48 protein-coding genes and 1 pseudogene (1 of these 49 running past the window's edge) are annotated in these 57671 nt (G+C 61.3%); 25 read left to right on the top strand and 24 right to left on the bottom strand.

From position 1 onward, the window contains the following. The 3 genes in view from DBR46_RS25180 to DBR46_RS25170 are tightly spaced (each overlapping or abutting the next) and all read right to left on the bottom strand, a layout consistent with a single transcriptional unit that may run on beyond the window. On the bottom strand, positions 1–585 hold the 5' portion of the coding sequence (locus tag DBR46_RS25180) for an iron ABC transporter permease (protein WP_124528402.1). The gene continues 234 nt to the left of window position 1, outside the view; 585 of the gene's 819 nt are visible here — the first part of the coding sequence; the start codon lies at positions 583–585; the stop codon falls past the left edge of the window. Then, a complete protein-coding gene (locus tag DBR46_RS25175; RefSeq protein ID WP_124528401.1) occupies positions 586–1590 on the bottom strand; it encodes an ABC transporter substrate-binding protein in 1005 nt (334 codons plus the stop codon). Continuing rightward, complete coding sequence (locus tag DBR46_RS25170; RefSeq protein ID WP_124528400.1) at positions 1574–2593, bottom strand: LacI family DNA-binding transcriptional regulator; 1020 nt, start codon at positions 2591–2593, stop codon at positions 1574–1576. Before DBR46_RS25170 ends, DBR46_RS25175 begins: the two co-directional genes overlap by 17 nt. A 355-nt stretch (positions 2594–2948) precedes the next feature. Here DBR46_RS25170 and DBR46_RS25165 point away from each other — a divergent pair, with 355 nt between their 5' ends. Both DBR46_RS25165 and DBR46_RS25160 read left to right on the top strand, forming a co-directional pair. Continuing rightward, positions 2949–4046, top strand: a complete 1098-nt coding sequence (locus DBR46_RS25165) for a carboxynorspermidine decarboxylase (RefSeq protein ID WP_124528399.1) — start codon at positions 2949–2951, stop codon at positions 4044–4046. Positions 4047–4074: 28 nt separating this feature from the next. Next, positions 4075–5319, top strand: coding sequence for a saccharopine dehydrogenase family protein (locus tag DBR46_RS25160; protein WP_026137074.1), 1245 nt, complete (start codon positions 4075–4077; stop codon positions 5317–5319). Between the two features lie 227 nt (positions 5320–5546). Here the strand turns inward: DBR46_RS25160 and DBR46_RS25155 are convergent, their stop codons facing one another. Beyond that, entirely contained in the window at positions 5547–6326 is a 780-nt protein-coding gene (locus DBR46_RS25155) for an IclR family transcriptional regulator (protein ID WP_124528398.1), read from the bottom strand. Between the two features lie 215 nt (positions 6327–6541). Between DBR46_RS25155 and DBR46_RS25150 the strand changes: the two genes are divergently transcribed. From DBR46_RS25150 to DBR46_RS25135, 4 genes are read left to right on the top strand one after another with little or no spacing between them, the layout of a single operon-like run. Beyond that, positions 6542–7324 carry an ABC transporter substrate-binding protein gene (locus DBR46_RS25150; protein WP_124528397.1) on the top strand — a complete coding sequence of 261 codons (783 nt, stop codon included), beginning with the start codon at positions 6542–6544 and terminating at the stop codon, positions 7322–7324. Then, a complete protein-coding gene (locus tag DBR46_RS25145) occupies positions 7321–7989 on the top strand; it encodes an amino acid ABC transporter permease (protein ID WP_124528396.1) in 669 nt (222 codons plus the stop codon). Before DBR46_RS25150 ends, DBR46_RS25145 begins: the two co-directional genes overlap by 4 nt. Then, positions 7986–8738, top strand: a complete 753-nt coding sequence (locus DBR46_RS25140; protein WP_124528395.1) for an amino acid ABC transporter ATP-binding protein — start codon at positions 7986–7988, stop codon at positions 8736–8738. Before DBR46_RS25145 ends, DBR46_RS25140 begins: the two co-directional genes overlap by 4 nt. After that, complete coding sequence (locus tag DBR46_RS25135; RefSeq protein WP_124528394.1) at positions 8735–10003, top strand: FAD-binding oxidoreductase; 1269 nt, start codon at positions 8735–8737, stop codon at positions 10001–10003. Before DBR46_RS25140 ends, DBR46_RS25135 begins: the two co-directional genes overlap by 4 nt. Positions 10004–10081: 78 nt before the next feature. On the opposite strand, the gene DBR46_RS25130 is transcribed toward DBR46_RS25135, so the two are convergent. Genes DBR46_RS25130 through DBR46_RS25120 form a run of 3 tightly spaced genes read right to left on the bottom strand, consistent with a single transcriptional unit; the run spans position 10082 to position 13513 of the window. Continuing rightward, positions 10082–11758, bottom strand: coding sequence for an amidohydrolase (locus tag DBR46_RS25130; protein WP_124528393.1), 1677 nt, complete (start codon positions 11756–11758; stop codon positions 10082–10084). 46 nt (positions 11759–11804) lie between these two features. Beyond that, entirely contained in the window at positions 11805–12740 is a 936-nt protein-coding gene (locus tag DBR46_RS25125; protein ID WP_124528392.1) for a lysine exporter LysO family protein, read from the bottom strand. A gap of 2 nt (positions 12741–12742) precedes the next feature. Further along, positions 12743–13513, bottom strand: a complete 771-nt coding sequence (locus DBR46_RS25120) for a 2OG-Fe dioxygenase family protein (protein WP_124528391.1) — start codon at positions 13511–13513, stop codon at positions 12743–12745. A gap of 457 nt (positions 13514–13970) precedes the next feature. Here DBR46_RS25120 and DBR46_RS25115 point away from each other — a divergent pair, with 457 nt between their 5' ends. The 3 genes from DBR46_RS25115 (at position 13971) to mddA (ending at position 15875) form a co-directional block, all read left to right on the top strand. Continuing rightward, entirely contained in the window at positions 13971–14210 is a 240-nt protein-coding gene (locus DBR46_RS25115) for a DUF6124 family protein (RefSeq protein ID WP_124528390.1), read from the top strand. Positions 14211–14455: 245 nt separating this feature from the next. Next, entirely contained in the window at positions 14456–14959 is a 504-nt protein-coding gene (locus DBR46_RS25110; RefSeq protein ID WP_124528389.1) for a signal peptidase II, read from the top strand. A 124-nt stretch (positions 14960–15083) separates the two neighbouring features. After that, positions 15084–15875 carry a methanethiol S-methyltransferase gene (gene mddA / locus DBR46_RS25105; RefSeq protein ID WP_124528388.1) on the top strand — a complete coding sequence of 264 codons (792 nt, stop codon included), beginning with the start codon at positions 15084–15086 and terminating at the stop codon, positions 15873–15875. A 68-nt stretch (positions 15876–15943) separates the two neighbouring features. Here the strand turns inward: mddA and glsB are convergent, their stop codons facing one another. Together glsB and DBR46_RS25095 are read right to left on the bottom strand one after the other, a co-directional pair. Next, a complete protein-coding gene (gene glsB, locus DBR46_RS25100; RefSeq protein WP_124528387.1) occupies positions 15944–16852 on the bottom strand; it encodes a glutaminase B in 909 nt (302 codons plus the stop codon). Between the two features lie 111 nt (positions 16853–16963). After that, on the bottom strand, positions 16964–17374 hold the full coding sequence (locus DBR46_RS25095) for a hypothetical protein (protein ID WP_124528386.1): 411 nt from the start codon (positions 17372–17374) through the stop codon (positions 16964–16966). A gap of 109 nt (positions 17375–17483) precedes the next feature. On the opposite strand from DBR46_RS25095, the gene DBR46_RS25090 reads away from it, so the two are divergent. Next, positions 17484–18338: a helix-turn-helix domain-containing protein gene (locus DBR46_RS25090; RefSeq protein ID WP_124528385.1), complete on the top strand. Its 855-nt coding sequence runs from the start codon at positions 17484–17486 to the stop codon at positions 18336–18338. Between the two features lie 18 nt (positions 18339–18356). On the opposite strand, the gene DBR46_RS25085 is transcribed toward DBR46_RS25090, so the two are convergent. Further along, the gene (locus DBR46_RS25085; protein ID WP_124528384.1) at positions 18357–19115 is read right to left on the bottom strand and encodes an ABC transporter ATP-binding protein; all 759 of its coding nucleotides are present in this window, start codon (positions 19113–19115) and stop codon (positions 18357–18359) included. 1 nt (position 19116) lies between these two features. Further along, positions 19117–19887: pseudogene (locus tag DBR46_RS25080) on the bottom strand (ABC transporter permease); the annotation flags it as partial. A 307-nt stretch (positions 19888–20194) separates the two neighbouring features. On the opposite strand from DBR46_RS25080, the gene DBR46_RS25075 reads away from it, so the two are divergent. Continuing rightward, positions 20195–21277, top strand: coding sequence for an LLM class flavin-dependent oxidoreductase (locus DBR46_RS25075; protein ID WP_124528383.1), 1083 nt, complete (start codon positions 20195–20197; stop codon positions 21275–21277). A 154-nt stretch (positions 21278–21431) separates the two neighbouring features. On the opposite strand, the gene DBR46_RS25070 is transcribed toward DBR46_RS25075, so the two are convergent. Together DBR46_RS25070 and DBR46_RS25065 are read right to left on the bottom strand one after the other, a co-directional pair. Next, on the bottom strand, positions 21432–22226 hold the full coding sequence (locus DBR46_RS25070) for a class II aldolase/adducin family protein (RefSeq protein ID WP_124528382.1): 795 nt from the start codon (positions 22224–22226) through the stop codon (positions 21432–21434). 260 nt (positions 22227–22486) lie between these two features. Continuing rightward, the gene (locus DBR46_RS25065; protein WP_017736142.1) at positions 22487–23392 is read right to left on the bottom strand and encodes a LysR family transcriptional regulator; all 906 of its coding nucleotides are present in this window, start codon (positions 23390–23392) and stop codon (positions 22487–22489) included. Between the two features lie 214 nt (positions 23393–23606). On the opposite strand from DBR46_RS25065, the gene DBR46_RS25060 reads away from it, so the two are divergent. From DBR46_RS25060 to DBR46_RS25035, 6 genes are all read left to right on the top strand, one after another. Beyond that, entirely contained in the window at positions 23607–24218 is a 612-nt protein-coding gene (locus DBR46_RS25060) for a cysteine dioxygenase (RefSeq protein WP_124528381.1), read from the top strand. After that, positions 24215–25798, top strand: coding sequence for a rhodanese-related sulfurtransferase (locus DBR46_RS25055; RefSeq protein WP_124528380.1), 1584 nt, complete (start codon positions 24215–24217; stop codon positions 25796–25798). Before DBR46_RS25060 ends, DBR46_RS25055 begins: the two co-directional genes overlap by 4 nt. Before the next feature lie 95 nt (positions 25799–25893). Then, entirely contained in the window at positions 25894–26724 is an 831-nt protein-coding gene (locus tag DBR46_RS25050) for a TauD/TfdA family dioxygenase (RefSeq protein ID WP_124528379.1), read from the top strand. A 190-nt stretch (positions 26725–26914) separates the two neighbouring features. Continuing rightward, positions 26915–29368: a TonB-dependent siderophore receptor gene (locus DBR46_RS25045; protein WP_124528378.1), complete on the top strand. Its 2454-nt coding sequence runs from the start codon at positions 26915–26917 to the stop codon at positions 29366–29368. A gap of 9 nt (positions 29369–29377) precedes the next feature. Then, on the top strand, positions 29378–30895 hold the full coding sequence (locus tag DBR46_RS25040) for an FAD-dependent oxidoreductase (RefSeq protein ID WP_124528377.1): 1518 nt from the start codon (positions 29378–29380) through the stop codon (positions 30893–30895). Between the two features lie 132 nt (positions 30896–31027). Next, positions 31028–31390: a ferredoxin family protein gene (locus DBR46_RS25035; protein ID WP_124528376.1), complete on the top strand. Its 363-nt coding sequence runs from the start codon at positions 31028–31030 to the stop codon at positions 31388–31390. Between the two features lie 338 nt (positions 31391–31728). Here the strand turns inward: DBR46_RS25035 and DBR46_RS25030 are convergent, their stop codons facing one another. Both DBR46_RS25030 and DBR46_RS25025 read right to left on the bottom strand, forming a co-directional pair. After that, complete coding sequence (locus DBR46_RS25030) at positions 31729–32319, bottom strand: hypothetical protein (RefSeq protein ID WP_124528375.1); 591 nt, start codon at positions 32317–32319, stop codon at positions 31729–31731. Next, on the bottom strand, positions 32306–36595 hold the full coding sequence (locus DBR46_RS25025; protein ID WP_124528374.1) for an RHS repeat-associated core domain-containing protein: 4290 nt from the start codon (positions 36593–36595) through the stop codon (positions 32306–32308). Before DBR46_RS25025 ends, DBR46_RS25030 begins: the two co-directional genes overlap by 14 nt. Before the next feature lie 285 nt (positions 36596–36880). Between DBR46_RS25025 and DBR46_RS25020 the strand changes: the two genes are divergently transcribed. The 6 genes from DBR46_RS25020 to DBR46_RS24995 all read left to right on the top strand — a co-directional run bounded on the left by DBR46_RS25020 (position 36881) and on the right by DBR46_RS24995 (position 44487). Further along, positions 36881–37855, top strand: a complete 975-nt coding sequence (locus tag DBR46_RS25020) for an ABC transporter substrate-binding protein (protein WP_124528373.1) — start codon at positions 36881–36883, stop codon at positions 37853–37855. An 11-nt stretch (positions 37856–37866) separates the two neighbouring features. Continuing rightward, positions 37867–39216 (top strand): LLM class flavin-dependent oxidoreductase, encoded by a 1350-nt coding sequence (locus tag DBR46_RS25015; RefSeq protein WP_124528372.1) that lies wholly within the window; start codon positions 37867–37869, stop codon positions 39214–39216. Next, the gene (locus DBR46_RS25010; RefSeq protein ID WP_124528371.1) at positions 39213–39896 is read left to right on the top strand and encodes a peroxiredoxin-like family protein; all 684 of its coding nucleotides are present in this window, start codon (positions 39213–39215) and stop codon (positions 39894–39896) included. Before DBR46_RS25015 ends, DBR46_RS25010 begins: the two co-directional genes overlap by 4 nt. 125 nt (positions 39897–40021) lie before the next feature. After that, on the top strand, positions 40022–41191 hold the full coding sequence (locus DBR46_RS25005; protein ID WP_124528370.1) for an acyl-CoA dehydrogenase family protein: 1170 nt from the start codon (positions 40022–40024) through the stop codon (positions 41189–41191). Beyond that, positions 41188–42132, top strand: a complete 945-nt coding sequence (locus DBR46_RS25000; protein ID WP_124528369.1) for a D-isomer specific 2-hydroxyacid dehydrogenase family protein — start codon at positions 41188–41190, stop codon at positions 42130–42132. Before DBR46_RS25005 ends, DBR46_RS25000 begins: the two co-directional genes overlap by 4 nt. A 234-nt stretch (positions 42133–42366) precedes the next feature. Beyond that, entirely contained in the window at positions 42367–44487 is a 2121-nt protein-coding gene (locus DBR46_RS24995; protein WP_124528368.1) for a TonB-dependent receptor, read from the top strand. A gap of 5 nt (positions 44488–44492) precedes the next feature. Here DBR46_RS24995 and DBR46_RS24990 read toward each other — a convergent pair whose 3' ends face one another. The 5 genes from DBR46_RS24990 to DBR46_RS24970 form a co-directional block, all read right to left on the bottom strand. Beyond that, positions 44493–45257, bottom strand: coding sequence for an energy transducer TonB (locus DBR46_RS24990; protein WP_124528367.1), 765 nt, complete (start codon positions 45255–45257; stop codon positions 44493–44495). After that, entirely contained in the window at positions 45254–45700 is a 447-nt protein-coding gene (tolR, locus tag DBR46_RS24985; protein WP_017735993.1) for a protein TolR, read from the bottom strand. Before tolR ends, DBR46_RS24990 begins: the two co-directional genes overlap by 4 nt. Positions 45701–45715: 15 nt before the next feature. Then, positions 45716–46408: a protein TolQ gene (tolQ, locus tag DBR46_RS24980; protein ID WP_124528366.1), complete on the bottom strand. Its 693-nt coding sequence runs from the start codon at positions 46406–46408 to the stop codon at positions 45716–45718. A 46-nt stretch (positions 46409–46454) separates the two neighbouring features. Beyond that, positions 46455–48317, bottom strand: a complete 1863-nt coding sequence (locus DBR46_RS24975; protein ID WP_124528365.1) for a phytase — start codon at positions 48315–48317, stop codon at positions 46455–46457. 143 nt (positions 48318–48460) lie between these two features. Then, entirely contained in the window at positions 48461–50974 is a 2514-nt protein-coding gene (locus DBR46_RS24970; protein WP_124528364.1) for a TonB-dependent receptor, read from the bottom strand. 389 nt (positions 50975–51363) lie between these two features. On the opposite strand from DBR46_RS24970, the gene DBR46_RS24965 reads away from it, so the two are divergent. Continuing rightward, positions 51364–52278 (top strand): GGDEF domain-containing protein, encoded by a 915-nt coding sequence (locus DBR46_RS24965; RefSeq protein WP_124528363.1) that lies wholly within the window; start codon positions 51364–51366, stop codon positions 52276–52278. A 1-nt stretch (position 52279) separates the two neighbouring features. Continuing rightward, positions 52280–53317 (top strand): AraC family transcriptional regulator, encoded by a 1038-nt coding sequence (locus tag DBR46_RS24960; protein ID WP_124528362.1) that lies wholly within the window; start codon positions 52280–52282, stop codon positions 53315–53317. On the opposite strand, the gene DBR46_RS24955 is transcribed toward DBR46_RS24960, so the two are convergent. The 4 genes from DBR46_RS24955 to DBR46_RS24940 all read right to left on the bottom strand — a co-directional run bounded on the left by DBR46_RS24955 (position 53304) and on the right by DBR46_RS24940 (position 57463). Beyond that, positions 53304–54185: a LysR family transcriptional regulator gene (locus tag DBR46_RS24955; RefSeq protein WP_124528361.1), complete on the bottom strand. Its 882-nt coding sequence runs from the start codon at positions 54183–54185 to the stop codon at positions 53304–53306. The two genes, DBR46_RS24960 and DBR46_RS24955, sit on opposite strands and share 14 nt — an antisense overlap. Positions 54186–54399: 214 nt before the next feature. After that, the gene (ycaC, locus tag DBR46_RS24950) at positions 54400–55014 is read right to left on the bottom strand and encodes an isochorismate family cysteine hydrolase YcaC (protein WP_016980087.1); all 615 of its coding nucleotides are present in this window, start codon (positions 55012–55014) and stop codon (positions 54400–54402) included. A gap of 29 nt (positions 55015–55043) precedes the next feature. Next, entirely contained in the window at positions 55044–56882 is a 1839-nt protein-coding gene (locus DBR46_RS24945) for an amidohydrolase (protein ID WP_124528360.1), read from the bottom strand. Beyond that, positions 56879–57463 (bottom strand): antibiotic biosynthesis monooxygenase, encoded by a 585-nt coding sequence (locus tag DBR46_RS24940; RefSeq protein WP_124528359.1) that lies wholly within the window; start codon positions 57461–57463, stop codon positions 56879–56881. Before DBR46_RS24940 ends, DBR46_RS24945 begins: the two co-directional genes overlap by 4 nt. Positions 57464–57671 lie beyond the last annotated feature (208 nt).

Below are 57671 nucleotides of genomic sequence, written 5' to 3'. Positions count from 1 at the left end.
CGCCAGACCCGGCACGATTACGTCGCACACCACCCGCCAGTGCCCGGCACCGAGGGAATGCGCGGCTTCTTCCAGGCTGCGGTCGAGGCTTTCACAGGCGGCCATCACGGTGAGGATCACCCGGGGGATCGAGAAGTACAGGTAGCCGACAAACAGCCCGGCCAGCGAGTAGGCAAAGATCCAGCGTTCACCGGCCAGTTGCAGGCCCAGTGACGCGAACAAGCCCTGGCGCCCTGCCAACAGAATCACCAGGAAGCCCACCACCACACCCGGGAATGCCAGGGGAAAAGTCAGCAGCGCGACCAACGCCGAGCGCCCAAAGAACTGCTGACGCGCGAGGAACACGCCGCTGATGCCACCCACCAACAACGCGGCAAGCGTGACAAACACCGCCAGCGCGCAGGTTTGCGCGAGGCTGCCCAGGTACTGCGCGCTGCTGAGCACTTGCCAGTAGCCGCTGCCGTTGCTGTCGCGGCTCTCGGCACCCAGCAGCACCAGGTGCGCCAGCGGCAGCAGCCAGAACGCGAGCAGCACCGCAAAGGCCGGGGCCAGCGCCCAGGCCGCCTGTTTTGCCGATGCAGCCACTTACTTGACCTCGTTCAGGTAACGGGCGGCGAACGCTTCCTGCACGGCGGCCATTTTTTCGTAATCCACCACGCCGGCGCGGGCGTAGTCGCTGTCGGGGAGGAACTGCGCGGCGACCTCGGCCGGCATCTCTACCGGACGCACTGGACGCAGGTAGGCCTTGGCCCACAGTGCCTGGCCTTGATCCGAGAGGACGAAATCGAGGACCTTCTCGGCATTGGCGCGGTGCGGCGCGTTGGCCACTGCGCTCATCACGTAGGGCACGCTGATGCTGCCTTCCTTGGGGATCACGAAGGCGACGTTGGCGTTGTCCTTGTAGCGCGCGCGGTAGGCGTTGAAGTCGTAGTCCACGAGGATCGGCAACTCACCGGACAGCACCCGCGCATAAGCGGTTTGCTTGGGCACGATGGGCGCGTTTTTCGCCAGCTTCTGGAAGTAATCGATGGCCGGGGCGAAGTTGTCCAGGTCGCCGCCCAGGGCGCGGTTGATCGCCACCGCCGACACGTAGCCGACGAACGCGCTGGACGGGTCGAGATAACCGACCATGCCTTTGTATTCAGGCTTGAGCAGGTCGGCCCAGCTTTGCGGCACCGGCAGGCCGCCGAGGGCATCGACGTTGACCATGATGCCCAGGGTGCCGGAGTGGATCGCGAACCAGTGGCCGGCCGGGTCTTTCAAGCCCGCAGGGATCTGTTCGAAGCCCTTGGGCTTGTAGGTGCCGACCACCTCGGCTTTTTGCGCTTGCAGGCCGAAGGTCACGCCGTAGTAGACAACGTCGGCCACCGGTGCGGCCTTCTCGGCGACCAGTTGCGCCAGGGATTGGCCGGAGTTCTTGTTGTCCAGCGGCACTTGCACGCCGGTGCTGGCGGCGATGGCCTTGAGCTGGGTGCCCCAGTCGGCCCAGTCCGGCGGGCAGTTGTAGCAGATTGCGGTGTCGGCGGCCTGGGCCAGGCTGGCCGCGCCGCACAGCAGCACGGCGGCCAGGGTTTTACTGAATGCGCGCATCAGAGCTCTCCTCACGGGGTTGAGTACTTTCACCTGGCCGGATGTGGCAAGGCAGGCAATGGGAAATCGGTTCGTTGCCGGCGATCTGTGCCAGCAGTTGGTCAATCACCGTGCTGGCGAGCAGCGCGATGGGTTGCACCACGCTGCACAGCGTCGGGTGCATCTGGGTGCCGAGGCTGATGCCGTCGAAGCCCATCACCGAGAGCTGCTCGGGGACATTCCAGGCGTTGCGGCGCAGCTCGGCGATCAGGCTGATGGCCAAGAAATCGTTGGAGCACACCAGCGCGGTGGGCGCGTCGGGGCCTTGCAGAGACGGTGCGATGGCGGCGAATTCGGCCTGGGTATGGGCCGGCATCTCGATCACCGGGCGTGCGTCGAGGCCGTACTCGTGCATCGCATCGCAGTAGCCGGCGTAGCGCAGGCGCGCACGGTCCGATTGCAACGCGGGCCCTGCGACCATGCTGATGCGCCGGTGGCCGGCGTCCAGCAGATAACGGGTGGCCAAGGCCATGCCGGCGCGGTTGTCCACCGACACGGCACTGTAGTTGGGGTTGCCCGGTTGGTGATAAGCCAGCACGAACGGCGTTTGTTCGGTGTTCAGGCTGCTGAGCACCGCGTTGCTTTCGGCGTCGGTGACCGTCAGCACCAAGCCATCCACGCGTTGGCGCAGCAGCTCTTCCACCACGATGCTTTCGCGTTCGCTGTTGTAGTCGGTGGTGGCCAGCACCAGGCTGTAGCCACGGGAACGCGCGGCGCGCTCCATGGCCTGGAACTGCTCGGCGAACACCGGGTTGAGCAGATTGGGCACCACCACACCGATCAACTGGGTGGTTTGCAGGCGCAGTTGACGGCCCAGCAGATTGGGCCGGAACCCCAACTCACGGGCGGCGGCGAACACCTGCTCGCGGGTCGTCGGGCGCACCTGGTCCGGCGAAGCAAAAGCCCGGGCGGCGGTGGCACGGGATACACCGGCCAGTCGGGCAACGTCTTTCAGGTCAGTCATTGTCACTCGCTTGAGATCGATCTCATTGGCGAGGACAGTAGCGGGGGAATGTGGCAGTTCGGCGGTAAGCAGATGACAGTTTGAAGGCACTTGACCTGATACACACAGATCAAAATGTGGGAGCGGGCTTGCTCGCGAAAGCGGTGTGTCAGCCAGCCTATTCAATACTGACCCACCGCTTTCGCGAGCAAGCCCGCTCCCACAATGGTTCGGGGTATGGCCATAGATGGTCATACTCGGCAGCTATCATTAAAAACCAAGGGCAGCAAAATCCGCCCACTAACCTTCCGATTCGCCCCAAGTGCGGGCACAATGCGTGTCCTTTTTTGGCAGGCACCGCCGCAGGCTCTCAAAAATGATCAAAACGCCGTACTACCTCATCGATAAACAGAAGCTTCTGGTCAACATGCAGAAGATTGCTTACGTGCGCGAACAGTCCGGCGCCAAGGCCCTGCTGGCGCTCAAGTGCTTTGCCACATGGTCGGTGTTCGACCTGATGCAGCAATACATGGACGGCACCACCTCGTCGTCGCTGTACGAGCTGAAGCTGGGCCGCCAGAAGTTCGCCGGTGAAGCGCACGCCTACAGCGTGGCCTGGGCCGACGACGAAATCGAAGAGATGCTGGAGAACTGCGACAAGATCATCTTCAACTCCATCAGCCAATTGCAGCGTTTTGCCGAGCGTTCCGAAGGCAAGACCCGTGGCCTGCGTGTGAACCCGCAGGTGAGCAGCTCCGACTACCTGCTGGCCGACCCGGCACGTCCATTCAGCCGCCTGGGCGAATGGGACCCGATGAAGATCGAAGGCGTGATCGACCAGATCTCAGGCTTCATGTTCCACAACAACTGCGAGAACGGCGATTTCAGCCTGTTCGACAAAATGCTCGGCACCATCGAAGAACGCTTCGGCGCGCTGCTGCATAAAGTCGAGTGGGTCAGCCTCGGCGGCGGTATCCACTTCACCGGCGAAGACTATGCGGTGGATGCGTTCTGCGCGCGCTTGAAAGCCTTCTCCGAGAAGTACGGCGTACAGGTCTACCTGGAACCCGGCGAAGCGGCGATCACCAACAGCGCCTCCCTGGAAGTCACCGTGCTCGACACCCTCTACAACGGCAAGAACCTCGCCGTGGTAGACAGCTCCATCGAAGCCCACCTGCTGGACCTGCTGATCTATCGCCTCAACGCCAAGCTGGCGCCGAGCGATGGCGAACACACCGTGATGGTGTGCGGCAAATCCTGCCTGGCCGGGGACATCTTCGGTGAGTACCAATTTGATCGTCCGCTGGCCATCGGCGATCGGCTGTCGTTCATCGACACCGCGGGCTACACCATGGTCAAGAAAAATTGGTTCAACGGCCTGAAAATGCCGTCCATCGTAGTGAAACAACTCGACGGTACTGTCGAAGTGGTTCGTGAATTTGGTTACGACGACTACCTGTCCAGCCTTTCGTAAGCTGGCGGATATAGGAGAAAGAAAGCAATTGAAAAAGAACGTTCTTATCATTGGTGCAGGAGGTGTCGCCAAGGTGGTGGCCCACAAGTGCGCGCAGCACAACGACGAACTCGGTCGTATTGCTATCGCGTCGCGCAACATCTCCAAATGCCAGGCCATCATCGACAGCGTCAAGGCCAAGGGTAGCCTCAAAGTACCCGCAGAGATCCAAGCCTTCGCGCTGAACGCCCTGGACGTGGAAGCGACCAAGGCCCTGATCCGCGAGACCGAATCGCAGATCGTCATCAACGTCGGTTCCTCGTTCCTCAACATGTCGGTACTGCGTGCCTGCATCGACACGGGCGTGGCTTACCTCGACACTGCCATCCACGAAGAGCCGGGCAAGGTCTGCGAGACCCCGCCGTGGTACGGCAACTACGAGTGGAACCACCTGGAAGAGTGCAAACAGAAGAACATCACCGCCATCCTTGGCGTGGGCTTCGACCCGGGTGTCGTCAACGCGTACGCCGCGCTGGCGCAGCAACAGCATTTCGACCGCATTGACTCCATCGACATCCTCGACGTCAATGCCGGCTCCCATGGCAAATACTTCGCCACCAATTTCGACCCGGAAATCAACTTCCGCGAGTTCACCGGACAGGTGTGGAGCTGGCAGAACAGCCAGTGGACCAGCAACACCATGTTCGAAGTCAAACGCACCGATGACCTCCCGGTCGTCGGTTCGCAGAACCTGTACCTGACCGGCCACGATGAAGTGCACTCGCTGTCGAAAAACCTCGACGTGCCCAACGTGCGTTTCTGGATGAGCTTCGGCGAACACTACATCAACGTGTTCACCGTCCTGAACAAGCTCGGCCTGCTCTCCGAAAAACCGGTCACCACCGCCGAAGGCCTGGAAGTGGTGCCATTGAAACTGGTCAAGGCCGTACTGCCCGACCCATCTTCGCTGGCGCCCGGCTACACCGGCAAGACCTGCATCGGCGACCTGGTCAAAGGCACCAAGGACGGCAAGGCGCGTGAGGTGTTCATCTACAACGTAGCTGACCACGAAGAAGCATTCGCCGAAACCGACAGCCAGGGCATCTCCTACACCGCAGGCGTTCCTCCAGTAGCCGCCGCGCTGCTGGTCGCCCGTGGCGAGTGGGACGTGCAACGCATGGCCAACGTGGAAGAACTGCCGGCTGAGCCGTTCCTCAAGGCGCTGGACGTGATGGGCCTGCCGACTCGGATCAAGGACGAGCACGGTGATCGTGCCTGGGATGCGATTGCCTGATAGGCGATAGCGACCCGAACAAAAAAATGCGCCCTTAGGGGCGCATTTTTTGTTGGGGTCAAACACACATCTCAAACCCAATGAAATTCCAAATGTGGGAGCGGGCTTGCTCGCGAATACGGTGGGTCAGAAAAGAATAGGCTGACTGACACACCGCATTCGCGAGCAAGTCGAATCGTCGCACCGCCGCTCCCACAGGGGGTCTCTAGTGAACTTGAAATAGCGGGTTATTCCAGGTTCCGCGCCGAATTACTCAGCGCCCTCGAACACTGCAACAACGCCGGCGCCAACTGCCGTTCCGCATCCGCCCTGCTCCACCGACTGGTCGGCGCCACCACATGCACCGCCGCCACCGGCCGTCCATTCGCACCCAGTACCGGCGCACCGATGGTCATGTCGCCCAGGAACAACTCCTGGCCATTCACCGCATAGCCTTGTTCGCGCACCAGTTGCAGCGACTCCAGAATCTGCTCGACGTCCGTCAGCGTCAGGCTGGTGTGGGCAATGCGCTGGCTGTTCTCGATCAGCACCAACGCTTCATCCACCGGCAACGCGCTCAAATACGCCCGCCCCGACGCCGTGCAGTACATCGGCACCCGCGAGCCGATCGGCATATGCACCGGCACGAACCCTGAGCTAACAAACCGTGCGATGTAGGTCATGTCGTAGCCCGCAGGCTCGGTGAGGCACGAGGTCTCACCCGTCAGCCGCGTCAGTTCCGACAAAAACGGGTTGGCCACCTCGATCAACGAATGCGCATCCAGGTAACTGAAGCCCAACTCCAACACCCGGGGGGTGAGTTGGTAATGACGTGTGCGGGAGTGTTTCCGAAGGTAACCAAGGCTTTCGAGGGTAAACACCATGCGCTGGGCGGAGCTTTTGGTCATGCCGGCGGCCTCGGCCACCTCTGCAAGGCTCATGCTGCGGCGCTGTGCGCTGAATGCCTTGAGCACCGACAGGCCTTTTTCCAGGGATTGGTTGTGCAAGCTGTTGCGTTCTTCGGACATGGCGAACTCGCGGTTTGGTCGATCAGGCGTGGCGATATTTCTACCGTAAATCACAAAAATAGACCACTTAATATCGCATATCGATACGAATGGTTCATTTTGTCGATTTTCTATAGCGCTATACGATTTTTTATAATCGAAATGGCACAGAGCTTGCGGTTTCATCGTCAGCCGCTTGCGGTACTGACGATCCGTTTTCCTTCTGGAGTAACCCGATGAACAGTCTTTCGCCCTTGTTTCGCCGCCTCGCCTTCGCCGTATGCGCCACCCTGTGTGCCAGCGCCGTGCACGCAGAGAGTGCGTCCTCGTACAAAGTCGGTGCAACGGCCAGCGGTTCGCCGTTTACCTTCCTCCATATCAAGAGCAACAGCATTCAAGGGGTAATGGTCGATGTGGCGGAGGCCGTGGGCAAAGCAGGCGGCTTTACCAGCCAGATCGAACAGACCAACTTCGCCGCGCTGATCCCCTCCCTCACCTCCGGCAAGCTGGACTTCATTTCCGCCGGCATGCTCAAGACCGAGGAACGCACCAAGGTCGTGGATTTCAGCGCACCGGTGTACGCCTACGGTGAAGGCCTGATCGTCAATGCCGACGACAACACCACTTACCCAGACCTGGTCCCGCTCAAGGACCAGATCGTCGGCGTACAGGCCGGCACGGTGTTCTACGACCAACTGAACAAGCTCGGCATCTTCAAGGAAATCCGCACCTACGACTCCATCGGCGAGATGGTCCGCGACCTATCCCTGGGCCGCATCAAGGCCGCCGTGGGTGACCAGCCGGTGGTGGCCTACCAGATCCGCCAGAAGCTGTTCAAAGGCGTGAAACTGGCCACCGACTACCAGCCCACCAACGTTGGCGAAGTTTGCCTGGTAGTGCGCAAGGGCGATTCGCAAACCCTGGAGCGCCTGAACACCGCCATCGTCACCATCAAGGCTGACGGCACCCTGGATAGCATCCTCAAGAAGTGGGGGCTTGATACCCAGGTGCGCCCATGAACCTCACCGAGTTCCTGCAAAACGCCCATGACTTCTTGCCGATCCTGCTGCAAGGCGCCTGGGTGACGATCCAGATCACCGTGCTGTCGTTCCTGCTCAGCAGTGCCATCGGCCTGGTGCTAGCGCTGCTCAAACTGTCGCCGATCCGGGCGCTGTCGTGGACGGCCAGTACCATCATCAACGTGATCCGTGGCCTGCCGATCATTGTGCAGCTGTTCTACATCTACTTCGTGCTACCGGACATGGGCGTGCACCTCACCGCCTTCTACGCAGGCGTGATCGGCATGGGTATCGCCTACTCGGCATACCAGGCGGAGAACTTCCGCACCGGCATCATCGCCGTGGAGCAGGGCCAGCGTGAGGCCGCTGAGGCGCTGGGCATGCGCTCGGCGTTGATGATGCGCCGGGTGATCCTGCCTCAGGCGTTTCGCATCGCCCTGCCGCCCTACGGCAACACCCTGGTGATGATGCTCAAGGACTCGTCCCTGGTCTCCACCATTACCGTGGCGGAGATGACCCGCCAGGGCCAACTGATCGCCTCGTCCACCTTCCAGAACATGACCGTCTACACCCTGGTCGCCCTGCTCTACCTGCTGATGAGCCTGCCGCTGGTGTATGGCCTGCGTCGCATGGAACAGCACCTGGGCCGGAGGAGAAAAGCATGATCGAGATACGCCAACTGCAAAAACACTACGGCAGCCACCGCGTGCTACACGGTGTTGACCTGGACGTGGCCAAGGGCGAAGTGGTGTGCCTGATCGGCCCCTCAGGCTCGGGCAAATCCACCCTGCTACGCTGCATCAACGCGCTGGAAGCCTACGATGGCGGCGCCATTACCGTGTTCGGCGAAACGGTGCAGCGCGGCAGTAAAAACGTGCACGCCCTGCGCAGCCGATTGGGCATGGTGTTCCAGCGTTTCAACCTGTTCCCCCACCGCACCGTGCTGGAAAACGTGATGGAAGGCCCGGTGTACGTCAAAGGCGAGCCGCCCAAACAGGCACGCGAAGAAGCCCTGGAACTGCTGGAAAAAGTCGGCCTGAGCGCCAAGGCCGACGCCTACCCGGAACAGCTCTCCGGCGGCCAGCAACAGCGGGTGGCCATCGCCCGCGCCCTGGCGATGAAACCCGAGGCCATGCTGTTCGACGAGCCCACCTCGGCCCTCGACCCGGAACTGGTGGGCGACGTGCTGGCGGTAATGCGTACCCTCGCCGATGAAGGCATGACCATGATCGTGGTCACCCACGAAATGGGCTTTGCCCGCGAAGTGGCCGACCGCGTGTGCTTCCTGCACGGCGGCTACATCGTCGAAAGCGGCCCGGCCGAGCAAGTACTGGGCAACCCGCAGCAACCGCGCACCCAGGACTTCCTGCGGCGCGTACTGCACCCTACTGGCGATACGCGGAGCCTGTCATGAGTTCGTTGTGGTCAGCGACCGCGCCAGCAGCCGTGCCAACGCCGGCGCTGGGTGAGTCGGTGAAGGTGGATGTGGCGATTGTCGGCGCGGGCTATACCGGCTTGTCCACGGCGCTGCACTTGGCCGAGCGCGGCGTGAGTGTGTGCGTTCTGGAAGCGAATGAGCCGGGCTGGGGTGCATCAGGCCGTAATGGTGGGCAGGTCAACCCGACGCTTAAATACGACCCGGAACAACTGGTGCAAATGTACGGGCCGGAGCGTGCCGAACCGTTGATTTCGACCGTGTCGAATTCGGCGGACTTGGTGTTCAAGCTGATCGAAAAACACCGCATCGATTGCGCGCCGGTACGCAGGGGCTGGATGCAGGTGTCGTACACCGAAAAAGGCGTGGCCGGGTTGCACGCGCGGGCTGAGCAATGGGCGCGACGCGGTGTGCCGGTGCAGTCATTGGACGCATCAGCGGTGGCCTCGCGCATGGGCAGCGAGGCGTTTGCCGGCGGTTGGCTGGATGGCCGCGCCGGCGCAATTCAACCGTTGGCCTATGCCCGTGGGTTGGTGGCGGCGGCATTGGCGGCGGGTGTGCGGATTTATGGCCAGAGCCCGGTGAGCGGGTTGCAGCGCCAAGCTTCGGGTTGGCAGTTGATCACGGCCAGTGGCGCTCAAGTGAGCGCCGATCAAGTGGTGTTGGCCACCAATGGCTACAGCGGCAATCTGTGGCCGGGGATGGCCCAGAGCATATTGGCAGCCAACAGCTTTATCGTCGCAACCAAGCCTCTGACCGGGCTCGCCGCCGAGAGCATCTTGGCAGGCCAGGAAACGGTGTCCACTGCACAGCGCCTGTTGCTGTACTTTCGCAAGGACAGCCATGGGCGCTTGTTGATGGGTGGACGCGGGCTGTTCAACGACCCCACCGAGCCTGCAGATTTCGCCCATCTTGAGCGCTCCCTGGCGCTGCTGTTCCCGCAACTGGGGCCGCTGGAGTTTGAGTACCGCTGGGCTGGGCGTATCGCAATCACGCGGGACTTCATGCCCCATGTCCACGAACCGGCGCCGGGGCTGACCTTGGCACTGGGTTGCAATGGCCGCGGGATCGCCTTGTGCACCAGCCTGGGCCAGCAACTGGCCGGGCGGTTGTGTGACAGCAGCGCTGACTTTGCCTATCCGGTGACACTGTTGCAACGCTTGCCGATGCATGGGTTGCAGCGGTTTTATATTGGAGCGGGGGTGGCGTGGTACAGCCTGTTGGATCGACTGAATGTGAACTGACTCCAGCCTTCCCGAACATCCCAAAACACAGCAGGGTTATGAATTAAAAGCTGAAAGTGGCGGTTGGCGCTTGAGCCATCAGTCACTGGACTGATAGACCTGCTTACCGCCTACCCAGGTTTGGAGGACGCGTGTCCTCCAGAGCTGCGCTGGGCTCACATGAAAAATATCCTGATCGATAAGAATGAAGTCCGCCCATTTTCCTGGTTCAAGGCTACCTTGGGTGGTTTCCTGATGCCCTGCGTAGGCTGCATCCAGTGTGAACGCCCGAAATGCTTCAAGGAGAGTCATGGCCTGCTCGGGGTACCACCCTCCAATCGGAATGCCATTTTGGTTTGCTCGTACGACAGCAGCATGTAGGCCGTAGAACGGATTTGAGGACTCAACCGGGAAATCCGAGCCCGCAGCAACTTTCGTACCTTGATTCAGCAGGGAACGCCAGGCATAGGCGCCCTTTATACGTTCCGTACCGATCCGGTCCTCCGCCATATTCATGTCGCTGGTAGCGTGGATAGGCTGCATCGACGCAATAAGGTCCAGATCCACAAAGCGCGCAATATCTGGCATAGCGATGACCTGACTATGTTCAATACGGTTGCGCAGCTCCCGTCCACCGACGTTGGCAAAGGCGTACTCGAAACTATCCAAAACTTGGCTGATAGCCGCATCCCCAATGCCGTGCACATTTACTTGGAAACCGGACTTCAGAGCCGTCTCAATTTTGTTTTGCATCTCCTGCTGGCTATCAAAAAGCAAACCTTTATTAGCTGGATCATCCGAGTACCCCGTAAACAGGGACGCACCACGACTTCCCAGTGCACCGTCGGCATAGAGTTTTACACTGCGCACGGTAAGACGGTCATCGCCATACCCAACCAATGGGCCTCGCTTGGAGAACGCTTGGAAATCCTCCCCAATACCACCAATCATCCCGTAGACACGCAATGGGAGGCGTCCTTGGTCGGCGAAACGACTTAGAATACTAAACGTCTGGCTGTCGATACCCGCATCATGAACGGACGTCAAACCTTGTGCGCTGAGGTGTTCCAACGCTGATTGCAGTTCAACCTCGCGGTCCCTCTCACTTAGCTTTGGAATAATGCTGGTGACCAACGCCATTGCGGCATCGACCAATACCCCTGTCGGAGCACCCTGCACGTCCCTCTCAATACGCCCACGTTTTGGGTCTGGCGTTTTTTTGGTGATACCTGCAAGTTGCATCGCCTTGGTGTTAGCCCAACCAGCGTGAGCGTCTACGCGTGTGAGCCACACTGGCCTATCGCTCACGACCGTGTCGATTTCAGCTGCTGTGGGAAACCGACCTAACTCCCATACGACTTGATTCCATCCTGATCCCGTGAGCCATGTTTCGCCCGGCCTCGCCCTGGCGAACTCACTGATTGCCTCTTGTGCACTGCCCAATGTCTGTGCGCGACTTAAATCGATACTACGCAATGACTCCCCCAACCATTTGATATGGCCGTGCGCATCAGTTAGACCAGGTAACAGGACATTGCCCTTACCATCTATACGAGTTGCCAGTGAAGAATCGGCGAGCAGCTCGGCCGCCTTTCCGACCGAAATGACTTTGCCTGCGCTATCGAAAGCGAGCGCGTCAAACCGTAGCAGACCACCGGCCACCAGCGTGTAGCCACGTACATTTTCAATGATCGTTGGGTGAGACCAGGCGTTCCCGATTTTGGTAAAGAGCGGAAAACAGAGAATTAGAATGGCGCAAAAAAATTTCAATACCATGCGTTTGCTCCAGTAATCCCTCGCACAAAAAACCACGAGGAGCGTGTCAGGCGGTAAGAAAGAATGTGATGAAAAAGGGAGCAAGAAGGGTCAGGATGAAACCGCTCACTAGTGCTATTGGTAACACCTCAGTACTGCATGCCTGGCGCACAACGGGTAACGTAGAGTCCAACGCTGTAGCGCCGGCGGCTGCAATGCCAACCCGCGGCCAGTGGCGGCCAAAGAGATACAGTAAAACGATCGAAATCAATTCACGACCTAGATCCACAAGCAATGCGATTGCGCCATGGGTCTCGCCAGACAGAGCTCCAATCATGACGCTCGAAAGCGTGAACCATCCAAACCCTGTCGATAGCGCTAACAGCACGCGAAGGTCTTCACCCGTAATGAAATGGACCGAATAGGCGCCCAATATCGAACCCATCACGACAACGAGCGGCACACTCAGCGCTCTCCATGAAACCCAGTTCCGCCCGAGTTTGACGCTCGACAAATCGAGCCCCACCAGAAAGATCAACACCATTAACAGATAGTGGCTAGACGGAAGCCACCGCTTTGCGTCGGTATATTCAATGTGTGTAATCGCCAGGTTGAACAATACCCCCAAGGCGACCATCGACAGCGCAATCAAACACTCCATTAACGGCTTAACCAGTGCATGCGTATCAAACGGGAGGCGACCATCAATTTGCCTAACGACAAATCCTCTGCGCCTATAGCTGACAAGCCCCAGCAGCAAGCATGGAAAAGCCGTGGAAAAGAGCGTGACGAGCAATGATATTTTCAGCACGTACTCCATCACGCCCAATGAAGAAACGATTTCTCCAAACTCAGCGCCCACCAAAAAAAGCAACGCCCAGACCAGGGGACTAATCAAACGGACCAACCGATAAATGATCGTCTTAGAGAATAAGATTTTTCCTAATAAGAAACCCAACCCCAAGACTATTGAAATAGGCAGCACCGCATTCAATGCCTGCATTTTTATAGCCTCTGGACAGTTGGCGAGAAGTCGATCAAAACAATGCAGCGCTCCGTCGCCTCTTCGCACTTATCATCACGCTTTATAATTGGGCTTACGTAATGCGAAACTTTCGGGTCATGCACGACAAAACTTTCTAAGGTCTCAAAAAGAGTAAATCTCGCAAGGATTTGATCAACGGGAGCCTCCTCCAATCGCGTATTTCGGATGCTTGTCGTGCCAATAAAGTTTTCACCGCCCATCATGTTTTGGGAACGGTGAATCAGGTGCGCGAATGTGAATGGCTCTCCATCCTGATGAAAATAATCCGGAGAACTGACTCCTGGATCGCTCGGTCCAGAGGACGTAAGTTTTACGAAGTGCACACCGAAATAGACAGGCAGCTGCTGGCCATCGCGGGGCCAGAACGTAAGTGAAAAATCCTCCTCGATCAGTGCCCGCAGGATGGCGTTACTTCTCACCGACTCGCTTAGCGCATGAAAATACCGAACACTTAAATGATCGGGATTATTACTTCCCTGGTCATAACCTGTGCGCCGTTCACCGGTATCACTTTCAACGATAGGCAACCAATGACCTGTTTTATTCTCCCAAGGAAGAATGACGCCATTGCCATACCTGCGGAATCTACGCCCCCCCACTGGGGCGTATTCATCCCGCTCTAACCGATCAAATTCCTGCCGTAACCCTGCAAGATCTTCGACCCTATACGACTCACTCACCCGCGGCATGTAGTGCTCATATCCGTCTTCGGCTAATACAGGACGAGACATAGTGATTCCTCCCTGATTGATGCTGACCAAAATAGGTAAACATCCTTGGGAGACGCAAGATGGAGGATGGTCAACGGGAAACGTCTTACAGCGATTTAGGACCGTCAAACGACAGTCTTTTTTCGTATGTGCGCATGCCTTTCAGTATTTCCGGCTCCAGGACATTTCCGACAAAGGTTTCAGGTTGTCCCTCGGAACTTCGCTGACTAACCTCCTCGCCGTCGCTGCCAATTCAGCGGCCGGATTTGACCGTCCGACCTTGTTAACGAACTGCTACGCCCTGCACCCGACTTAGGCGTTTTTTTGTGCCTGAGGTATTGTGTCGCGGCAGTTGTGCGCGGGATACCTTCGGGTATGCCGGGTTCGTTGACAACCGGTCGGTCAACCCGCGTACAGCTGCCACCCTCTTCGTTTGACCGCGAACGCTGGCGGCTCCACTTGTCGACGGAGTTCCACCATGATCAAAGACAGTCCAAATCCCCCCGCAACCCCCTTCACCGTCCGCCCCGACCTGGGCACTGAAACCCTGCTGGCCAATGCCGCGCAAGACCTGGCCTGCCTCAACGACATCGCCGCCCATCTTGCCTTTGAAGTCGATGGCGCCCAACGCAACGTAGCGCTGGGTATCTGCCGCATGCTTGAAGGTGTGCAACTGTTGGTGGATAAGGCTCTGGACCAGGCTCATCCGGTGGCCTGATCGCACAACAATCTCGAAATCAATAAAGCCCAACTGTGGGAGCTGGCTTGCCTGCGATAGCGGTCTTCCAGTACCGGATGTGCTGGCTAACACACTGTTATCGCAGGCAAGCCAGCTCCCACATTGGATTTGCGGTGCCCGGGGTATTTCATCTTCCACCCGAGACAACCTGCGCGTAGACGACAGGAGGCGCCTGGGCTATCTTCGCGCGCACTCCCGACAGACCCGGAACAGGAAGTTACCGCTTGAGCACGTCGCCCCTCCTGCGAGGCCGCACCTTCGCCCTCCTCGCTGGCATCGCCTTTATTGCCGTGGACCAACTCGTCAAATTGCTGGCCCTGGCATCCCTGCACGCCCAGAGCTTCAAGATCGGCTCCACCCCGTTCAACCTGGCACTGGAATTGAGCCTGAACCCGGGCGCATTCCTCAGCCTCGGCGCCGCATTGCCGCCACAGGTCAAGCAGCTGATTTTTATCGTCGGCGTGGCCGTCGTGGTGGCGTGGGCAATGTGGTGGTCCCTGTCCAACTGGAACCAACCTTTGCGTAAAGTCTTGCCGCTTTATGCGATCGCCCTGGGCGGGATCGCCAACCTGATCGATCGCGTCTTTCGCGACGGCCACGTGGTTGACTACATGGTGCTGAACCTCGGCCCAACGCACACCGGCGTGTTCAACATCGCGGATATCGCGATCACTGCCGGGGCGTTGTGGTTGATGGTGGATCTGTTTATGAAGCCGCGCAAAGTCTAGCGATTACACCCCCTAGGGATCTGTGTACCCAGGTAGCTGAATCCTCAAACCCCGCTAACCTTGACAGGGCGAGAGTTCAATCATCGATTGGCTTCCCCCTCACCATGTGCGAAAGGATTCGTCCATGAACCTGCAAAAAACCGCGAACGGCCATCCTGCACGTATTGCCGGGCTGGTCTTCAGCACCTGCTGTTATCTGACTTTTCTATTCGCGTTTTTCTACTTGATAGGGTTCGTAGGCGGTGTCGTCGTACCCAAGCACATCAACTCCGGCCCCCTCATCGGTTGGCCTCTGGCAGTCCTGATCAACTGCTTGCTGATGCTGTTATTCGGCGCCCAGCATTCGGTGATGGCGCGTAAAAGTTTCAAGCGTTGGTTGACGACATTCGTCCCGCCCGTTGCCGAGCGCTCGACCTACGTGTTGCTCAGCAGCCTGGTGCTCGTGCTGATGTTCTGGTTGTGGCAGCCGATCACATTCACCGTCTGGCAGGTTGAGGCGGCTTGGGCCAGGGTGCTGCTGACCGGCCTGTTTTGGCTGGGCTGGGTGGTTGTCTTCGTGGCAACGTTGCTGATAAGCCATTTCGAACTCTTTGGCCTCAAGCAGGCCATTGATCGTTGGCGTGGCACAGCACAACCGTCACCCATATTCAGGACACCGTCGCTCTACCGGATCGTTCGCCACCCCTTGTACCTAGGGTTTCTGATCGCCTTCTGGGCAACGCCACACATGACCGCCGGCCACCTGTTGTTTGCTGTGGGGCTGACGACCTACATCTTTGTGGGTGCCTACTTTGAAGAGAAGGATCTTGAGGCGCTGTTCGGCGAGCAGTATCGGCAGTACAAGCAATCGGTCGGCATGGTTTTACCGTGGTCGAATGTCCGGCCTGCACCACGGAAAAAGAAGCCTCAATCTTGATGTGGGAGCTGGCTTGCCAGCTCCCACATGGGATGTGCGGTGCTCGGGCTATTTCACGTGCCGATTTATCAAAACACCGACCACCCAATCCGCTCACTCAACAACTCCAACGCCTTGATCCCCGCCAGCGAATTCCCCGCCGCATTCAACTCCGGCGACCACACGCACACCGTAAACTGCCCCGGCACCACCGCGACGATCCCGCCGCCCACGCCGCTCTTGCCCGGCAAGCCGACCCGATAGGCAAAATTCCCCGCCTCGTCATACAGCCCGCTGGTGGCCATGATCGAGTTGACCTGCTTGGTCTGGCGTGCCGTGAGGATCTGCTCGCCGCTGTGGGCACTCACGCCTTCGTTGGCGAGGAAGCTGAACGCCTTGGCCAGGTCCAGGCAGCTCATCTGCAACGCGCAGTAGTTGAAGTAGCTGTGCAGCACCGCATTCACGTCGTTATGGAAGTTGCCGAACGACTTCATCAGGTAGGCCATGGCCGCATTGCGCGCCCCATGTTGCGCTTCTGATTCCGCGACAACACTGTCCACCAGAATCTGCGGGTTACCCGACAGGCGCCGCACAAAATCCCGCATCGACAGAATCGGCACGGCGTAACGCGACTGATTGATATCGCAGATCACCAGCGCGCCAGCATTGATAAACGGATTGCGCGGCCGGCCGCGTTCAAATTCCAGCTGCACCAGCGAGTTGAAGGGCTGCCCGGAAGGTTCATGGCCCAAGCGTTCCCAGATGGTTTCGCCACCGTGGTCGATGGCCTGCACCAGGCTGAACACCTTGGAAATGCTCTGCACCGAAAACAACGTGTTGGCGTCGCCGGCACAGTAGGCGGCACCGTCGTTGCCGTACACGGCGATCCCCAATTGATCGGCCGGCACATCGGCCAGTGCGGGGATGTAGTCGGCCACTTTGCCGAGGCCGATCAATGGACGAACTTCGTCAAGGATCGACTCCAGCAACGCCTGCATGTCTTGTCCTGTCATCTGTCTTTGAATCGGTGATAAGCGGGGCGCGGAGGATACCTGATCTCAATGTAGGGAGGGAGCTTGCCCCCTCCCCACAACTGAGTATTTCCAGGCTTAGAAGTGCGCCACATCCGACACCTGCTCATCCAGCACATCCCGCGCCAAAGCCCAGGCGCGCTCCTTGGACTCCACCACCAACAGCGGATAGCCCCAGGCCTTGCCGAACATCACGGCAAACGGCTTGAGCGCCAACCGCTGCGCGGCGCTCGGCTCCACCTGGATCATGCCTTTGACGTACGCACGTAACGCCGGCTTGTTTTTCTTCATCCAGATCGAGGCTTGCTTGCGCTCTTCATGGGCGTGCTCGTGATTGTTTTCGTCCACGGATTTTTCGTGCAGCAGCACGAAGGCTTGTTGACGGGCCAACAGGCCTTCGAAGACCACGAAGGCATCTTCCGGCCCGCCTTCGTTAGGGGCGTCGAAGAAGATTTTGACCACTGGGAAGGTTGTGCTGTCGAGTCGCATGGCAAAGCTCCTTAATGAGAGTGACTCTCACTATAAGAGACAAACCCCTGGACGGCATTGCACAGAATAGCCAGACTATTTCGCAATTCAGCCAAGTTGCGTCCACACCATGAAACACCACCGACTCGACCTGTATCACCCGATGATGGCCGAGGACGCCGACGTCTTCCCACGCGCCGTGGTGGCCGTGGGTGCCAGCAGCCACTCGGACACCTGGGAACATGCCCAGCACGCCCATCGCAAAGGCCAGTTGATGTACACCCTGCGCGGGATCATCCACTGTGAAATCGAAGCGGGCATCTGGATCGTGCCGCCGCAATGCGCACTATGGATTCCCGGCGGGACGTTCCATGCGGCGCGTGGTTCTGGCGAGGCGCAGGTCTATTGCCTGCTGATCGACCCCGACGCTGCCCGCGCCCTGCCTGCGCAATGCTGCACTCTGGGCGTGTCAGGCCTGCTGCACGAGCTGATCAGCAAGGCCGTAGGCTTCCCGCAACTGTATGAAGAGGACGGCGCTCAGGGTCGCTTGATCAGCACACTGCTGGATGAACTGGCCGCCGCGCCCATCGAAGCCCTGCACCTGCCCATGCCGCAAGACCCGCGGCTGCGGCGCCTGGCCGACAGCCTGCTGGCCGAGCCAACAGACAAGGCTACCCTCGGCCAATGGGCCGTGCGCGTCGGCATGAGCGAACGCAGCATGACGCGGCTGTTGCTGGAAGAACTGGGCCTGAGTTTTGGCCGTTGGCGCCGGCAGTTGCACGTGATCCTGTCCCTGCAACGACTGGCCAAGGGCGACAGCGTGCAGCGCGTGGCCCTGGACCTGGGTTATGAGAACGCCAGTGGTTTCATCACCATGTTCCGCAAGGCCGTGGGCCAACCGCCGGCGCGTTACCTGGCGGACCGCATGGGCACCACCGGCAATGCCGCACAGCCCGGCATTGCGATGACCGACGCGCCGGATTAAGGCGCGCCGGCGTGACAATCAAGCGTGGGCAAATCGGCGCAATGTTGTCTGCGCCAACCCCACGGTCGGCGCACTCACTTCCACCCCAAGCAACCCCAGCAACCGCGAGCGAATCGCCTGGAACCCCTCCTGCCCCGTATCCCGCGCACGCGGCAGATCAATCTTCAATTGCTCGGCAATCTTGCCGTTCTGCAGCACGATCACGCGGTCGGCGAGCAAGATCGCTTCATCCACATCGTGGGTCACCAGCAACACGGCCGGCGTGTGTTTGCGCCACAACTCGATGATCAGGCGGTGCATCTTGATGCGGGTCAGGGCATCCAGTGCGGCAAAGGGTTCATCCAGCAACAGCAATTTGGGCTCACGCACCAGGCCCCGCGCCAGGGCCACGCGCTGGGCTTCACCGCCGGACAGTGTGGCCGGGTAGGCGTCCAGGCGATGGGCCAGGCCGACTTCGGTCAGGGCCTGCACGGCGCGCGCCTTGGCGTCGGCAACGTGCAGGCCGAGCACGACGTTTTTCCACGCGCGCTTCCACGGCATCAGGCGCGGTTCCTGGAACACCGCCGCGCGCGCCTTGGGCACCCGCAGTTGGCCGCTGTCGATGCTGTCGAGCCCGGCCAGGCTGCGCAGCAAGGTGGTCTTGCCCGAGCCGCTGGCGCCGAGCAAGGCGACGAATTCCCCCGGCGCGATGTCCAGGTCCAGGCCATCGATCACCCGTTGCTGGCCGAATTGACGGACGACATTGCGCAGTTGCACGGGCGCTTCAATGGACGACATATCAATTCCTCACAAAAGATGGGCGCCAGGCCAGCGCAAAGCGTTCGAGGGTGCGGATCAGGCCGTCGATCAACAGGCCGAGCACGCTGTAGATCAGCAGGCAGATGACGATCACGTCGGTGCGCATGAAATCCCGCGCATCACCGGCCAGAAAGCCGATGCCTGCCGTGGTGTTGATCTGTTCGACAAACACCAGCGCCAGCCAGGAAATGCCCAGGGCATAACGCAAGCCGACAAAAAATGACGGCAACGAACCCGGCAGAATCACGTGCCAGATCAGCTCGCGGCGGTTGAGGCCGAGGGTGTTGGCGGCCTCGATCAACTTGGGATCGATATTGCGGATGCCGGCAAACAGGTTGAGGTACACCGGAAAGGTGGTGCCGGTGACGATCAGCGCAATCTTGGTGAACTCGCCAATGCCGAACCACAGGATAAACAGCGGCACCAACGCCAGGGACGGGATGGTGCGCAGCATCTGCATCGGCGAGTCGAGGATCACTTCACCGCGCCGCGACAGGCCGCTGACCAGCGCCGCCGCCACGCCAATGCTCACGCCAATACCCAGGCCGAACAACGCACGCTGCAAGGACACCAGCAGGTGCTTGCCCAGTTCCCCGGACACGATCATCGCCCACAGCGTGCCGCCGATCTGCGACGGCGCGGCGATCACCCGTGCAGGAATCCAGCCCGCTTGCGAGGCCAGCTCCCACAGCAGCAACAACACGACGGGGCTGAGCAAGCGCAACACGGCGTCCGGCGTGCGCCAGCGGCGATTGGCGGCGGGTTGAACAGCGCGTTTGTTGATGGTGAGCGTCTCGGTCATCGGGCTGGCTTCCTTGGAAAGACTCGACCCCATGCTAAGCGCATAAAAAACCGTGGTGAAAGTCTTTCGAGGAATAACCTAATACACATAAAATGCAAATTACTGATACATCATCCAATTTATGATTCTACATTTTAATAATTAGGTTAGAACCAAACGGCATTTTACAGCCCCGCCCCCTGCCCCTACCTTGGACGCGAATAACCGACCCCCTGCCCGGTGGAGGTGACCATCCCGCACCAGACAAGGACAGACCATGAGCATTGAATTCATCGGCTACATTGGCGGCCATCACGCTTCCGAGATCCATCCGCGCAGCGGCCCTACCCTGCAACCGGACTACGTCGAAACCGTGGCCCGTGCCCACGAAGAGGCCGGTTTCGACCGCGCCCTGGTGGCGTTCCATTCCAACAGCCCGGACAGCACGCTGATCGCTTCCCACGCCGCCAGCGTGACGAAAAAGCTGCAATTTCTGATCGCCCATCGCCCGGGTTTCGCCCAACCGACATTGGCGGCACGCCAGTTCACCACGCTGGACGTGTTCAACGGCGGGCGCACGGCGGTGCATATCATTACCGGCGGCGATGACCGCGAACTTCGCGCCGATGGCAGCCATATCGGCAAGGACGAACGCTACGCCCGCACCGACGAATACCTGAGCGTGGTGCGCCAGGAATGGACCAGCGAGCAGCCGTTCGATTTCGCCGGCACCTACTACCAGGTCGAAGGCGCGCACTCCACGGTGAAATCGCCGCAACAGCCGCATATCCCCCTGTACTTCGGCGGTTCGTCAGCGGCGGCCATCGCCGTGGCCGGCAAGCATGCCGACGTGTACGCGCTGTGGGGCGAGACCTACGAGCAAGTGCGCGAGATCGTCACCCAGGTGCGCGCTGAGGCGGCCAAGCACGGGCGCACGATTCGCTTTAGCTTGTCGCTGCGACCGATCCTCGCCGAAACCGAAGAACTGGCGTGGGCACGCGCCGACAGCATCTTGCAGCAGGCCACCGCACTGGCAGAAAAGAATGGCTTTGTGCGCCGCGAACCGCCGAACGAAGGCTCGCGCCGCTTGCTCGCCGCCGCCGCGCAAGGCTCGCGCCTGGACAAGCGCCTGTGGACCGGGATTGCCGGGCTGCTGGGCGCGCAGGGCAACTCCACGTCGCTGGTGGGGACGGCTGAGCAAGTCGCCGAAGCGTTGGTGGATTACTACGACCTGGGGATCACCACGTTCCTGATTCGTGGGTTTGATCCGCTGAATGATGCGATTGATTACGGCAAACGCCTGATCCCCCTTACCCGCCAACTGATCGCGGAGCGCGAACAGGCCCAGCAAGTCGCATAAGCAAGAACACTGCAAAATCTAATGTCGGAATGGGCTTGTGTGGGAGCGGGCTTACTCGCGAAGGCGGTGGGTCAGTTGAAATATCTTTGACTGACACACCGCCTTCGCGAGCAAGCCCGCTCCCACATTTTTAGATCTTCATTGAGTTCAATGATCAGTTTTTGTAGTCGGTATCCGTGCGTTCCAACTGCCGGATCAGCGCATTCCAATGCCGCGCCACACCCGGCCCATCACCGCTGGCAAACACCTTGGCCTGTTGCTCAACCTTTTCCACCACCTCTTTGGGCGGGAAGATCAACTCCGCATTCCCCGCCGCTTGCGCCGCGACCTGGATATTGCACGCACGCTCCAGCTGCTGCAGTTGCTGAAACGCATGCTCGACACTCACACCCGCCGTCAACAGCCCGTGGTTGCGCAGGATCATCACGCTCTTGTCACCCAGGTCCGCCACCAACCGCTCACGCTCGTCCAGGTCCAGGGCCACGCCCTCGTAACCGTGGTACGCCACGCGCCCGGAGAAACCAATGGAATGCTGGGAGATCGGCAGCAAGCCGTCCTTCTGCGCCGACACCGCAATGCCGTCACGGGTGTGGGTGTGCAACACCGCTTGCAGGTCATGGCGTGCGCCGTGGATGGCGCTGTGGATCACATAGCCGGCGTAGTTGATGCCCAGGCCGGTGGGGTCATCGACGATGGTGCCGTCGAGGTCGACCTTGACCAGATTGGAGGCGTTGATTTCATCGAACAACAAACCAAAGGCGTTGATCAGGAAATGCTCGTCCGGGCCCGGCACGCGGGCGGAGAAGTGGGTGTAGATGTGGTCGGTCCACTTGTACAAGGCCGCCAGGCGATACGCGGCGGCCAGCTTGACGCGCACTTCCCATTCTTCCGGGGTGACGCGCTGGCGGACATTGGTGGAAACGCTGGAAATCGAGGTGACGCTGCTCATGGCAAAACTTCCTGGATGGCCTTAAGGACTTCCAGGCAAGCCTAGGGGATGGATAAAAATAATAAAAAGCACATTTTAATCTAAGCTAATTATTATTTTTTTTCATAACCATATCAGACACGACACAGGACAAATGTGGGAGCTGGCTTGTGTGGGAGCGGGCTTGCTCGCGAAAGCGGTGGATCAGTTAGAACAGCTTTGACTGACACACTGCATTCGCGAGCAAGCCCGCTCCCACATAAAAGCCTCTTCCACTGGGGTTAAGCGGCGTCGCGGATCTTGTGCAGCGAAGCCGCGACCAACTTGCCAAACGCATCCACCGGCCCCTGCAAGTTGCCCAAAAAGTGCGGATAGATCAGCCACAAATCCATCACGGGCTTGAAGTCCTTGAGCGGCATCACCGCCAGTTGCTCACGGTGGGCGCTACGCTCCAGCAACGGACGCGGCACCAGGCCCAGCCCCAGGCCATCGGCAACCAGGCCCAATTGCAGCTCGGTGCCAAACGTCTCCAGGTTCACCCGCAACGCCAGGCCCTGATCGGACAAGGTACGCTGCAACCCCGCGCGGAAGCCGCAGCCATCCGGGTTGAGAATCCAGCCGTCCTGGTACACATCCGCCAGCTTGCACGGCTTCTTCGGCAACTGTGCCTTGGCACACACCACCACCAACTCCATCTTGCCGATGGACTCGCCGACAATGTTGTCGGGGAAGATCTTGCCCGCCGGGAACAACGCCGCCGCCGCGTCCAACTCGCCGCGCTCGATCTTGCCCACCAGTTGGCTGCCCCAGCCGGTGGCGACCTGGGCGCGCAGGTCGGCGTATTCGGTGCGCAGGTGCTTGAGGGCATCCAGCAGCACCACGTCGCCGATGGTCTGCGGTACGCCCAGGCGCAGCAGGCCGGTGGGCGGTGCGTCGGTAGCCACCAGTTCCCGCAGGGCATCCATCTCGCGCAGGATCAGCCGGCATTGTTCATACACGCGGGTGCCGATCAATGTGGGCTTGAGCGGCTTGGTGTTGCGGTCGAACAGCTCCACCCCCAGCGCCTGCTCGAAGTTCTGCACGCGACGGGTGATGGCGGGCTGGGTCAGTTGCAACGATTCGGCGGCATGGCTGATGGACTGGCAACGAATCACTTCGACAAAGGCGTCTATATCGTCAATTTTCATTTGGGCCGCACATAGAGAACAGTCAATAAGATGTGTGCGAAGCATAGTTGCAGGATTGCTATCTGAATAGTCCGTGCTGTGATCGATAACGTCTAAGCCTAGTCGGAGCAGTTCTAAATTACCTTCAGCTATAAGCTAATCATTAAAAAATAGCATATTAACCATAAACATTATGCTTAGATAAGCCTCATCAACACCGACTGATGGAATTGCCATGACCCAGGCCAAGCACCCCGAAAGACTCCGAGCCTTTATTGGCGCCCTGGCGGAACTGATCGACGGCAATCCGCGCGAAGGCGACCTGTTGCACCGTGGCGGCAAGCTGTTGGCGCAACTGGTCAGCCATGATGACTGGCTCCCCGATGAATTCGCCCAACCCAACCCCGAGCGTTACCAACAGTTCCTGCTGCATGCCGATTCGCGCCAGCGCTTCAGCATCGTCAGCTTTGTGTGGGGGCCGGGGCAAAGCACGCCGATTCATGACCATCGGGTGTGGGGTTTGATCGGCATGTTGCGTGGCGCAGAACTTTCCCAAGGCTTTGCGCGCGCCCCCGACGGCAGCCTGGCGCCCGAAGGCAAGCCGATTGCATTGGTGCCGGGCCAGGTTGAAGCGGTGTCGCCCAAAGTCGGTGATATCCATCAAGTGAGCAATGCCCACAGCGACCAGGTGTCCATCAGCATCCATGTGTACGGCGCCAATATCGGTGCGGTGCATCGCGCGGTGTACCAGCCCGACGGCAGCGAGAAACTGTTTATCTCCGGTTATTCCAATGCCTTCCTCCCGAATATCTGGGATTTGTCCAAAGAAAAGAGCCCTGCCCTATGAGCACCGTATCGACCCAAAGCTTCGCCCAGATCCGCCAGGCCCTGTTGGACCGTCATGAAGTCGCCCTGATCGATGTGCGCGAAGAAGCGCCGTTCGCCGAATCCCACCCGCTGTTTGCCGCCAACATCCCGCTGTCCAAGCTGGAGCTGGAGGTGTACGCGCGCATTCCACGCCGTGACACCCAGGTCACCGTGTACGACAACGGCGAAGGCCTCGCCGCCCGCGCTGCCGAGCGCCTGGTCGCATTGGGCTACACCCAGGTCAGCCTGCTGGAAGGTGGCCTGGACGGTTGGCGCCAGGCCGGTGGCGAACTGTTTATCGACGTCAACGTGCCGAGCAAAGCCTTTGGCGAGCTGGTGGAAAGCGAGCGCCACACGCCATCCCTGGCCGCCGAAGAAGTGCAGGCGCTGCTCGACAGCCAGGCCGATGTGGTGGTGCTCGACGCCCGCCGCTTCGACGAATACCAGACCATGAGCATCCCCACCGGCATCAGCGTGCCCGGGGCTGAACTGGTCCTGCGTGCCCGTGAACTGGCGCCCGATCCGGCCACCCGCATCATCGTCAATTGCGCCGGGCGCACCCGCAGCATCATCGGCACGCAATCGCTGATCAACGCCGGCGTGGCCAACCCGGTATCGGCGTTGCGCAACGGCACTATCGGCTGGACGTTGGCCGGGCAGAAACTCGCCCACGGTCAATCGCGCCGCTTTGCACCGACCTCGGAAGAACATCGCCAAGTTGCCGCCGTGGACGCACGCCGCGTTGCCGACAAGGCCCGCGTCGGCCGTGCCAGCCTCGCCGACCTCGCACGCTGGCAGCAGGAAGCACAGCGCACCACCTACCTGTTCGACGTGCGCACCCCGGAAGAATTCGAAGCCGGGCACCTGCCGGGCGCGCGTTCCACGCCGGGCGGCCAGTTGGTGCAGGAAACCGACCATGTGGCCAGCGTGCGCGGTGCGCGCATTGTGCTGGCGGATGATGACGGCGTGCGCGCCAATATGTCCGCCTCCTGGCTCGCGCAACTGGGTTGGGAAGTGCATGTGCTGGATGACCTGCAAGCCGCCCATTTCAGTGAGCAAGGCGCGTGGGTCGCCCCCGTACCGGCGCCGCCACAAGCCGAGCTGATCAGCCCGCACACCCTCGCCGAGTGGCTGACCCATGGCGATACCGTGGTGCTGGATTTCACCGCCAGCGCCAACTACGTCAAGCGCCATATCCCCGGTGCCTGGTGGGCGTTGCGTGCACAACTGCCCGCCGCCCTGGCCAAGGCCCCCGCCGCCGAGCGCTATGTCCTGACCTGCGGCAGCAGCCAACTGGCGCGCCTCGCGGTGGCGGAGGTTGAAGCCATCACCGGCAAGCAAGTGTTCCTGCTGCAAGACGGCACCGCTGGCTGGATCAACGCCCAACTGCCGCTGGAAGAAGGTGAAACCCACCTCGCCTCGCCGCGCATCGACCGCTATCGCCGCCCATACGAAGGCACCGACAACCCCAAGGAAGCCATGCAGGCGTACCTGGACTGGGAATTCGGCCTAGTGGCCCAACTGGCCCGCGACGGCACCCACGGTTTCTACGTGATCTGACCCACCCCGATCCACCTGCACCCACACCGGGTGCAGGCCCCACATCCGACCCCTCTCCAGGCGGAGGCTGAACCCACACACGAGAGGACACCCGCATGACCCTGCACATCACCCGTCTGGAACCCACCATCGGCGCCGAAATCGCCGGTATCGACCTGCGCCAGCCGCTGACCCCAGCCTTGCGCGACGAACTGCGCCAGTTGCTGCTCACGCACAAGGTGCTGTTTTTCCGCGACCAGGCCATCGACACCGAACAGCAAATTGCATTCGCCAAGGAGTTCGGCGAGCTGTACGTGCACCCCACCACCCAACAGAACGACCCGAGCCTGCCCCAGGCGCACCTGATCGAAGCCCAGGACGAACGCAAACTCTACGGCCCGCGCATCAGCGGCCGTTGGCACACCGACACCAGCTGGCTGCTGCAACCCACCCTCGGCGCGGTACTGCGCGCGGTGGACTTGCCCGACGTCGGCGGCGACACCCTGTGGGCCGACGCCGGTGCGGTATATCGCGCGCTGCCCGATGAGCTGCGCGCCGAGATCGACCACCTGCACGTGGTGCACGACTTCAAGAAGTCCCTGGACAAGGTCGGCTACGACTACCCGATCCTCGCCCACCCGCTGGTGCGCACCCACCCGGAAACCGGTGAGGACGGGCTGTTCATCAACTTCTCGCAGAACCCCTCGGTGATCGGCTGGACGCCGCAGCAGAGCAAGCAATTGATCGACCGCCTGCTGCTGGAATTCAACAAGCCGGAACACCAGGTGCGCTTCAAATGGCGCCCCGGTTCGGTGGCGTTCTGGGACAACCGTTCGACCCTGCACTACCCCGTCTACAACTACGGCGACTACCCACGCCGCATGGAGCGGGTGCTGATTGCCTATGACGATATTCCGCATCGGGTAAGAGCGGCCGTTGCTGCCTGACCCCCACTCCCAAACCCAACACAGATCCAATGTGGAAGAGGCTTGTGTGGGAGCGGGCTTGCTCGCGAAGGCGGTGTATCAGTGACAGATGGATTGACTGACCCACCGCCTTCGCGAGCAAGCCCGCTCCCACACAAGCCCACTTCCACAGGGGATTTGCGGTGCTTTCTCGTCTTCTGGAATCAGCCCCATGCCTGCATCCCGCTTTCACTACTGCGCAGCCGCCCTCAGCCTGCTCGCCATCCACACCCCGGCCCAGGCCGAAGCCGCCGACAAAACCCTCGGCACCGTGGTCGTCACCGGCAACCGTGGCAACCAGGCGCGCACCATCGCCGACAGCCCCTCGCCCATCGACGTGATCAGCGCCGAACAACTGCAAGCCAGCGGCAAGGTCGGCCTCAAGGAACTGCTCGCGCGCCTGCTGCCGTCCTTCAACCTGCCGGCAATCAACGGCGGCGGCACCTCATGGTCGGTGCGCGGGGTGACCATGCGCGGTCTGTCGGGCGACCAGGTGCTGGTGCTGGTCAACGGCAAGCGCCGCCACAACACCGCGCTGATCAACAACCTCGCGCGCATCGGCACGGCGGCGGTGCCGGTCAACCTGGACTTGATCCCGGTGTCGGCCATCGACCATATCGAAGTGCTGCGTGACGGCGCGTCCGCCCAATACGGCTCGGATGCGATTGCCGGGGTGATCAATATCATCCTCAAGGAAAACGACAGCGGCGGCAGTGCCGAAACCTCCTTCGGCCGCTACGGCGCGGGCGACGGCGACACCGTGCACCAGACCGTCAACTACGGCCTGCCGCTGCCCAACGACGGCTTCGCCAACCTGGCGCTGGACATCAAGGAACAAGAGCCATTCAACCGCACCGGCAGCGCCACCGGTCGGCTGTATGGCACCGCCGCCAACCCCGACAGCCGCGACCAGACCGCCAACCGCCACGGCTGGAACCCCAGCTACGGCCTGGGCCGCGAGAAGGTCACAAACGCCAGCTACAACCTCGAACTGCCGTTGCAGGACGACCTCAAGTTCTACTCGTTTTCCACCGCCAGCTACATGGAAACCACCAAGGTCACCGGCAACTATCGCCCCAACGAAATCACCGCGCTGGCCGGCGACCCGAACACGCCCTACCCCGACGGCATCCACGCGCAACGGCGCAACCGCACCAAGGATTTCCAGGTCGCCGGTGGCTTCAAGGGCCTGGTCGGCGGCTGGGACTACGACATCAGCTCCACCTGGGGCGAAGACGATTCCACCCTGAATGCGAACAACACGCTGAACCCGTCCTGGGGCCCGACCAGCCCGACCTCGTTCAACCTGGCCTCGCAGATCTTCGACCAGTGGACCAACAACCTCGACCTCAGCCGCACCTTCGACATCGGCCTCAGCCACCCCCTGCAAACCGCGTTCGGCTTTGAATACCGCTGGGAGAAATACCAGATCGAAGCCGGCGACTACGCGTCCTATACACCCGGCAACTACGTGCTGCCCAGCGGTCCGTTCGCCGGGCAAACGCCGCTGCCGGGGTTGGCCTCCTACAACGGCACCAGCACGGCAGATGCCGGCGAAATCAGCCGCAGCAACGTCGCCAGCTACGTTGACCTGGGCCTGGATGTAACTGACCGCTGGTACGTCGGCGCCGCCGCCCGCTACGAGCGCTACACCCAGGACATCGGCAGCACCTGGAGCGGCAAATTGTCGACACGCTTCAAGCTCACGCCGGAGTTCGCCCTGCGCGGCACGATCAACAATGGCTTTCGTGCGCCGTCGCTGGCGCAGACGATCTATGCCTCGTCAACGTTCACCTCCGGCGGCGTGGTCAATGGCCAACAGGTCTCGGTGCCGGTCAAGGTACTGCCGGTGGACACGCCTGAAGCGCAAGCGTTGGGCGCGGAAAAACTCAAGCCGGAAAAATCCCTGAACTACAGCTTTGGTTTCACTTACGAGCCCACGCAGAACTACCGCCTGACCACCGACCTGTACCAGATCGGCATCCGCGACCGCATTGTCTCCACCAGCCTGCTCGGCGGCCCTGCCGTGTCCCAGGTGCTGGTCGCCAACGGTTTGTCGCCGGGCCTGTACGCGCAGTACTACACCAACGCCGTCGACACCCGCACCCGGGGCGTTGACATCATCAACGAATACCGCCAGCAGCTGGACCAGTACGGCCAAGTGCGCTGGAGCCTGGCCTACAACTGGAACCAGACCAAGATCGAAAAACTCCAGGACACCCCGCCCGCACTCGCTGGCCTGGGCTCCAACTATCAGATCTTCGACCGGCGCCTGCAAAAAGACCTGACCGTTGCCACGCCGCAATCCAAGCTAATCCTGGCGGCCAACTGGAAAGTCAGCGCCTACACCCTGAACCTGGCCCTGACCCGCTTCGGCAGCTACACCGAAGGCGACAACAACCCGATCAACGACCGCAAATTCAGCGCCAAGTGGATCAGCGACGTGGACGCTGCCTACGACATCAACAAACACTTCACCGTGGCCCTGGGCGCCAACAACCTGTTCAACGTGTACCCGGACAAAAAAGGCATCAAGGACTGGGCCGGAGGTTATGAATACGGGCAGTTCTCGCCGTTCGGCTTTGGCGGCGCGTATTACTACACGCGCCTGGCGTACAACTTCTGAGGCCCCGACATGACTGAATTGAGCTGCGATGTCTTGATCGTCGGCGGCGGCCTGGCGGGCACCTGGGCCGCCATCGCGGCAGCCCGCGAAGGGGTCAGGGTGATCCTGGTGGACAAGGGTTACTGCGGCACCAGCGGCGTCACCGCCACTGCCGGTCCCGGGCACTGGTGGGTGCCGCCCGGCGCCCGCGAAGCCGCCATCGACAAGCGCCTGGGCACAGCCTATGGCCTGGCCGATGCGCGCTGGATGGCCCGCGCCATCGACACCACCTGGACCAGCCTGCCGGGCCTTGGCGACTACTACGCCTTCCCGCAAAACGAACACGGCGAAACCCAATACCGTGGCCTGCGCGGCCCGGAATACCTGCGCGGCCTGCGCCGCCGCGTACTCGACAGCGGCGTGACGATCCTCGACCACCACCCGGCCCTGGAACTGCTGCGCGACGACCACGGCCGCGTGGCCGGCGCCCGTGGCTGGCGGCGCCAAGCCGGTGGCGACTGGTTGATCCGCGCCGGCGCCGTGGTGCTGGCCACCGGCGGTTGCGCGTTCCTCTCGCGCCTGCTGGGCAACCACACCAACACCGGCGACGGCTACCTGATGGCCGCCGAAGCCGGCGCCGAACTGTCGGGCATGGAGTTCTCCAACTACTACTGCATCGCCGCGGCGGGCAGCAGCATGACCCGTTCGATGGTGTACAGCTTTGGCGACTACTTTGACGCGGCGGATCGGCCCTTGAGCATAAGTGGCGGCCCGACGTTTACCGAGGACTTGGCCAGGGCGCTGCTCAACGGCCCGGTGTATTGCCGCTTGAATCGGGTACCTGCGGATATTCGTGCGCAACTGCCGAGCATCCAGCCCAACCTCATGCTGCCGTTTGATCGGCGCGGGGTGGATCCGTATCGCCAGCGGTTTGCGGTGACCCTGCATCCCGAAGGCACCATTCGCGGCGTCGGCGGTTTACGCCTGCTTGATGATGACTGCCAGACCACGGTGCCCGGCGTATTCGCCGCCGGCGATGCGGCCAGCCGTGAGCCGATTGCTGGCGCCACATCGGGTGGCGGCGCGCAGAACTCGGCGTGGGCGTTGTCCACCGGGCAATGGGCTGGGCGCGGCGCAGCACGCTTGGCTCGGCAGCAGCTTGCGTATCACGGCGCACTGCGCGGGTTCGATGGCGCGGCGGGGAGCAGTGCGCAACTGATCCAGCGCATTCAGGCCGAAGTCCACCCCTTGGATAAAAACCTGTTCCGCAGCGGCGAGCAACTCGCACGTTCGCTGCGCGAACTCGACAACATCTGGGATCAGGTGCGCAGCGCACAGCCTGGCACCAACCCCCTGCGCGCCCGCGAAACCGCCGCCATGGCCGCCACTGCGCGCTGGTGCTACACCGCTGCCGCGCTGCGCAAGGAGAGTCGCGGCATGCACCAACGCAGCGACACGCCGCAGCAGAGCGAACGGTATGACGCGCACTTGCGCGTGTCCGGCGTGGACCAGATACAAACGCGCTTCGACCCCATTTCCCCAGGCTGATAACACCCCTTGTGGCGAGGGAGCTTGCTCCCGCTGGAGTGCGCAGCGCTCCCAAAAAGCCGGCTCCAGCTGCGCTGTCGAGCGGGAGCAAGCTCCCTCGCCACAGGTAATTCATACACAAGAGGTACCGACATGATTGAGCTGATCTACTCCGACCTGTGCAACGGCTGCGGCCAATGCATCACCGTGTGCCCCACCAACGTGCTGGCCTCTGACGTGCAGGGCAAACCCGTGATCGCCGAGCAACTGGCCTGCCAGACCTGCTTCATGTGCGAACTGTATTGCAGCAGCGACGCGCTGTATGTGGACCCGGACGCCGAACACCTGCGCCATCCCGACCCGGTGGCTGTGCGTGAGGCCGGGTTGCTCGGGCAATACCGCCGTGACTCGGGGTGGGATGAATGGGCGGATGATCCCAGGCATCAGAATGAGCATTGGAGGATGGATGGGATTTTTGCGTTGGCGCGGGGGGTGGGCAGCACCCTGAAAGTATGACGCCGGCCTCAGACACGTTGATCGATATAGGGCGACTGAAAAACCTCAAAATTCAACCGGGTTTTCTCTCGAGGAAAGCAAGGGTCCGCATTAATGTCTGATATCAGACGAATTTACGCAGAAGGCTCAGGTTTGGGCTCATTGGAAAGCCTGTTCTTATTATTCTGGAAGAATGCGCTCCCCACTAACCGATCCGGGGGCGATTGCGATCAGACCAAAGGGGCATTTCCAACACCACCACCGTGCCGATTCCCGCGCGGTTTGCCTTGTCTAGGCTCGCCATAGGCATCACGGGGCTCGGTACCGGCAGGTTATTGGTAAGCGTAAACGCAGAATTATCAACATGCCTGAGTGATGGTATGGAAGATCTTTTTCTCTTCATCAAAAAACAGATACGCCTGGGCGCAGTCATGACTCAACTCACTGATGTCGAGCTGCCCTAGGAAAACCGTCGGTCTTCCGTCTACCACCGGCCAATCGGGGCCTTGCAACCATTTCGGAGTTGCTCTAAGGCACCTGAAATCAGTTTTGATTTTGTTCTTCAGCCAAGATTGCAGCTCTTTAGGGCTAAGATTTTTTTGCTCTTCTACCAGTTTTAAAAAATATTCAGCCGGCAACGACAACCATTTCGGCTGAACTTTTAGTGTCAGACTGAATAGGTTTTCGTACTTTTTTTCCACTGTATGAACAATGCCTTTCTTGCTCAGAACTGCAGAAAGCAGCGTTTGAACATTGTAGATGCACTCTAGATTCAGATAGTCCTGACCGATTGCATAGCTGTAAAGATCGGGCTCATTGATATAGGCCGGAAGGTTACCCTCAACTTCAAGCAACGCTTTGACTCCTGGATCTGAGTAAATCATCTCTTCAAATGCTTTGGGTGAAATGGCCCCTTCGACGAATTCCGTGATGATTTCAATAGCGGTCATTGTTTGTTCCTAGGTGTCTGAATTCATCAATCGCAGCGTGCTGTTCCCGAGTGACCTCACGCAAATTTATAGGGTTGTTGATATCTGCTCCACCCTTACGTTGGGGGATGTGGTGATGCAACTCCATCGATTTTCCGTACGCGTCCGTCGGCGCAGCACCGCGCTCCATACGACTCATGTTAGCCGGACTGAACTCACCTGAAGACTTTGAAGCCGTATATCGGTTTTTCCAGTATCGGCTTCTGACCACATCCCACTCGGGCGCCTTGCCGTTGGCCATAGGTTTATCTATCGCCTGCCCTCTTCTCCAACGCTTGAACTGAACACAGCTCCAACCCCATGGATCAATCCAGAAGATGGGGTTTGGCGCATATTGATAGAGGTTCAGACCACCCATTAACCCAACCGGATCCGGCGTCGTAAACCGCCCCACCTCTGGATCATAAAACCGGAATGTATTGAAGTGCAGCCCCGTCTCCCGGTCCAGATACTGCCCCTGGAACCGCAGGTTCTGTTCTTCAATGTAGTCAGGCTCGCGCACCTCATCCAGCGTGTTGCCCCACACCCGATATGTCGCGCGCCAGACGTTGTGCCCATCGGTTTCAGTCAACTGCTCCGGCAAGCCGTTGAGGTCGTTGTGGTAGTAGCGGACTTTCTGCTGCGGGCCGATCCCATCGACGCGCGCCAACGGCTCGTAGCCTTCGTCTACGTAGACGTAAAGGCTGGTCTGGCGGTGTTTATGCTCTTGCAACAGGCGTAGGCCGTCCCAGGTGAAGCGGGTTTCGCTCAATACATAACCGCTGCTGTCCCGCTCGGTTTTGGCGATGCGCCGTCCCAGCGGGTCGTAGGTCATGCGCACCACATTGCCGCTGGCGTTGCGCACTTCTATCAGCCGGTGTTCGGCGTCGTAGGTGAAGCGTTGCAGGCCACGCAGAGCACTGCGTTTTTCGACCATGCGACCGAAGCCGTCGTAGCGGTAGCGCTTGTCCTGATAGGTCAGTAGCTTGTTGTGCCTCACTAAACCGGCACTCGACTGTGCCCCGTCCAACAGGTTGGCGGCAGCGTCGTAGGCGAAGGTTTCCTGCTGACCTTGGATGCTGTCCTGGGTGGCGACAATTCGGCCAGTTGCGTCGTAATGCAGCAGTTGGCGTTGGCGCCCTTCCAAGCGGCCGATCAGGTTGTCAGCTGGGTCGTATTCGAAAGTCTTTTGTTGCGCGGGCGGCAACTGTCGGGGCTGGCCTGTAGGGCTGCGCTTGCGCGAGCGCAACCGGCCGCAACGGTCGTATTCGCTGCGGGTGGTGATCTGGCCTTGGGTGCGCAGTGCTTCGCGGTGCAAGCGGTCGCGTTCGAAGTCGGTGACAGCTTGCCCGTCGAGGTTGATCTGGTGCAGGTGGCCGCTGCCGTAGTACAGGTGGTTGAGACAGCGGCCGTCGGGCAGTTGCGTCTGGCTCAGGTTGCCGAGTTCGTCGTAGTGGTGGTTCAAGCCGCCGGCAGCATTCTGCTCGCTGAGCAGTTGACCCAGCGGGTCGTAGGCGAACGCCAAGGTCTGGGTGGTCTGGTCATTGCCATTGAAGGTGACGCCAGTGAGTTGATCGGTTAGATCGTAGGCGTATTCGGTTAGACCATCGTCAGTTTCCTTGGCCAACAGGCGGCCGACGGCGTCGCGGTCCAGGCGATGCACGATGGAAGAGGCCTCATCCAAAGGGAGGTATTCGACTGCGATCAGGTTACCCAGCGCGTCATAGGCGTAACGTCGAGCACTGCCATCCAGGTCTTGCTGTTGCATCAGGCGGTCGCCCTGATCCCAGGTAAACCGGTAGTGCTCGCCGTTTTCATTGGTCAGGCTCTGCAGTCGGCCGTAGGCATCGTGCCGATATTCGATCTGGCGGCCATGGGCATCAATGCGCCGCACCAACTGCCCGCGCCGGTCGTATTGGTAGCGGGTGACATGGCCCGCCGCATCGGTGTAGGCGCTCAACTGGCCGCTGGTGTTGCGCAGGTAATGTTCGATGTAACCGTAGGGCCGTTCGATTTGCAGCAATCGGCCGTCGCGGTCGTGTTGATAACGCTGCCGCTCACCGACTGCATCGATAACGGTTTTTAAATGACCTCGACGGTCGTACTCGAATCTTGTGGCATAGCCCGAACAATCGACCTGCTCGATCAACTGCCCGGTTTCATTCCAACGCTGGGTTTTGCGCTTGCCCGTGGCGTCGGTGATTTCGACGACCTGACCAAAACCATCATGGCGATAGCGCGTGACGTGTCCCAGCGGGTCGGTTTCGCTGACGCAATTGCCGCGTTGATCGTATCGATAGTGCCAGCTGTGGCCTGCTGCATCGGATTCAACCAATGGCAGCGACCAATGTTCCAGCCACACAGTCGATTCAATACGGCCCAGCGGATCTTGCGTGCTGCACAGGTTGCCGGCTGCGTCGTAGCCGAACCGCCACTGACCGCCCCGGGGATCGGTCGCGCCGAGCAACTGGCGCTCGTCATTCCAATCGAACTGCCAGGTGTGCCCCAGGTTGTCGGTGTATTCGGTGATCTGGTACTGCGCATTCCATTTGCGGGTGCTGACGCGTTTCAAGCCATCGGTAATCCGCGTGATCCCGGCTGGCAGGTCGTAGTCGAACCGGTAGTCGTCGCCCTCATCACTCCAATGCCGCACCACGCGCCATTCGCGGTCGTCCACACAGGCCCATTGGTAGAAGCAGCGCAGGCCGGTGGGCAGTTGGTGTTCGACCAAGCGCTGGGCGTTGTCATAGGCGAAACGGCGCTGAACATGCCCATCGGCATCGCGCACTGCTGCGAGATCGCCGCGCGTGTCGTAGGTATAGCTGGAGAGCGTTTCGCGATGGTGATCCGGGTACAGGCGCTCGATGTGTTCGACACGACAGGGCCATTGCTGGCTGTAGCTCAGCTCTACGCGTACATCGTTGCAGGTATCGCGCAACTGGCTCAGGCGGCCCTGTACGTCGTAGTCAAGGAAGACGCGGTTGTCATTGCGATCACCCAACTGGCTCAAGCGCAAATGCGCAGGGTTGCCCGGTGCGGGTTCAAACAGCCGATACTGCCCATCGATACTTTCAATCAGCAGTTGGCCGCCAGCATGGCGCCGCACGTTCAACCCTTCGCCGGCGCTGAACACCGCGCCGCCCAGCGGAATCATGCCCATGTCGATCTGGCGCGCCTGCTCGTCGGTGTAGATCAGCCGTTCGCCGCCTTCGGGATGCACACCAATGTCGACACGAACTTCATAGCTCACACTCCAACCGGCTCCGAACAGACCGTTACGGCGCTCATCCCGGCTGCAGTAGTAGCGCTGCCACTCGATTGGCAACAGGCCAGGCAATGCGAAATCCAGGTCGTCTTCACCGTCGAGGATCTTCGCGCCCGTGGCGCAGTGCACCGGATTGGGCGAACCCACCACCGCCAAAGTGAGGGCGTTGGTCACCTGGCTGGATCCCCACGACACCAACCCACCCACCGCCATACAGGGCAGCGTGCTGAAGAACTTCGCCCCACCGCCCCGCAACGCCAACAACGCCGTTACCGCCAGCCCCACACCCGGCGTCTTGCCGCTACGAATCTCACGCACCACCACGGGTGCGCCGCCAATGACCACGTTCGGCGAAATCTGCACCTTGCCCACCGTGGCTTCGCAGGTGCTTCTATCTCCGCTACGCACGGCGGGCTGGCCGTTGATGAAGACCTTGCTGGAACCTTCGGCGAGGTACTGCTCAGGCATTGGCGGGTGTTTATTGCAGTCGACTGTATCGGCAGGACAAGGCACAGCGCCCGCCACCGGTGCAGCGACCGTAGGGCGCCAGAGCAGAGAGAAAAAACCTTCGGCGATATCCAGATAAGTCGGTTCACTGCCCGCTTCTGCCACGGCGGCGGCGACTTTTCCGGCCGCCCGCGCAGCAGGTTTGCCGTTGATAAAAACATCCGGCGAACCGCTGCTGATAAATGCATCGATGACGGGTGGGAAGAGTGCGTTGGCGAAAGACTCACATAAGCGTGAAAGGCTTTTGTCGGCACCGGTTGCGCCCATGCCGAGCCCGACCACCACACCCACCACGGCTCCCAGTACAACGCAGCCAAGGCCGCCTGTCGCCACAGTGATGCCGGTTGCAGCCACAACGGCCGCCGTGGCCAGCGCGGTCACGGCCACCGTCGCCGCTATCTCCAGCACGCCGCCCAACACGTCCGCCAGCATCGAGCTGTGCAACAGCGCATCGCCCTCGCGGGCGGCCCACAGCGTATCCGTCATGCGCAACTGTCCCTGTCCGAAAAGACCGGGATCAAATCACGCAGATACGCTGATGCTCAGGTGACGCTTTCCGAGCGACACGTAGGAAAGCTCTTAAAACCCTCAGCGCCAAATGCAATTAAAGAATAATCAACAAGATCATAATCAATATTTTTAATAATTAACATATAACCAAAAAGAACTTCACAGAGCGTTCTTATGGGAATAATGTCAAACCACTCACCGACCCCTTCTCCAGGCGGAGGTAGCCGAACCCTTTCTTGATCTGCCTGGAGCCTGCATCCCATGGTCTTTACCACCCCCTTCAAACGCCTGCTCCTGGGCACTGCCCTCGCCCTCGGCCTGATCGGCAGCGCCCACGCCGCCGACCTGCAACCGCTGCGGGTGGCCAATCAGAAATCGACGATCAAGGCGCTGCTGGAAGTCTCCGGCGAAACCAAGAATGTGCCTTACGAAATCCAGTGGTCGGAATTCCCTTCGGCCTCACCCTTGGGTGAAGCGTTGAATGCCGGTGCGGTGGATATCGGCGCCCTCGGCGATGCGCCCTACGTCTTCGCCCTCGGCGCCGGCGCCTCGCTCAAGGTGGTCAGCATCATCCACGCCGAAGGGCGCAATACCACGGCGCTGCTGGTGAACAAAGACTCGCCGATCAAGACCGTGGCGGACCTGAAGGGCAAGAAGATCGTCACCGGACGCGGCTCCATCGGCCATTACCTGGCGATCAAGGCCTTGGCCACTGCCGGCCTGACGACCAAGGATGTGCAGTTCATTTTCCTGCTACCCAGCGAATCGCGCCTGGTGCTGGATAACGGCACCGCCGACGCCTGGGCCACCTGGGACCCGTACACCACCGTGGTGACCTCCCAAAGCAAGGCCCGCGTGCTGATCAGCGGCAACCAGCTGTTGAGCAACCACCTGTACCTCGCCGCCACCAGCCAAGCCATCGCCGACAAGCGCCCGCAGTTGGATGACTTTGTCGCGCGCCTGGACCGTGCCTACGCCTGGGCCAACGTGCACCCCAACGAGTACGCCGCGGCACAAGCCAAGATCACCGGCCTGCCGCTGGAAGTGCATGTGGAAGTGGCCAAGGACACGCGCCTGACGCCCGTGGCAATCGACGATTCCGTCATCAGCGGCCTGCAAGCCACCGCCGACATCTACCAACAAGAAGGCCTGCTGACCAAGCACATCGATGTGTCGCAGGGTTTCGACAAGAGCTTTAACGCCAAGCGTGCCCCCCTCAATCAAGCCTCGCGCTAAAGGAGCAGAACATGAGCAAGCCACGTCAATTGAAACTCGGTGCCATGGTTCACGGTGTCGGTCACGGCTGGGGCGAATGGCGCCATCCAAACGCCCAACCGAATGCCAGCACGAATTTCGGCTTCTACAAGCAGCAGACTGAACTGGCCGAAGCGGCCAAGTTCGACTTCGTGTTCATCGCCGACAGCCTGCATATCCACGCCAAATCCAGCCCGCACTACCTCAACCGCTTCGAGCCGCTGACCATCCTCTCGGCACTCGCCGCGATCACCACGAATATCGGCCTGGTGGCCACCGTGACCGTCAGCTATACCGAGCCCTACCAGGTGGCGCGCCAGTTCTCGTCCCTGGACCATATCAGCGGCGGCCGCGCCGGCTGGAACGTGGTCACCTCGTGGCTGAGCGGCACCGCCGACAACTTCGGCAAGGCCGAGCACCCGCCGCACGCGGTGCGCTACCGCATCGCCAAGGAACATGTGAACGCGGTCCAGGGCCTGTGGGATTCCTGGGAGGACGACGCCTTTGCCTACGACAAACAGAGCGGCGAGTTTTTCACCCCGAGCAAGCTGCACGCGCTGAACCACAAGGGCGAATTTTTCTCGGTCAAAGGTCCGTTGAACATCGCCCGTTCGCGTCAGGGCCAGCCGGTGATTTTCCAGGCGGGCACCTCTGAAGATGGGCGCAACTTTGCCGCGGAAAACTCCGATGCGATCTTTGTGCATGTGGAGAGCATCGAGGAAGGCCTGGCGTATTCCCAGGACCTGAAACGTCGCGCCAAGGGCTTTGGCCGTGACCCGGACAGCCTGTCGATCCTGCCGGGCATCCGCCCGATTGTCGGCCGCGATGCCGCCGAAGTGGAAAGCCGCTATCAGCAAGCCGTGGACCTGGTGACCATCGAAGACGCCATCGTCGCCCTCGGCCGCCCGTTCAATGACCATGACTTCAGCAAATACCCGCTGGACGAACCCTTCCCGGACCTCGGCGACCTCGGCTCCAACAGCCAGAAAGGTGGATCCGACCGCATCAAGCAACTGGCCAAGGACGAAGGCCTGACCCTGCGCGAAGTGGCCTTGCGTTTCTCACGACCCAAACGTGACTTCGTCGGCACCCCGGAGCAAGTCGCCGACGCGATCCAGACCTGGTTCGAAACCGGTGCCAGCGACGGTTTTATCGTCAACTCGGTGTTGCCGGACGGCCTGCAATACTTCACCGAACTGGTGGTGCCGGTGCTGCAACAGCGCGGCCTGTTCCGCAGTGAATACAGCGGCCACACCCTGCGCGAAAACCTTGGCCTCGATGTGCCGGCCAACCGTTACAGCGTCACCGCCGAGGTAGAAGAACAGCAGGAGGCGCTGGCATGAGCGAATCCCTCAACCGCCAGTTGGCCGACCTGCACGCCGAACGTGTAGCGACCTGGGCAGCGGAGTCGTTGCAGGTCAATATCAACCAGCGCCAACGCCTGCTGGATGAGGCCAAGCCGGACGACTATGTGCAGGTCGGCGACGAGCTGGACCCGTTTACCCTGCTCAACGTCGAAGGCGGCGAACTCAACCGCGAACTGCTGCTGGCCGACGGCCCGGCGGTGCTGGTGTTCTTCCGCTTTGCCGGCTGCCCGGCGTGCAACATCGCCCTGCCCTACTATGAGCGCCAGCTCTACCCACGCCTGCGCGAACTTGGCGTGCCGTTGGTGGCCGTGAGTCCGCAAGTGCCTGAGCGCCTGGTGGAGATCAAGACCCGCCACAACCTGCAATTGCTGGTGGCCAGCGACCGCGACAACAACCTTGGACGGCGCCTGGGGATTCTCTACAGCTTTGACGAGGCGTCGCGCAACGCCGCATTGGCCAAGGGCAACAGCATTGGCGAGACCACCGGCACCGGCACGTGGGAGTTGCCGCAACCGACGGTGGTGGTGATTGCCAAGGACGGCACGGTGGCGTTTGTGCAGGTGAGCCCGGATTGGTTGGTGCGCACGGAGGCTGAGCCGGTGTTGCGAGTCGTGGAGCGCTTGATAGGCGCACAGCCTGTACGCCTAGCCATCTAAGCCCACAATCCAATGTGGGAGCGGGCTTGCTCGCGAATGCGGTGGTTCAGTTAGTGAATCAGTTGCCTGACACACCGCTTTCGCGAGCAAGCCCGCTCCCACATTTTTTGACCGAGTACATTTTCATGACCCAACCATCCCTGCGCTCCGTGGAAGTCGCCAATTTCGAAGCATTGCTCGAACGTCTCAGCGCCGAGCTAGCCAGCACCGCCCACCTCTACGACGAAAGCGGCGCCTTCCCCCACGCCAACTTCAAGTTGCTCCACGAACACGGCCTCGTCGCCCTCACCGTGCCCAAATCCCTCGGCGGCGGCGGTGCCAGCCTGCCCCAGGCGCGCAAGGCGATCAGTGCGATTGCCAAGGGCGAACCCTCCACCGCGCTGATCCTGGTGATGCAGTACCTGCAACACACGCGCCTGCAAGACAGCAAAACCTGGCCCGCGCACCTGCGCACCCGCGTCGCCGAAGACGCCGTGCGCAATGGCGCTTTGATTAACGCCCTGCGCGTCGAACCCGACCTCGGCACCCCGGCCCGTGGCGGCCTGCCGGCGACCACCGCCGTGCGCACCGCCGAAGGCTGGCGCATCAGCGGGCGCAAGATCTACTCCACCGGCAGCCACGGCCTGACGTGGTTCAGCGTGTGGGGCCGCAGCGACGACGCCGACCCGTTGGTGGGCGCCTGGCTGGTGCCCAAGGACAGCCCCGGCATCACCATCATCGACACCTGGGACCACCTCGGCATGCGCGCCACGTGCAGCCATGAGGTAGTGCTCGACAACGTGCTGGTGCCGCTGGACCACGCCGTCAGCGTCAGCCCGTGGAGCGCGCCGTCGCCGGAGCTGGATGGCGAGGGTTTCCTGTGGATGTCGGTGTTGCTGTCCTCGGTGTACGACGCCGTGGCCCACGCCGCGCGGGACTGGCTGGTGAACTGGCTGGAAGAACGCGCGCCGTCCAACCTCGGCGCCGCGCTGGCGACCTTGCCGCGCTTCCAGGAAACCGTCGGCCATATCGACACCCTGCTGTTTGCCAACCGCAGCCTGCTGGACGCCGCCGCCGAAGGCCACACCCCGGCCGCCAATGCCGCGCAGTTGAAGTACCTGGTGACCAACAACGCCATCCGCGCCGTCGAGCTGGCGATCGAAGCCTCGGGCAACCCTGGCCTGTCGCGCCTCAACCCATTGCAACGGCATTACCGTGACGTGCTGTGCAGCCGCGTACACACCCCGCAGAACGACGCCGTGTTGCAAGGCGTCGGCAAAGCCGCCTTCGCCCAACGCCAAAAGGAACGCACATGAGTCAGGTGATTATCGCCAGCCAGCTGGACGAAGATTTCAATGAAGTGATTCGCGAACGCCTCAAAGCGATTTACCCCGAAGCCCAGGTAATCGGCGTGCCGGTCGGCGTCCCCAGCGACCTGCCAGCCCATGCCAATATCCTCCTGCTGCGCCCGATCAACGTGCGCGGCTACACCGCCCCGGATACGCCACCACCGGGCTGGCCGTACGGCGCGCAATGGGTGCACCTGGTGTCGTCGGGCATCGATTTCTACCCGCAGTGGCTGTTCAATGGGCCGCCGGTGACCACCTCACGCGGCAGCGCGGCCGACAACCTCGCCGAGTTCGCCCTGGCGGCGATCTTTGCCGCGTCCAAGCATTTGCCGGATATCTGGGTGAAGGACTCGCAGTGGAATTTCACCCCACTGCGTCCGCTCAAGGGCACCACGCTGGGCATCCTTGGTTTTGGTGCGATTGGCGAGAGCCTGGCGCAGAAGGCCTTGGCGCTGGGCATCAAGGTTGTGGCGCTGCGCCATAGCTCGGCGCCGTTCAGTGCGGGCGTAGAAGCCGCAAAGGATATCCACGACCTGTTCGCCCGCGCTGACCACCTGGTGGTGGCCGCGCCGTTGACCGAGGCAACGCGCAACCTGATCAACCGCGACGTGCTGGGCAGTGCCAAGCCGGGTCTGCATTTGATCAACATTGCGCGCGGTGGGTTGCTGGATCAGGAGGCATTGCTGGAGGCGCTGGATAACGGGCAGGTTGGGTTGGCTTCGCTGGATGTGACGGAACCGGAGCCATTGCCGGATGGGCATCCGTTGTATACGCACCCACGGGTGCGGTTGTCGCCGCATACGTCGGCGATTTCGACGAATAGTCGTAATGAGATTGCGGATACGTTCTTGGCAAACCTACAGCGGTATATCTCCGGCAATGAACTGGCCAACCTCGCCAACATCTGACACAACATCATAAATGTGGGAGCTGGCTTGCCTGCTCCCACATGAGATATTTGCAGGGCTGGGAATATGATTATAAATCGGCATTTTATGCACCAATAAAATGCATATTATTAATAATTAACATATAACAAAACGGACTTTTACGAACGCCTTTCATATCCATATTGTTACCCCCAGCACCGACCCCTGACCAGGTGGAGGCCTTGCCAACCACCACTTTCTCAGGGGTCCACCATGAGCCATATCGCCGCGCCCAACCGCCTCACCCTCGCCGTCTCGCTCGCCTTGTTCAGCGTCTACACCCACGCCGACGACGCCGCCCTGCCAGTGGTGAATGTCACCGCCGAGCACCGCAGCGAAGACCTGCAAAAAACCCCGTTGGCGATCTCCGCCTTCGATGAAAAGACCCTCGAAGACAAACAGATTCGCAGCGTGCGCGACCTCTCCGGCCAGGTACCGAACCTGACCCTCAGCCGCCAGTCGATCTCCTACAGTGCCCAGACCTACGGCATCCGTGGCATCGGTGAAACCGACCCGATCCAGGAAGCGGCCGTGGCGGTGTATGCCGACGACCTGTACATCCCCCGGGCGATTTCCTCGATGCTGGATTTCAACGACGTCGAACGCGTCGAAGTGCTGCGCGGCCCCCAGGGCACGCTGTACGGGCGCAACAGCAGCGCCGGCGCGATTCGCGTCATCACCCGCGACCCGAACCAGGAAACCCGGGGCTTCGTCGAGCTCGGCGCGGGCAATTACAACGCGCAGAACGGACGCTTCCTGATCAGCGGCCCGCTGGTGGACAACGCGCTGTTTGGCAGTTTCTCGGCGATTCGCCTGACGCGCGACGGCACCGTGTCCAACCCGACACGCGGCAAGGACGTGAACAACGTGGATATCCAGTCCTATCGCGGCAAGCTGCGCTACAAGCCCGAGGATTCACCGTGGGATGTGCAGTTGACCCTGGCCGGCACCTTTGATCGCGGCGATACCACCAGTTATTCGCCGTTCGATGCCAGCGGCCATTTCGACAAGTTCAAGAGCTACAGCAGCCTCGACCCGAAAAACCGCCTCGACCAAGGTTCCTCGGTGCTGCGGGCGATCTACGCGATCAACGATCACCTGAACGTCAAGTCGGTCACCGCCTGGTCGTCGTTCAACCAGCCGGTGGATTACGACAACTCCGGCCAGGCCGCGCTGATCCAGAACAACCTGATTCTCTACAAGCAGAACTACGCCACCCAGGAGTTCCAGCTCAACGGCGACTACGACGACTTCAGCTTCAGCACCGGCCTGTACCTGTACCGCGAACGCTTCGACGCCGACCGCGACAACCTCACCTACTCGATCGCCCGCAACCGCGTGATCGGCCAAGGCCAATACAGCACCACCAACACCGAAAGCTATGCGCTGTATGGCCAGGGCACCTACAAGATCACGCCGCAACTGTCGCTGATCGCCGGCTTGCGCTTTACCCGCGAGCACAAGAACTTCGAGTTCACCAACTATGCGATCAACACCGACCGGCAGATCACCGGCACCAACTTTGCCGCCGAGTCGAGCAAGTCCTGGCAGTCCACCAGCCCGAAGATCGGCTTCGAATACGCCTGGACCCCGCACCTGAACCAGTACGCCTACGTGGCCAAGGGCTTCAAGGCCGGCGGCTACGACAACCGCGCCCCCACCCGCGCCGCCGCCGAGCAGGCGTTTTCGCCGGAGGACGTGACCACTTGGGAAACCGGCTTCAAGGGTGACTTCTTCGACCAGCGCCTGCGCGCCAACGTTGCGCTGTTCTACAACGACTACAAGGACCTGCAAACCAACGCCTACGACCCGGCGCTGGGCGTGAGCCTGCGCACCAACGTCGGCCAGGCCCACACCTATGGCGTGGAGCTGGAAACCCTCACCGCCCTGAGTCGTGACTTGCAGTTGACCGCCAACCTCGGGTACCTGGAAAGCCAGTACGACGACTTCCAGAACGCCAGCGGTGCGGGAGTGGATGCCAACGGCAAGCAGCTGGTGTTCTCGCCGCGCTGGAACGCAAGCGTGGGCCTGAACTACACCATCCCGGCCGGGTTGCCAGGCACTTGGCTGGCCGGCACCGACGCGCAGTTCCAGACCAAGTCCTATGCCAACGCGCTGAACGACGACATTCAGGAAGTGCCGCAGCAAACCTTCTGGAACGCCAACACCCGCTACATCAGCGGCGACGGTCACTGGACCACCACCCTGGCGGTGAAAAACCTGCTGGATCGCGCCTATCCGCAATCAGTGGGCTACGTGCCGTCCAGCGGCGCGCGTTACTACTCGGTCAACGATCCGCGCACCCTGTTGCTGTCGGTGCGCTACGACCTTTGAGCGGTTTATTGGATGCGGTAGTGGAAGGTATTGCGCACCGCCGGTACGGCGACGGCCTTGCCTTCGACGATGCGCGGCTGGTAGCGGAAGGTGTTGGCGGCAGCCAGTGACGGGCGCATGAACAGCGGGTGGCAACCGTCCAGCACCTTGGGGTTTTCCACGCGGCCTTGAGGGTTGACGGTGTACTCCACCGAGCAATCGCCTTCGATGTTTTTGTCCAGGGCGCGCTCGGGATAGTCCGGCGCTTCCTTGACCAAGGGTTGGTACTGGCGGCTGTCAAACGCCGGGGCCGCTGCGGGTGCGGCCGGGCGAGCGCGCTCAGCCGCCAGGCGTTCCTGGCTCAACCGTTGCTGTTCCAGTTCACGATTGCGCTGTTCGCTGGCCAGGCGTTCCTGTTGCTGCTCGACTTTCTTCTCCTCGACCCGTTTGCGTGCCAAGGCGGCTTTCTCCAGTTTTTGCGCCTGGATCTGCGGATCGACCACGGGTTTGGGCGGCACCGGCACGGCGACCGGCTCCGGTGGTGGCGGTGCTGCGACGGCCACCGGCTCCGGCACTGGCGCGGGTGCTGGCGGCAGCATGACCAATTGGGTGTGCATCACCCGTGGCGCCTCCACCACAGGTTTTTCCGTCGACCAGCCCAGCATCAGCACGGCCAACACACCGACGTGCAACGCCACCGCGAGGCTGGCGGCCAGGCTGCTTCTCCAGAACCCGGCCGTGTCCCGGGGCGCGATTAAAAGCATTGGACTGTGCATGATCATCGCCGTCATTGCGGGGCCTCGGTCACCAGCCCCAGGTTGCTGACACCACCCTTCTGCAACACCGCCATGGCCGCCACCACGCGACCGTAGCCAGCGTTGTCGTCGGCGCGGATAAACACCTGGGTGTCACTGCGCGCCGCCACCACCTGCATGACCTTGGCGCCCATTTCCTCCAGGGTCACGGCGCTGTCGGTCTGGTGCTGGGTGTCGAGTTCGCCGCCGAGGTTCCAGTAGTAACCGCCGTCGGCTTGCACCGACAGCGTGAGGATCTGCTGGCGTGTATCGGTGGCCAACGCCTCGGCGGCGACCTTGGGCAGTTCGATCTTCACGCCCTGGGTCAGCATCGGCGCGGTGACCATAAAGATCACCAGCAGCACCAGCATCACGTCGATATAGGGCACCACGTTCATCTCGGCCTTGGGCCCGTGCTTGCGTTGCGGCCTGGTTAACATGGGAGCTTTCCTTATTCAGGCGGCCACGGCCAGGTTGATCGGCGTGCCGCGCAAGGTGCGGTGCAGGCGCACTTGCAGCTCATTGCCGAAGGCGTAATAGCGGGTGAGCAAGGTCTGGCCACGGGCGGCAAAACGGTTGTAGGCGATCACTGCCGGAATCGCCGCAAACAAGCCAATGGCGGTGGCGATCAACGCCTCGGCAATGCCCGGTGCAACGGTGGACAGCGTGGCCTGCTGCACCTGGGACAAGCCGATAAAGGAATTCATGATGCCCCAAACAGTGCCGAACAAGCCGATATAGGGGCTGACCGAACCCACGGTGGCGAGGAATTGCAGGCCCTTTTCCAGTTCGATTTCCTGCTCGGTGATCGCCACCTGCAAGGCGCGCTCGACGCCCTCCAGCACGGCCGGATCATGGCTGTGCAGGTGCTGATATTCCTGCACCCCGGCGATAAAGATCGGCGCAATGCCGCCCTCGCCCGCCTGCACAGTGTCACGGCACAGCGCCTGCAGGTCGGGCGCCGCACGGAAGCGCTGCACAAAACCGTTCAACTGCCGCTCCAGGCGGCGCAGCACCGCGCCGCGCTGGATAATCAAGTACCAGCTGAGCAAGGACGCCAGCAGCAGCGTGACCATCACTGCCTTGACCAACAGGCTGGCGTCGCTGATCAACCCCCAGATCGTCATATGTTCCATCGTCGCGTGCATGGTGAACTCCTATTCGAATAAAAAGTGATGACCGGGTGATGACGCGTCAGGGCAATTTCAGCGTGCGGGTCACTTCGGCCCAGGGCACGAACTTGAAGTTCTGGGCCTGCTCGGGCATGCGCTTGCGCCCGTCCTGCACCACCAGCATGCCTTGGCTCCACGGTCCGCCGAGGTTGATCGCGGTCACTTCCAGGCCATCGGTCTCCGAGGCGCCGTCAATGCCAGCAGCAGCGTTGAGGCCAACGCGGAATGCGCCGTGGGTGGCAAACGGTGGTTCGGCATCCACCACCAGATAGCTGTCATTGCCCTGACTGGAGATCACCAGGTAATCGCGCTTGTCGCTCTGGTACAACGCCAGGCCTTCAACGTCCGCATGCAGCTGCGGGCCGACCTTGATCACGCTGGTAAGCTTGGCCGGCTGATCGGCACGCGCATCCACCGCCCATACGCCGACGTCTTCTTCACCAATGAACAGGCGCTGACGCTGGTCATCGGCGACGCAGCCTTCAGGCTGGCTATCGACCTTGAACTGGCGCACCAACTCGCCCTGCACACGGCCATCCGGCGCACTCAGGCGGTATTGCAGGAAGGTGCCGTCCTTGTCGTTGGCGATGGCATAGATTTCACCGCTGGCGGGCTGGAACAGGCAGATGCCATAGATCGCCTTGAGGGGCGTCGGCACTTCACCGGCTTCGCGCAGCTCGCCGGTGTGACGGTCGATGCTGAACAGGCTCAGGCTGTTGTGGTCACGGTTACTGGCGACCGCGAGGTCAACGGTTTGCATACCCAGCTTGAAGTTGGGACGCACGTCGACGTTGTTCAGGCGCCCGACTGCCAGCTCCTGCAACAGCTTGCCGTCGAGGTCATAAGCCAGCAGGCCCTGCTTTTTGTTGGTGCCGAGTACGCGGCTTTTGGCCGGTTGTTCGGGGTGAATCCAGATCGCCGGATCATCCGCGGCATCGCCCTGGCGGCCGACGGGATCGGTCTGGCGCACGGCGGCAACTTCCGGAATCACCGCATCGACCGGCACCGGCTTGGCTTGCCAGTTGAGCGTGCCCTGATAGAGTTTACCGCTGTCGTCATCACGCACCAGCAGTTGCTGGCCGTTGACAGAGAGCTGCTCCGGCTCCTTGAGGCCCGGCAGGTTCAGGCTCGATTGCTCGACCCAACGCTCACCGGTTTGCTGGAACAGATGCAGTTGGGCGGTCTTGGGATCAAGCGCGATCACACCACCCGACACCAGCGCCATGGCCCCGGCTTCGCGCTTGGGCGTGTCGAACACCGCCACCGGCGTGCGTTTCACATCGGCTTCCGGGTGCGCCGGGTAGGCCCACCAGCCAACGTTTTCTTCGTTGACCACCAAACGATTGGCCGCGTCATCCACCTGGCAGAACTGCGCCGACGGCGGAAGCGGCAGACCGCGTACGCGCTGGGGTTCGTTCAACAGCGTGGCGCCATTGCCCACCAGCCACTGTTCACCTTTGCCTTCTTCACCCACCAGGAACACAAACAGGTTGGCCGCCGAATCGCGGTACAGGCACAGGCCGTTCACGGCGTAGTCGCGTGTCGGCAGGTAGAGCGGTTTGCCGAAGGTCTTGGCGGAGGCGTCGAGGCTGATCAGCAGGGCTTGTTGGCGTTCGTTGTCGAGGCTGGCCACCAGGGTCTGGGTGCCGGATACGCGGGTGTCAAGGCTGCTGAAGTTGCCGTTGAAGCGCGCCAGTTCGACGCCCTTGGCATCGAGCAGTTGCAGACCGTCGCGGGTGCTGGCGGCGAGGCGTGCGTTGGTGTTCAAGATCGCCACGGCCTCTGCGTTGAGGCTTGGATCCCAAGGAGTCAGGGCCAAATCGGCGGCAAATGCATGACCGCTGGTTGCAAGAACCATCAGCAGGTACAGCTTGGAAATTCTCATGTACAAACAAATCCTTCAAAAACGATGGAGATCAACTGTGGGAGCGGGCTTGCTCGCGAATGCGGTGTATCAGTCGACGAATCAGTTGGCTGACCCACCGTATTCGCGAGCAAGCCCGCTCCCACATTTGGAAGGTGTGGGATTCAGAAGTGGGTGAAGGTCAGGCCGACTTTGTAGGTCGGGCCATACTCTTCGTACTGCCCGTTGTAGCTGCGATGGCCGGTGTAGACGAAGTACGACTCATCCGTCAGGTTCTGCGCCTCGAAGCTCACTTGCAGGTTCTTGGTCAGTGAGTAGCGCGCGCTGAAATCCACAAAGGTCTGGGCATCGACGTGCAGGTCATGGGCCTTGTCGTTGATCGAGGCCAGCTCGTACAGGTAGGCCGACTTGTAGTTGGCCGACAGGCGCAGGCTGAGCTTGTCGTCTTCCCAGCCGAGCATCAGGTTGCCGACGGTGTCGGACTGGTTCGGCAGGCTGATGTTGCGTTTACGGTTGCCGCCGCTGGCGCTGTCAAAGCCTTCGATATCGGCGCTGGAGCGGCTGAAGGTGGTATTGGCGCCCACCAGCAAACCGTTCCACGGCGCCGGCAGCCAGTCGAACTTCTGCGAGTAGGCCAGTTCCAGGCCATACAGCTTGGCGCTGTCGCCGTTGGCGTAGGTGTGGGCCTCGGAGAAATTGGTCCAGGCGCCGGTGCCGGCGACGTCGGTGTTATAGACGAAGTGCTTGATGTCCTTGTAGAACACGAACGCCGAGACGGTGCCGGCGCGGCCCATGAAGTGCTCGATACCAAGGTCCAGGTTGCTCGATTCCAGCGGCTTGAGGTCCGGGTTGCCGAAGGTGGCTTCGTCATCATCGATCACAAAACCCGGCGCCAGTTGGCCGAAGGTCGGGCGCACCACGGATTTGGTCCAGGCCGCGCGCACTTGGGTGTTCTTGTCGATCTGGTAGCGTGCATGCAGGCCCGGCAGCCAGTGGTGATAGCGACGCTTGGTGTCGGTGGCGGTGAACACGCCGTCGGTGGCGCCGGTGCCTTTGGCTTCGAACTCGGTGCCTTCGTAGCGCAGGCCGGCAATGAAGCGCCAGTCGTCGATATCGATGGTGTTCATCAGGTAGCCGGCGTTGATGTCTTCGCGGATGGTGAAGTCGTTGACCCGCGATTCGGTCTCGTCATAGAAGTCCGCGGCGTTGAGGCCACCGATCAACTGCTTGATGCTGCTGGGGCTGATGCCGGGGCCGTAGTTGCCCAGGCGATAATCGACCGTGCCCTTCTGGAACTGGGTGAGGTTGAGCTGTTCGTCAGTGAAGCCCAGGTCGTCAAAATCCTTGTAGACCCAGGCTTCCAGGTCGTTGCTCTTGTGCCGGCGGCTGACCTTGCCGCCGAACTTGAACTGCGACGCGTAGCCGCTCAGGTCATAGTCGCGGGCCAGGTCCAGGCGCAGGTTTTTCTCGGTGTCCTTGGTGTTCTGTTTTTCCCAGTCAACTTTGTCGAGGGTGAAGTTGCTCGCATCGTAAAAGCCGCTACCGATGATCGGGCGCGGTTTGTCCTTGTCGTAGAAACCGCTGTTGGCGAAGTCACCGCCGTCAAAGGTGGCGCCGGCGATGTGCGCCGGGCTGTCTTCGCTGGACTGGCTGTAGCCGGCCTGGCCGCTCAAGGTCCACAGGCCGAGCATGCGTTCGCCGCCAAAGACATAGGACTGGATTTCCTGGGTTTCTTCGCGGTTTTTCAGCTTGCGCTTGCCCTCCGCATCCCCCAGTTCGCCCGGTGCCTGGGGGTCGGCAAATTCAATGCTGGTGGAGTTGCGGGTCTCGGTGTCTTTGTAGCGGCTGTAGAGGGTGCGCAGGTAATAGCTGCTGAGGTCATCGGGCTTGTAGTCGAAGTTCAGGCCGCCACCGGCGCGTTCGCGGCTGATGTCGTAGTCGCGCTGTTCGAATTCGTTGAGTTTGGCGCCGTCAGTGAAGTCCCAGGCGCCGCCGGTTTCGACGTTGTCCGAGCCGAAGTCACGCTTCTGCCAGCTGAGTGCGGCGGCCACGCCGAAATTGTCGATGCCGTCGCCCAGGCTGAAACGGTTGCTGGCGGCGCCGGAGAATTTCGGGCTGGTCTGGTGGGTGTTCTTGTCGTAGCTGGCTTCGGTGCTGCCAGTGTAGAACAGGCCTTTGTGGTCAAACGCCGAGAGGCTTTGCACATCGACCGTGCCGCCGAGGGAGTTGGCGTCCATGTCCGGGGTGAGGGTCTTGATCACCGACAGCGACTGCACCAGTTCCGAGGGCAACACATCGAGGGCCACGGCGCGGCGTGCACTTTCCGGGGCGGGCACGAGGGTGCCGTTGATGGTCACGCTGTTGAGGTCCGGGCCCAGGCCACGCACGCTGACGAAGCGCCCTTCGCCCTGGTCGCGCTCGACGCTGACACCCGGCAGGCGCTGCACCGCTTCAGCGACGTTTTCATCCGGCAGTTGGGCGACGCCGTCGGCGTGCACCACGCTCTTGATGCTGTCGGCGGTGCGCTGTTCTTTCAGCGCCGAATCGATCGCGGCGGCCTGGCCGACCACTTCGACATGCTCGGTGGTGGCCGCTTCGGCCGCGTTGATCCGCTCGCTGGCCATTGCCAGGGCCAAGGCGGTAAGCGTAAAGCCGACGAGCCCGGTGCGCTTGTACATGCAATCCTCCCCAAGAATCCGTTGGCGCCAGGCAAGAGGCCCGGCAACTGGGAGGGCAAGCTAGGGGTGGGGGATGACGGTTCTGTGACAGGGGTTGGCGCGAAGGCCCGTAAATAGGGGTTTTGAATACATCGAGGCGGACAAATGAGCTGAATTGACCTCGGTCAAAATGTGGGAGCGGGCTTGCTCGCGAAGGCGATGGGTCAGCTAGAACAGCTTTGACTGACACACTGCATTCGCGAGCAAGCCCGCTCCCACATTTGACCTGTGTTTGCCAGTGAATAGTGTTTAGAGCATGAGCTGATTCGACCCGCCCCCACCGTCACGCAACCGTCACATCCATCTGCTGTGCTGGCGCCCATCGCTCTGTTGCCCAAGGATTCGCGGCCATGTTCTCCGTGCTCAAACCCCACCGCTGGAAACTCTCCCTGCTGCTGATCGCCGCCAACCTCGGGCTGATCCTGCACCTGGCCTGTGGCGAGTTGAAAAGCTTCAGCGAGTGGGTGTGGCTGGATATCTTCGGCGAAGGCGGCTCCGCCCTGCTCGCCCTGGTGTGGCTGGGCCTGGTGCTGAAAAGCCGCCCTGCCGGGCGCGTCACCAACTACCTGGCGCTGGGCCTGTCGTGCATCTTTTTCTCGTGGTGGATCGACAGCCTCGACGAGTTTATCCGCCTGCCCGACAGCATCACCTGGGACCACTGGCTCGAATCCGGGCCGATGCCGGTGGGCATGATTCTGCTGACCATCGGCATCTACCACTGGCACCGCGAACAACTGGCGATCAGTGCGCAGATGGAGAAACGCGAGCGGCTGTTCCGCGAGCATCGCCTGTTCGACAAGCTCACGCCCCTGGCCGGCGCCGACTACCTCAAGCGCCAATTGGCCGACAGCCTGCGCGACAGCCAGGAGCAGCAGCAACCGCTGTCCCTGCTGGCCCTGGACCTGGACAACTTCGCCGCCATCAACCAGGCCTTCGGGCATGCCGAAGGCGATGCGGTGTTGCAGGCCCTCAGCCATGTGCTGTTGCTGAACCTTCGCCGTCAGGATTTGCTCTGCCGCCTGGCCGGCGACCGTTTTGTGGTGCTGCTGCCCAATACCGGCGAGCGCCAGGCCCAGGTGCTCGCGCTGGAGCTGCAACAGACCGTGCGCGCCCTCGCCCACAAGACCCGACTGCAAGGCGAACGCCTGCAACTGGCGGCCACCACCGCCGTGGTCATGGCCCTGGACGAGGCGCCGCAAGATTTGCTCAAGCGCCTGAACCTGGCCCTGGCCCGTGCCAAGCAACCCCTTGCGAAAAGCGCCTGAGATGGCGGTGAAAACCAACTGGTATGAAGCCGACAGCCGCTTCATCCCGGGGCATTACCAACCCGCCACACTGATCGACCTGGCGTTGTCGCGGGACATCGACAGCCATCGCCTGCTACGTGGCACCGGGCTGTTTCATGAGGACATCCTGGCGGGCACTGCACGGCTGAGCCCGCAGCAATTTTTCGGCCTGATCGGCAACAGCCGCAAATTGCTGGACGCCGACGACAGCAGTTTCCTGTTCGGCCAGCGCTTGTTGCCCGGTTATTACGGCGCGGCCAGCCATGCCTTGGGCCATGCGCAGAACCTGCATCAGGCGCTGGACATCCTGATCCAGCAGCAAGTGTTGCTCAGCCCGCTGGTCACCCTGCAACTGGAGTTGGATGAGCACCACGCCTACCTGTATTGGCTGGACACGTGTGGCGCTGGCGAACACTGGCGTTTCCTGCTCGAAGCCAGCATGACCTCGCTGGTTGCCATGAGCCAGTGGCTCAGCGGTGAACGCCTGCCGTGGGTGGCCAGTTTCAGCCATGCCGAGCCGCGGTATGTCGAGCAGTACTGGGTGCACCTGGGCGAAGAAACACGCTTCGAGCGCCCGCTGGACATGCTCTGCATCCCCCGCGAATACCTCACCCGCGCGTGGCCGGGCGCGTCCGTCACGGCTGGGCAGGTCGCACGCCAGCAGGCCCGTGAGCAGATCGAACAGTTGGGCTTTGCCGGCAGCTTTCTCGATTGCCTCGACGACTACCTGCGCGACCTGGTGCGCCAACCGCCGAGCCTGGAACAGGCGGCGCAGGCGTTCGCCATGAGCCCGGCGACCCTCAAACGCAAGTTGCACAAGCACGACACCGGGTTTCAACAGCAAGTGGACCGGGTGCGCAAGCAGGTGGCGTTGCACCTGTACCAGGTCAAGGGCTACAGCAATGAGGAAGTGGCGGCGTACCTGAACTTCAACGACGCGGCGAACTTTCGTCGCGCGTTCAAACGCTGGACCGGCAGCACACCCAACCTGATCCGCCAGTTGTTCAACAGCCGCTAGCCAAACGCTCGCGCAGGAATTCCACCAGCGCCTGCACCGGCCGTGAGCTTTGCCGGTGCTGCGGGTACACCGCCGACAGGGTCAGGTCTTCGGGGGCGAATTCGTCCAGCACACTGACCAGGCGCCCGTCCTTCAGCGCGTCACCGACGATAAAGGTCGGCAAATACGTCACGCCCAAACCGGCGATGGCGGTGTCGCGCAACAGGTCACCGTTGTTCACGCGCATCCGCCCGCTCACATTCAGCGCCTGCACCTTGCCCTTGAAGCGCCATTGCACCTGGCGGCCATGGCCGTAGGGCAGGCAGTCGTGTTCGGCGAGGTCATCGGGTTTTTGCGGCGTACCGCGCAGCGCCAAGTAGTCGGGACTGGCGCAATACACCCGGGGAATGCTGGCGATACGGCGGGCGATCAGGGTGGAGTCTTCCAGGGTGCCAATGCGCAAAACCAGGTCGTAGCCTTCGCCGATCAGGTCCACGGGACGGTCGCTGAGATCGACCTCCACCGACACTTGGGGATGGCGCTGTAAAAACAGCGGCAACAGGCAACCGAGGTGAGCCATGGCAAACGACAACGGCGCGCTGAGGCGAATGGTGCCGCGCGGCTCGCTGTTCTGCCCGGCGATGCCCTGCTCCACTTGCTCGACTTCAGCGAGCAGGCGCAGGGCGGATTCGTAGTAACTCTGGCCCAGTGGCGTGACATCCAGGCGGCGGGTAGAACGGTTGAGCAGACGCACGCCGAGGCGGTCTTCCAGCTGGATCAGGCGGCGGCTGACGAACTGCTTGGACAGGCCCAGCTGTTCGGCGGCGGCGGTGAAACTGCCGGACTCCATGACCTGGCAGAACAGGCGCATGTCTTCAAAGGGGTTCATTGTCGCTTCTCGGTGGACATTTAAGCGGTTGTATAACCGGTTAGTCGCAACACCACAAACCAAAATGTGGGAGCTGGCTTATGTGGGAGCGGGCTTGCTCGCGAAAGCGCTGGGTCAGTTGGAACATCTTTGACTGACACGCCGTATTCGCGAGCAAGCCCGCTCCCACACAAGCCCGGCTCCCACAGGATTCAGCGGTGTGATGCAGAATCGCTTACTTGGTGAACGCCGAGTAGCTGTTCATCAGATTGCGATAGTTCGGGATGCGCGGCGACAGCAGGTTGGCCAGGCCTTCCATGTCGTTGCGCCAGTCGCGTTGCAGTTCACAGGCCACAGCGAACCAGTTGACCAGTTGTGCACCGGCGGCGGTCATGCGCGCCCAGGCGGCCTGTTGCACGGTTTCGTTGAAAGTGCCCGAGGCATCGGTGACCACGAACACTTCAAAGCCTTCCTCCAGCGCACACAGGGTCGGGAACGCCACGCACACATCGGTCACGACACCGGCAATGATGATCTGCTTGCGGCCGGTCGCCTTGACGGCCTTAACGAAATCTTCGTTATCCCAGGCGTTGATCTGGCCAGGGCGGGCAATGTACGGCGCGTCCGGGAACAGCTCTTTCAGCTCCGGCACCAGTGGGCCGTTGGGGCCGCTTTCAAAACTGGTGGTGAGGATGGTCGGCAGGTTGAAGAACTTCGCCACATCGGCCAGGGCCAGGACGTTGTTCTTGAATTCGTTGGGGGAGAAATCCTGGACCAGGGAGATCAGGCCAGTCTGGTGATCGACCAACAGTACAACCGCGTCATCTTTGTTCAAGCGAGGGCTAGCCATGGTTCAACTCCTTACGAGGGATGGGAAAATCAGAAAGCAAAGCAGGAACAGCCAAACGCGCCCCAGAAACCCTGGAAGTCGCTGACCGGCACGCTGGAAAGCCGCGCCTTTTCGTGGCTATGGGAATGCACGCCGCACGGGCCGCTGCACTGGTGGACTTGCGCCTGCAACGGCGAGCTTGGGCGCCAGTGACCCGGCACCTTGACCACCGGCGACCAGTCCGGCAGCACCGGCACGCGCGGCGGGGCGTAGTCTTCGAAGTCGCCGGCGCCGTAGACCACCTTGCCGCCGACCACGGTCAGTACCGATTCGATCCACTTGATGGCTTCTTCATCGACGCTGAAAAAGTCCGCCGACAGTGCGGCGACGTCCGCTAATTGGCCGACCTTGATCTGGCCTTTCTTGCCCTGCTCGGACGAGAACCAGGCGCTGCCGTGGGTGAACAGTTCCAGCGCGGAGAGGCGCGGCAAACCTTCGGCGTGCAGCTCCAGGCCGCCGACGGTGCGGCCGCTGACCATCCAGTACAGCGAGGTCCACGGGTTGTAGCTCGACACCCGCGTGGCATCGGTGCCCGCCCCGACCGGCAAGCCTTCGGCAAGCATGCGCTTGATCGGCGGCGTGGCTTCGGCCGCCTTGGCGCCGTAGCGCTCGACAAAGTATTCGCCCTGGAACGCCATGCGGTCCTGAATCGCAATACCGCCGCCAAGGGCACGCACGCGCTCGATGTTTTTCGGCGTGATGGTTTCCGCATGGTCGAAGAACCACGGCAGGCCATTGAATGGAATATCGCGGTTGACCTTCTCGAATACGTCGAGCATGCGCGAGATGGACTCGTCATACGTAGCATGCAGGCGGAACGGCCAGCGCTGCTCCACCAGGTGGCGCACCACCGGTTCCAGCTCCTGTTCCATGGTCAGCGGCAGGTCCGGGCGCGGCTCGAGGAAGTCTTCGAAGTCGGCGGCCGAGAACACCAGCATCTCGCCGGCGCCGTTGTGGCGCAGGTAGTCATCGCCCTGGTGCAGGGTGACGCTGCCGGTCCAGTTCTTGAAGTCGCTGAGTTCTTCCTTGGGCTTCTGGGTGAACAGGTTGTAGGCGATGCGCACCGTCAACTGTTCGTCCTTGGCCAGTTGCTCGATCACCGCGTAGTCATCGGGGTAGTTCTGGAAACCACCGCCGGCATCGATGGCGCTGGTCAGGCCGAGGCGATTGAGTTCACGCATGAACTGGCGAGTCGAGTTGACCTGGTATTCCAGCGGCAGTTTCGGGCCCTTGGCGAGGGTCGAATAGAGGATCATCGCGTTGGGGCGCGCCACCAGCATGCCGGTGGGGTTGCCGTTGCTGTCACGCACGATCTCGCCGCCCGGTGGGTTCGGCGTGTCCTTGGTGTAGCCGGCCACGCGCAGGGCGGCGCGGTTGAGCAAGGCGCGGTCGTACAGGTGCAACACAAACACCGGGGTGTCTGGCGCGGCCTGGTTCAACTCTTCGAGGGTGGGCATGCGTTTTTCGGCGAACTGGAATTCGTTCCAGCCACCGACCACGCGCACCCATTGCGGCGTCGGGGTGCGGTCGGCCTGGTCCTTGAGCATGCGCAACGCGTCGGCCAGGGACGGCACGCCTTCCCAGCGCAGTTCGAGGTTATAGTTCAGACCGCCACGGATCAGGTGCAGGTGCGAGTCGTTGAGGCCGGGGATCACGGTGCGGCCCTTGAGGTCGATGACCTGGGTGCCACTGCCGCGCAGGGCCATGGCTTCACCGTCGGTGCCGACGGCGACAAAGCGGCCCTGGTGGATGGCGACGGCGGTGGCGCGGGGGTTTTCACGGTCCACGGTGTGGAACTGGCCATTGAACAGAATCAGGTCGGCGTTCATAGGGTTTCCTTTACAGAGGCTTCAAGCCAGGGAGCGAACAGGCGTGTGGCGGCCGGCATCAGCAGGTAGACCACCAGCAGGACGATGGTCAGGGTGACCAGGAAGGTGGCGACCACATAGTTGGAGAGGAAGGGGTGCAGGCGCAGCACCGGGCCCCAGATGATCGGGACCAGCAGGGTCAATGGCAGGATCACGAACAGCGTGACCACGGCTTGCTTCCAGCGCGGGGGCTTGGCGGCGGTTTCGGGGTTGAACCAGAATTCGTTGACGGCGCCGATTTCGGTGTTGTCGCCGTCGGCGAGCATCGGGGCGGCTTCGGCGATCAATTCGTTGCGTTCGGGGGAGTCGAGCCAGCGTTCCAGGGCGTCGGTGGAGCGGTAGCGCAGGACGCAGGTGAACAGGGCGAGGTGGTTTTGTTTGCTGCGCACGACGTCCACGCCGAGGTGGCCGGGGCGTTCGCCGGCGATGCGGACGATGCGGCGGAGCCAGGCTTCGTAGTGGGTTTCGTGGCCGGGTTTGATGAGGTGTTTGACGACCAGGGTGACGACTTCGTCGGGGCTGGTTTTGGGTGTTGGGTCCATGGTGTTTGATTCCCCCCTGGAGAATTGAGCGATGGGGGGAGTTTGCCGGTCGGGGTGGTGGGGGAATTGGATGTATGTGCTGTTTGGGGTGGGCTGGGTACATATCCGTTATTTGGGTAACGGCGGCTTATGGTTCCGCCCTTACGGCGGGTCACTTTTGGAAAAGAGCCCCAAAAGTAACCAAAAGGGCTCTTGCCCCAACACTCGG

Origin of the sequence: Pseudomonas sp. KBW05, assembly GCF_003852405.1 — a bacterium.
GTDB lineage: Bacteria > Pseudomonadota > Gammaproteobacteria > Pseudomonadales > Pseudomonadaceae > Aquipseudomonas.
This window is presented reverse-complemented; position numbering and strand designations above follow the sequence as displayed.

Bases quoted from the DNA above. Each gene is read 5' to 3' on its own strand.
- DBR46_RS25175 (WP_124528401.1), bottom strand. From the start codon at position 1,590: ATGCGCGCATTCAGTAAAACCCTGGCCGCCGTGCTGCTGTGCGGCGCG.
- DBR46_RS25170 (WP_124528400.1), bottom strand. From the start codon at position 2,593: ATGACTGACCTGAAAGACGTTGCCCGACTGGCCGGTGTATCCCGTGCC.
- DBR46_RS25165 (WP_124528399.1), top strand. From the start codon at position 2,949: ATGATCAAAACGCCGTACTACCTCATCGATAAACAGAAGCTTCTGGTC.
- DBR46_RS25155 (WP_124528398.1), bottom strand. From the start codon at position 6,326: ATGTCCGAAGAACGCAACAGCTTGCACAACCAATCCCTGGAAAAAGGC.
- DBR46_RS25150 (WP_124528397.1), top strand. From the start codon at position 6,542: ATGAACAGTCTTTCGCCCTTGTTTCGCCGCCTCGCCTTCGCCGTATGC.
- DBR46_RS25145 (WP_124528396.1), top strand. From the start codon at position 7,321: ATGAACCTCACCGAGTTCCTGCAAAACGCCCATGACTTCTTGCCGATC.
- DBR46_RS25140 (WP_124528395.1), top strand. From the start codon at position 7,986: ATGATCGAGATACGCCAACTGCAAAAACACTACGGCAGCCACCGCGTG.
- DBR46_RS25135 (WP_124528394.1), top strand. From the start codon at position 8,735: ATGAGTTCGTTGTGGTCAGCGACCGCGCCAGCAGCCGTGCCAACGCCG.
- DBR46_RS25130 (WP_124528393.1), bottom strand. From the start codon at position 11,758: ATGGTATTGAAATTTTTTTGCGCCATTCTAATTCTCTGTTTTCCGCTC.
- DBR46_RS25125 (WP_124528392.1), bottom strand. From the start codon at position 12,740: ATGCAGGCATTGAATGCGGTGCTGCCTATTTCAATAGTCTTGGGGTTG.
- DBR46_RS25120 (WP_124528391.1), bottom strand. From the start codon at position 13,513: ATGTCTCGTCCTGTATTAGCCGAAGACGGATATGAGCACTACATGCCG.
- DBR46_RS25115 (WP_124528390.1), top strand. From the start codon at position 13,971: ATGATCAAAGACAGTCCAAATCCCCCCGCAACCCCCTTCACCGTCCGC.
- mddA (WP_124528388.1), top strand. From the start codon at position 15,084: ATGAACCTGCAAAAAACCGCGAACGGCCATCCTGCACGTATTGCCGGG.
- glsB (WP_124528387.1), bottom strand. From the start codon at position 16,852: ATGCAGGCGTTGCTGGAGTCGATCCTTGACGAAGTTCGTCCATTGATC.
- DBR46_RS25095 (WP_124528386.1), bottom strand. From the start codon at position 17,374: ATGCGACTCGACAGCACAACCTTCCCAGTGGTCAAAATCTTCTTCGAC.
- DBR46_RS25090 (WP_124528385.1), top strand. From the start codon at position 17,484: ATGAAACACCACCGACTCGACCTGTATCACCCGATGATGGCCGAGGAC.
- DBR46_RS25085 (WP_124528384.1), bottom strand. From the start codon at position 19,115: ATGTCGTCCATTGAAGCGCCCGTGCAACTGCGCAATGTCGTCCGTCAA.
- DBR46_RS25075 (WP_124528383.1), top strand. From the start codon at position 20,195: ATGAGCATTGAATTCATCGGCTACATTGGCGGCCATCACGCTTCCGAG.
- DBR46_RS25070 (WP_124528382.1), bottom strand. From the start codon at position 22,226: ATGAGCAGCGTCACCTCGATTTCCAGCGTTTCCACCAATGTCCGCCAG.
- DBR46_RS25065 (WP_017736142.1), bottom strand. From the start codon at position 23,392: ATGAAAATTGACGATATAGACGCCTTTGTCGAAGTGATTCGTTGCCAG.
- DBR46_RS25060 (WP_124528381.1), top strand. From the start codon at position 23,607: ATGACCCAGGCCAAGCACCCCGAAAGACTCCGAGCCTTTATTGGCGCC.
- DBR46_RS25055 (WP_124528380.1), top strand. From the start codon at position 24,215: ATGAGCACCGTATCGACCCAAAGCTTCGCCCAGATCCGCCAGGCCCTG.
- DBR46_RS25050 (WP_124528379.1), top strand. From the start codon at position 25,894: ATGACCCTGCACATCACCCGTCTGGAACCCACCATCGGCGCCGAAATC.
- DBR46_RS25045 (WP_124528378.1), top strand. From the start codon at position 26,915: ATGCCTGCATCCCGCTTTCACTACTGCGCAGCCGCCCTCAGCCTGCTC.
- DBR46_RS25040 (WP_124528377.1), top strand. From the start codon at position 29,378: ATGACTGAATTGAGCTGCGATGTCTTGATCGTCGGCGGCGGCCTGGCG.
- DBR46_RS25035 (WP_124528376.1), top strand. From the start codon at position 31,028: ATGATTGAGCTGATCTACTCCGACCTGTGCAACGGCTGCGGCCAATGC.
- DBR46_RS25030 (WP_124528375.1), bottom strand. From the start codon at position 32,319: ATGACCGCTATTGAAATCATCACGGAATTCGTCGAAGGGGCCATTTCA.
- DBR46_RS25025 (WP_124528374.1), bottom strand. From the start codon at position 36,595: ATGACGGATACGCTGTGGGCCGCCCGCGAGGGCGATGCGCTGTTGCAC.
- DBR46_RS25020 (WP_124528373.1), top strand. From the start codon at position 36,881: ATGGTCTTTACCACCCCCTTCAAACGCCTGCTCCTGGGCACTGCCCTC.
- DBR46_RS25015 (WP_124528372.1), top strand. From the start codon at position 37,867: ATGAGCAAGCCACGTCAATTGAAACTCGGTGCCATGGTTCACGGTGTC.
- DBR46_RS25010 (WP_124528371.1), top strand. From the start codon at position 39,213: ATGAGCGAATCCCTCAACCGCCAGTTGGCCGACCTGCACGCCGAACGT.
- DBR46_RS25005 (WP_124528370.1), top strand. From the start codon at position 40,022: ATGACCCAACCATCCCTGCGCTCCGTGGAAGTCGCCAATTTCGAAGCA.
- DBR46_RS25000 (WP_124528369.1), top strand. From the start codon at position 41,188: ATGAGTCAGGTGATTATCGCCAGCCAGCTGGACGAAGATTTCAATGAA.
- DBR46_RS24995 (WP_124528368.1), top strand. From the start codon at position 42,367: ATGAGCCATATCGCCGCGCCCAACCGCCTCACCCTCGCCGTCTCGCTC.
- DBR46_RS24990 (WP_124528367.1), bottom strand. From the start codon at position 45,257: ATGACGGCGATGATCATGCACAGTCCAATGCTTTTAATCGCGCCCCGG.
- tolR (WP_017735993.1), bottom strand. From the start codon at position 45,700: ATGTTAACCAGGCCGCAACGCAAGCACGGGCCCAAGGCCGAGATGAAC.
- tolQ (WP_124528366.1), bottom strand. From the start codon at position 46,408: ATGCACGCGACGATGGAACATATGACGATCTGGGGGTTGATCAGCGAC.
- DBR46_RS24975 (WP_124528365.1), bottom strand. From the start codon at position 48,317: ATGAGAATTTCCAAGCTGTACCTGCTGATGGTTCTTGCAACCAGCGGT.
- DBR46_RS24970 (WP_124528364.1), bottom strand. From the start codon at position 50,974: ATGTACAAGCGCACCGGGCTCGTCGGCTTTACGCTTACCGCCTTGGCC.
- DBR46_RS24965 (WP_124528363.1), top strand. From the start codon at position 51,364: ATGTTCTCCGTGCTCAAACCCCACCGCTGGAAACTCTCCCTGCTGCTG.
- DBR46_RS24960 (WP_124528362.1), top strand. From the start codon at position 52,280: ATGGCGGTGAAAACCAACTGGTATGAAGCCGACAGCCGCTTCATCCCG.
- DBR46_RS24955 (WP_124528361.1), bottom strand. From the start codon at position 54,185: ATGAACCCCTTTGAAGACATGCGCCTGTTCTGCCAGGTCATGGAGTCC.
- ycaC (WP_016980087.1), bottom strand. From the start codon at position 55,014: ATGGCTAGCCCTCGCTTGAACAAAGATGACGCGGTTGTACTGTTGGTC.
- DBR46_RS24945 (WP_124528360.1), bottom strand. From the start codon at position 56,882: ATGAACGCCGACCTGATTCTGTTCAATGGCCAGTTCCACACCGTGGAC.
- DBR46_RS24940 (WP_124528359.1), bottom strand. From the start codon at position 57,463: ATGGACCCAACACCCAAAACCAGCCCCGACGAAGTCGTCACCCTGGTC.